Origin of the sequence: Streptomyces rimosus subsp. rimosus (genome assembly GCF_000720725.1) — a bacterium.
Taxonomy (GTDB): domain Bacteria; phylum Actinomycetota; class Actinomycetes; order Streptomycetales; family Streptomycetaceae; genus Streptomyces; species Streptomyces rimosus_A.
Map to the genome: position 1 here is coordinate 56,817 of NZ_JOCQ01000018.1, position 51,589 is coordinate 108,405.

The 51,589-nt window shown below is 73.3% G+C and carries 41 protein-coding genes and 2 pseudogenes (1 of these 43 running past the window's edge); 25 read left to right on the plus strand and 18 right to left on the minus strand.

Translation table 11 applies throughout. The annotated features are described in order from the left end of the window. The 3 genes and pseudogenes from IH45_RS1000000149845 to IH45_RS0112185 all read left to right on the plus strand — a co-directional run. Positions 1 to 217, plus strand: a pseudogene (locus IH45_RS1000000149845) (hypothetical protein) (its annotated part extends 282 nt beyond the left edge of the window); the annotation flags it as partial. A gap of 118 nt (positions 218 to 335) precedes the next feature. Then, positions 336 to 722, plus strand: coding sequence for a VOC family protein (locus tag IH45_RS0112180; RefSeq protein WP_030665923.1), 387 nt, complete (start codon positions 336 to 338; stop codon positions 720 to 722). Positions 723 to 726: 4 nt separating this feature from the next. Beyond that, positions 727 to 1,668 (plus strand): hypothetical protein, encoded by a 942-nt coding sequence (locus IH45_RS0112185; RefSeq protein ID WP_030665925.1) that lies wholly within the window; start codon positions 727 to 729, stop codon positions 1,666 to 1,668. Positions 1,669 to 1,784: 116 nt separating this feature from the next. On the opposite strand, the gene IH45_RS0112190 is transcribed toward IH45_RS0112185, so the two are convergent. Continuing rightward, positions 1,785 to 1,958, minus strand: a complete 174-nt coding sequence (locus IH45_RS0112190) for a CsbD family protein (protein WP_030665928.1) — start codon at positions 1,956 to 1,958, stop codon at positions 1,785 to 1,787. A gap of 201 nt (positions 1,959 to 2,159) precedes the next feature. On the opposite strand from IH45_RS0112190, the gene IH45_RS0112195 reads away from it, so the two are divergent. From IH45_RS0112195 to IH45_RS0112215, 5 genes are all read left to right on the plus strand, one after another. Further along, entirely contained in the window at positions 2,160 to 3,227 is a 1,068-nt protein-coding gene (locus tag IH45_RS0112195; RefSeq protein ID WP_107058628.1) for a type I phosphomannose isomerase catalytic subunit, read from the plus strand. Between the two features lie 317 nt (positions 3,228 to 3,544). Continuing rightward, complete coding sequence (locus IH45_RS0112200; RefSeq protein ID WP_030665933.1) at positions 3,545 to 4,612, plus strand: polyprenyl synthetase family protein; 1,068 nt, start codon at positions 3,545 to 3,547, stop codon at positions 4,610 to 4,612. An 83-nt stretch (positions 4,613 to 4,695) separates the two neighbouring features. After that, on the plus strand, positions 4,696 to 5,595 hold the full coding sequence (locus IH45_RS0112205; protein WP_030665936.1) for a UbiA family prenyltransferase: 900 nt from the start codon (positions 4,696 to 4,698) through the stop codon (positions 5,593 to 5,595). A 21-nt stretch (positions 5,596 to 5,616) separates the two neighbouring features. Beyond that, the gene (locus IH45_RS0112210; RefSeq protein WP_234440514.1) at positions 5,617 to 6,252 is read left to right on the plus strand and encodes an ABC transporter ATP-binding protein; all 636 of its coding nucleotides are present in this window, start codon (positions 5,617 to 5,619) and stop codon (positions 6,250 to 6,252) included. Continuing rightward, the gene (locus IH45_RS0112215) at positions 6,249 to 7,097 is read left to right on the plus strand and encodes a hypothetical protein (RefSeq protein WP_032917281.1); all 849 of its coding nucleotides are present in this window, start codon (positions 6,249 to 6,251) and stop codon (positions 7,095 to 7,097) included. Before IH45_RS0112210 ends, IH45_RS0112215 begins: the two co-directional genes overlap by 4 nt. On the opposite strand, the gene shc is transcribed toward IH45_RS0112215, so the two are convergent. From shc to IH45_RS0112245, 6 genes are all read right to left on the minus strand, one after another. After that, a complete protein-coding gene (gene shc, locus IH45_RS0112220) occupies positions 7,094 to 9,040 on the minus strand; it encodes a squalene--hopene cyclase (protein ID WP_030665946.1) in 1,947 nt (648 codons plus the stop codon). The two genes, IH45_RS0112215 and shc, sit on opposite strands and share 4 nt — an antisense overlap. 167 nt (positions 9,041 to 9,207) lie before the next feature. Further along, on the minus strand, positions 9,208 to 9,576 hold the full coding sequence (locus tag IH45_RS0112225) for a DUF2752 domain-containing protein (protein WP_234440515.1): 369 nt from the start codon (positions 9,574 to 9,576) through the stop codon (positions 9,208 to 9,210). A gap of 2 nt (positions 9,577 to 9,578) precedes the next feature. After that, on the minus strand, positions 9,579 to 9,977 hold the full coding sequence (locus IH45_RS01000000143555; RefSeq protein ID WP_078897492.1) for a CD225/dispanin family protein: 399 nt from the start codon (positions 9,975 to 9,977) through the stop codon (positions 9,579 to 9,581). 74 nt (positions 9,978 to 10,051) lie between these two features. Beyond that, positions 10,052 to 10,516 carry a hypothetical protein gene (locus IH45_RS0112235; protein ID WP_030665954.1) on the minus strand — a complete coding sequence of 155 codons (465 nt, stop codon included), beginning with the start codon at positions 10,514 to 10,516 and terminating at the stop codon, positions 10,052 to 10,054. Then, positions 10,513 to 12,948 carry a CHAT domain-containing protein gene (locus IH45_RS1000000145215; RefSeq protein WP_030665957.1) on the minus strand — a complete coding sequence of 812 codons (2,436 nt, stop codon included), beginning with the start codon at positions 12,946 to 12,948 and terminating at the stop codon, positions 10,513 to 10,515. The genes IH45_RS0112235 and IH45_RS1000000145215 overlap by 4 nt, the downstream gene beginning before the upstream one ends. A 21-nt stretch (positions 12,949 to 12,969) precedes the next feature. Beyond that, positions 12,970 to 13,728 (minus strand): hypothetical protein, encoded by a 759-nt coding sequence (locus tag IH45_RS0112245; protein ID WP_030665960.1) that lies wholly within the window; start codon positions 13,726 to 13,728, stop codon positions 12,970 to 12,972. 196 nt (positions 13,729 to 13,924) lie between these two features. On the opposite strand from IH45_RS0112245, the gene IH45_RS0112250 reads away from it, so the two are divergent. The 5 genes from IH45_RS0112250 to IH45_RS01000000143565 all read left to right on the plus strand — a co-directional run bounded on the left by IH45_RS0112250 (position 13,925) and on the right by IH45_RS01000000143565 (position 19,894). Beyond that, positions 13,925 to 16,729, plus strand: coding sequence for an AAA family ATPase (locus IH45_RS0112250; protein ID WP_030665963.1), 2,805 nt, complete (start codon positions 13,925 to 13,927; stop codon positions 16,727 to 16,729). A 137-nt stretch (positions 16,730 to 16,866) separates the two neighbouring features. Then, complete coding sequence (locus tag IH45_RS0112255; protein WP_030665965.1) at positions 16,867 to 17,178, plus strand: hypothetical protein; 312 nt, start codon at positions 16,867 to 16,869, stop codon at positions 17,176 to 17,178. Next, a complete protein-coding gene (locus IH45_RS0112260; RefSeq protein WP_030665967.1) occupies positions 17,178 to 18,134 on the plus strand; it encodes a WXG100 family type VII secretion target in 957 nt (318 codons plus the stop codon). Before IH45_RS0112255 ends, IH45_RS0112260 begins: the two co-directional genes overlap by 1 nt. After that, a complete protein-coding gene (locus tag IH45_RS0112265) occupies positions 18,131 to 18,805 on the plus strand; it encodes a hypothetical protein (protein WP_030665970.1) in 675 nt (224 codons plus the stop codon). The genes IH45_RS0112260 and IH45_RS0112265 overlap by 4 nt, the downstream gene beginning before the upstream one ends. 174 nt (positions 18,806 to 18,979) lie before the next feature. Next, positions 18,980 to 19,894 carry an ANTAR domain-containing protein gene (locus IH45_RS01000000143565; protein ID WP_050514772.1) on the plus strand — a complete coding sequence of 305 codons (915 nt, stop codon included), beginning with the start codon at positions 18,980 to 18,982 and terminating at the stop codon, positions 19,892 to 19,894. On the opposite strand, the pseudogene IH45_RS1000000150795 reads toward IH45_RS01000000143565, so the two are convergent. From IH45_RS1000000150795 to IH45_RS0112310, 8 genes and pseudogenes are all read right to left on the minus strand, one after another. Then, positions 19,891 to 20,112 (minus strand): annotated as a pseudogene (locus IH45_RS1000000150795) (IS630 family transposase); the annotation flags it as partial. The gene IH45_RS01000000143565 and the pseudogene IH45_RS1000000150795 overlap by 4 nt on opposite strands. Before the next feature lie 335 nt (positions 20,113 to 20,447). Beyond that, a complete protein-coding gene (locus IH45_RS0112280; RefSeq protein ID WP_030665975.1) occupies positions 20,448 to 20,780 on the minus strand; it encodes a hypothetical protein in 333 nt (110 codons plus the stop codon). Further along, entirely contained in the window at positions 20,777 to 22,099 is a 1,323-nt protein-coding gene (locus IH45_RS0112285; protein ID WP_234440516.1) for a hypothetical protein, read from the minus strand. The genes IH45_RS0112280 and IH45_RS0112285 overlap by 4 nt, the downstream gene beginning before the upstream one ends. 23 nt (positions 22,100 to 22,122) lie before the next feature. Beyond that, positions 22,123 to 22,464, minus strand: a complete 342-nt coding sequence (locus IH45_RS0112290; protein ID WP_030665981.1) for a hypothetical protein — start codon at positions 22,462 to 22,464, stop codon at positions 22,123 to 22,125. Between the two features lie 477 nt (positions 22,465 to 22,941). Next, the gene (locus tag IH45_RS0112295) at positions 22,942 to 23,940 is read right to left on the minus strand and encodes a 3-oxoacyl-ACP synthase (protein ID WP_030665985.1); all 999 of its coding nucleotides are present in this window, start codon (positions 23,938 to 23,940) and stop codon (positions 22,942 to 22,944) included. Then, on the minus strand, positions 23,937 to 29,660 hold the full coding sequence (locus IH45_RS0112300) for a condensation domain-containing protein (RefSeq protein WP_050514773.1): 5,724 nt from the start codon (positions 29,658 to 29,660) through the stop codon (positions 23,937 to 23,939). The genes IH45_RS0112295 and IH45_RS0112300 overlap by 4 nt, the downstream gene beginning before the upstream one ends. A gap of 45 nt (positions 29,661 to 29,705) precedes the next feature. Continuing rightward, complete coding sequence (locus tag IH45_RS0112305) at positions 29,706 to 35,936, minus strand: non-ribosomal peptide synthetase (RefSeq protein ID WP_078897486.1); 6,231 nt, start codon at positions 35,934 to 35,936, stop codon at positions 29,706 to 29,708. Positions 35,937 to 36,049: 113 nt separating this feature from the next. Beyond that, positions 36,050 to 36,958 carry a LysR family transcriptional regulator gene (locus IH45_RS0112310; RefSeq protein ID WP_030665992.1) on the minus strand — a complete coding sequence of 303 codons (909 nt, stop codon included), beginning with the start codon at positions 36,956 to 36,958 and terminating at the stop codon, positions 36,050 to 36,052. Between the two features lie 73 nt (positions 36,959 to 37,031). On the opposite strand from IH45_RS0112310, the gene IH45_RS0112315 reads away from it, so the two are divergent. After that, positions 37,032 to 37,982: an EamA family transporter gene (locus IH45_RS0112315; RefSeq protein ID WP_078897487.1), complete on the plus strand. Its 951-nt coding sequence runs from the start codon at positions 37,032 to 37,034 to the stop codon at positions 37,980 to 37,982. A 38-nt stretch (positions 37,983 to 38,020) separates the two neighbouring features. On the opposite strand, the gene IH45_RS0112320 is transcribed toward IH45_RS0112315, so the two are convergent. Further along, positions 38,021 to 39,916 carry a sigma-54-dependent Fis family transcriptional regulator gene (locus IH45_RS0112320; protein ID WP_158813057.1) on the minus strand — a complete coding sequence of 632 codons (1,896 nt, stop codon included), beginning with the start codon at positions 39,914 to 39,916 and terminating at the stop codon, positions 38,021 to 38,023. A 278-nt stretch (positions 39,917 to 40,194) separates the two neighbouring features. On the opposite strand from IH45_RS0112320, the gene IH45_RS0112325 reads away from it, so the two are divergent. Then, positions 40,195 to 40,530: a hypothetical protein gene (locus tag IH45_RS0112325; RefSeq protein ID WP_030666002.1), complete on the plus strand. Its 336-nt coding sequence runs from the start codon at positions 40,195 to 40,197 to the stop codon at positions 40,528 to 40,530. Between the two features lie 48 nt (positions 40,531 to 40,578). Here IH45_RS0112325 and IH45_RS1000000149270 read toward each other — a convergent pair whose 3' ends face one another. Together IH45_RS1000000149270 and IH45_RS0112335 are read right to left on the minus strand one after the other, a co-directional pair. After that, entirely contained in the window at positions 40,579 to 40,737 is a 159-nt protein-coding gene (locus tag IH45_RS1000000149270) for a hypothetical protein (protein ID WP_199810658.1), read from the minus strand. Positions 40,738 to 40,838: 101 nt separating this feature from the next. After that, on the minus strand, positions 40,839 to 41,066 hold the full coding sequence (locus IH45_RS0112335; RefSeq protein WP_003981461.1) for a DUF5133 domain-containing protein: 228 nt from the start codon (positions 41,064 to 41,066) through the stop codon (positions 40,839 to 40,841). A 238-nt stretch (positions 41,067 to 41,304) separates the two neighbouring features. Between IH45_RS0112335 and IH45_RS0112340 the strand changes: the two genes are divergently transcribed. From IH45_RS0112340 to IH45_RS0112390, 10 genes are all read left to right on the plus strand, one after another. Beyond that, a complete protein-coding gene (locus IH45_RS0112340; protein ID WP_030666005.1) occupies positions 41,305 to 42,099 on the plus strand; it encodes an SDR family NAD(P)-dependent oxidoreductase in 795 nt (264 codons plus the stop codon). A 128-nt stretch (positions 42,100 to 42,227) separates the two neighbouring features. Next, positions 42,228 to 43,550 (plus strand): erythromycin esterase family protein, encoded by a 1,323-nt coding sequence (locus IH45_RS0112345; RefSeq protein ID WP_078897488.1) that lies wholly within the window; start codon positions 42,228 to 42,230, stop codon positions 43,548 to 43,550. Between the two features lie 112 nt (positions 43,551 to 43,662). Continuing rightward, a complete protein-coding gene (locus IH45_RS1000000149850; protein ID WP_234440517.1) occupies positions 43,663 to 44,928 on the plus strand; it encodes an XRE family transcriptional regulator in 1,266 nt (421 codons plus the stop codon). A 303-nt stretch (positions 44,929 to 45,231) separates the two neighbouring features. Further along, positions 45,232 to 45,993 carry a DeoR/GlpR family DNA-binding transcription regulator gene (locus IH45_RS0112360; RefSeq protein WP_030666009.1) on the plus strand — a complete coding sequence of 254 codons (762 nt, stop codon included), beginning with the start codon at positions 45,232 to 45,234 and terminating at the stop codon, positions 45,991 to 45,993. A 179-nt stretch (positions 45,994 to 46,172) separates the two neighbouring features. Beyond that, positions 46,173 to 47,582 carry an ABC transporter substrate-binding protein gene (locus IH45_RS0112365; RefSeq protein ID WP_050514776.1) on the plus strand — a complete coding sequence of 470 codons (1,410 nt, stop codon included), beginning with the start codon at positions 46,173 to 46,175 and terminating at the stop codon, positions 47,580 to 47,582. Between the two features lies 1 nt (position 47,583). Further along, the gene (locus tag IH45_RS0112370) at positions 47,584 to 48,561 is read left to right on the plus strand and encodes a carbohydrate ABC transporter permease (RefSeq protein ID WP_078897489.1); all 978 of its coding nucleotides are present in this window, start codon (positions 47,584 to 47,586) and stop codon (positions 48,559 to 48,561) included. Continuing rightward, positions 48,558 to 49,424 (plus strand): carbohydrate ABC transporter permease, encoded by an 867-nt coding sequence (locus tag IH45_RS0112375; protein ID WP_030666018.1) that lies wholly within the window; start codon positions 48,558 to 48,560, stop codon positions 49,422 to 49,424. Before IH45_RS0112370 ends, IH45_RS0112375 begins: the two co-directional genes overlap by 4 nt. Next, positions 49,421 to 50,413, plus strand: coding sequence for a zinc-dependent alcohol dehydrogenase family protein (locus tag IH45_RS0112380; RefSeq protein ID WP_030666021.1), 993 nt, complete (start codon positions 49,421 to 49,423; stop codon positions 50,411 to 50,413). The genes IH45_RS0112375 and IH45_RS0112380 overlap by 4 nt, the downstream gene beginning before the upstream one ends. A 99-nt stretch (positions 50,414 to 50,512) precedes the next feature. Continuing rightward, entirely contained in the window at positions 50,513 to 51,193 is a 681-nt protein-coding gene (locus IH45_RS0112385; protein ID WP_030666025.1) for an alpha/beta hydrolase, read from the plus strand. Positions 51,194 to 51,350: 157 nt separating this feature from the next. Beyond that, complete coding sequence (locus IH45_RS0112390; protein ID WP_158813059.1) at positions 51,351 to 51,545, plus strand: SRPBCC family protein; 195 nt, start codon at positions 51,351 to 51,353, stop codon at positions 51,543 to 51,545. Positions 51,546 to 51,589: the final 44 nt, after the last annotated feature.

The window sequence follows — 51,589 nt, forward strand, 5'->3', positions numbered from 1 at the left end:
CGGCACGCCTGGTGGGCGTACACACTCACCGATCCGGAACCCGCCGTGCCCGCGTACGACCTCCTCCCCTTGATCGCCGAGGCCACTCGTCCGCCACGCGCCTGCCCGGCTCCGGGCCCACGGCGCGCCGGAGGACCTTCTTCACCGGGTACGCCTCCTGGGGGTCACCGGACCCGGCCGCTGGGAAGACCCGCACTGGCCCGGTCACCGCTACTGACCCGCCGACGGGACTTCCGGCCCAGATCCAACGACCGATCGCGCAACCGCCCAGCACCCCGCTACCGTCCGGTACACACCGCTGACCAGCGGTCGTCACCATCTCAGGGAGAACCCGCATGCGTGTCATCGCCTTCGATCACCTGGTCCTCAATGTCGCGGACGCCGAGCGTGCCCTCGACTTCTACTGCGGTCCGCTGGGGCTCGAACCGGTGCGTGTGGAGGAGTGGCGCGCCGGGAAGGTGCCGTTCCCCTCGGTCCGGGTGAGTCCGTCCACGATCATCGACCTTCTCGAAGGCGACCGGGGCGAGTCCAATGTCGACCACATTTGTCTGGTCGTAGAACCGCTGGACTGGCAGGATGTGATCGACTCCGGCGTTCTCACGGTGGTCGACGGCCCGGGGCAGCGGTTCGGCGCCCGGGGCGACGCGCAGTCCGTGTACGTACGGGATCCGGACGGCAACACGGTGGAGCTGCGGTGGTACCCGCAGGACAAGGAGGCGTAAGGGCGTGCGCGCGCGGGGGATCAATTACGACACCGGATTCCTGCCCGAGGAGCAGCGCTCCCGGAAGACCTTCCGGCCCGAATCCGTCCGGGACGACATGGCCACGATCGCCGGTACTCTGCACTGCGATGCGGTGCGGATATCCGGCGGTGATCCGGAGCGCCTGAGCGTCGCCGCCGAGTACGCGGCAAAGGCCGGCCTGGAGGTCTGGTTCGCGCCCTTTCCCGTGGACCTCCCGCCGGAAGAGTTGCTGCCTTTCTTCGCCGACTGCGCCGAACGGGCCGAAGCGGTCAGGCAGACCGGGGCGGAGGTGGTGTTCGTCGCCGGGTGTGAAATGAGCGCCTTCTGCCAGGGCTTCATCCCTGGTGCCGTCTATTCCGAACGCCTGGAGCGCATGGCCGCGGCGGACATGGAATGGTGGACGTCACTCGGTCCGGTGCAGGAGCGGCTCAATGCCTTTCTCGCCGAAACCGCCGCGCTGGTCCGTACGCGGTTCGGCGGACGGATCAGCTATGCCGCCGGGCCGTGGGAGACCGTCGACTGGAGGCCCTTCGACTTCGTCGGGGTGGACGCCTACCGCGCCGCCTACAACGCCGACGCGTTCCGGTCCGAGATACGCGGGCACCTGGCGCACGGGAAGCCGGTCGCGATCACCGAGTTCGGCACCTGCGCGTACCGGGGCGCCGCCGATCTCGGCGGTATGGCCTGGCAGCCGCCCAAGGACGCGGAACCGGACGAGGGCGAACAGGTCCGCTACTTCACCGAGCTGCTGGACGTCTTCGAGGAGGAGGGCGTGGACACCGCCCTCTGGTTCACCTTCGCCGGCTTCGGCAGGACCGGGGCGGACGACATCAGCTCGTACGGCGTGGTCCGCATGCTCGACGCGACCCGCTGGGAGCCGAAGCGGGTGTTCCACACGATGGCGGAACGGTACGTGCGCGGCTGACCGTACGGAACGGGTGGTGGCCCGGCGGAGAATTCCGCCGGGCCACCACCCGGAATCCGGACCAGGGCCCGGAATGAATACTGAAATGAGCGCGCGAGCGCTTTACAGCAGAGCCGTCAGCGCTTGAACGCGTCCTTGGCCTTTTCGCCGGCCTCGCGTATATCGCCCTTGGCGCGTTCCGTGCGGCCCTCCGCCGTCATCCGCTCGTTGCCGACCGCACGGCCGACGGTTTCCTTCACCGCGCCCTTGGCACGCTCGGCCTTGCTGGAAGCCTTCTTATCGGCAGTCATGGTCGCGCTCCTTTTCGTTCGGGCCGTTTCCTTGACAGTGCATCGCGTGCCCGTGCTCCGGGACGGTAAACGGGCGGATTGCGTTCGGGTTCCGTACGGGGCCGGCGCCGCTTCCGTACGGGCTCGGCACGGCCGGGCGCAGGGCACGCCAGGGGCGGAGTAATGCGGCCGGTGCGGCGGGAACCGGGGTGTACTCGGACCGTGAACTGGTACCCGATGCGGCTGACCACCCCGGTCAAGCAGCACGTCTTCGGCGGCCGGGCCATTCCCGAGCGGCTCGGCCGGACCGGGCTGCCGGACGGGCCGGTGGCGGAGACGTGGGAGATCAGTGACGTCGAGGGCGAGCATGCCCATGTCCTGAACGGGGCGCTGGCCGGGCACACGCTGCGGGAGCTGGCCCTGGGCCACCCGGACGAGCTGGTCGGCCGGGGCTGGCGCGGGCCCCGGTTCCCGCTGCTGACCAAGTTCATCGACGGCCACCGGCCGCTACCGGTCCATCTGCACCCCGACGACACGGCGGCCCGTGAGCGGGAGGGCGAGCCGAACGGCAAGACGGAGGCCTGGCACATCCTGCACGCGCCGCCCGGCACCACCGCGCTCGCCGGCGTACGGCCCGGCGTGGACCACGAGCGGCTGCGGCAGGCACTGCTCTCCCAGGACTTCGACGCGGTGCTGCGGCGTCTGCCGGTGCGCGCCGGGCAGACCCTGTACGTACCGGGCGGCACGCCGCACAGCTTCGGGCCCGGCACCCTCGTGTACGAGATCGAGCAGACCTCCGACCTGCAGCAGCACGCGATGCGCCACCGCATGGAGGACGGCGCCCCGATCGACGACGGGCAGTGGCGGGCCAACATCGAGGCGCTGCTGTGCGAGTGGCGGCCGGACCACCGGCCGGACTTCCACCCCGGGCTGCGGCTGCCCGCAGAGGAAGGCGTGGCGCGGCGGATGCTGTGCGCCGGGCCGTACTTCGCGCTGGAGAACTGGCGGGTCCGGGCGCCGGGATCCGCGGTGCCGGCGTTCGACACGTGCGTGGTGCTCAGCAACATCGGCGCCGCGACGGAGGTGACGTGCGGGGCGGTACGGGAATGCCTCGGCCCGGCCGAGACGCTGCTGCTGCCCGCCGCCACGGTCTCCGGCGTGCGCATCCACGGCCCCGCCGACGTGCTCCTCGGCTATCTGCCCGACCTGGAGCGCGAGGTCCGCGCCCCGCTGCTCGCGGCGGGCCACTCCCCTGAGGCGATCGCGGCGCTGGGCGAGGGGCTGGGGTAGCCGCGCGGCCACCACGGCCGTCACAGACACCACCACCCAGCACCGCCCGCCCGCACCACCCATCCCTATATACGCCCAACAGTTGATCTTCTGGCCGATTACGGCAAATAGGTAAAAGATCCTCATGCGGGGAATTTGTCGCGGGCTCCGGTGTACACCAACTAGGCCCCCGCTCCGTGCGGACGCACGGGCCGGTGACGATCGAAGGATGGGATGAATGAACGACAGGCATACGCGGCCACCCCGGACCCCGGTGGCCTTCCTCCTCGCCCGGCGGACGCCCGCGCCGACTCCCGGACCGGGGACGCACCTGACCGATGCGTACTGAGACACTCCCGGTCGAGTCCGAGTTCTTCGCTCCCCGCGCGGCCATCGACGACCTGTTGTGCGCCTTCCTGACGGAACGGGCGCAGAGTGCCGCGGTGCCCGGCCAGTCGGCGCTGGTCCTCCTGCTGCGGGACTTCATCGAGGGCGGAAAGCGGGTCCGGCCGCTGCTGTGCGTGGCCGGATGGCGGGCGGCGGGCGGGGACGGCGACCCCGCGCAGGCCGTGCGGCTGGCCGCCTCCATCGAGTTGGCGCACGCCTGCGCCCTCGTGCACGACGACATCATGGACGCGGCCGACAGCCGCCGCGGACGCCCCTCGGTCCACCGGACACTGGCCGACCGCCACCCCCTGCCGGATATGGCCGAACGATTCGGCACCAGTGGCGCGATCCTGGTGGGCGACCTGGCCCTGGTCTGGTCCGACGAGCTGCTGCACACCACGCTCATGCCCGACGCGCACCGCGTCGCCGTGCTGCGCGTCGTCGACCTCGCGCGGGCCGAACTGATCGCCGGCCAGCACCTGGACCTGCTGACCACCGGCGACCTCGATGTGAGCCTGGAGACCGCGCTGACCGTCGTCCGCTACAAGACCGCCAAATACACCGTCGAACGGCCCTTGCAGGTCGGGGCCGCCCTGGCCGGCGCCGACCAGCGGCTCATGGACGCCTGCAGCGCCTACGGCGTGCCGCTCGGCGAGGCGTTCCAGCTGCGGGACGACGTGCTCGGGGTCTTCGGCGACCCGGACCGGATGGGCAAGTCGCGCCTGGACGACCTGCGGGAGGGCAAGTGCACCAGCCTCATCGTCCGCGCCCTGCGGGTCGCCACGCCCGCCCAGGCCAAGCGGCTGCGCGCGGTGGTCGGCGACCCCCAGCTGGGCGAGCCGGAGGCCGCGGAGGTCCGCGACATCCTCACCGTCACCGGGGCCCGGGCCGCGGTCGAGCGGATGATCGAGAAGCGGTACCAGCAGGCCCTGTACGCCCTGGACACGTCCCCCTTCACGCCTGAGGCGGTCAGCACGCTCAAGGCCGTCGCGGAAGCGGCCGTCCATCGAACGGCATGACGCCGGCGGTCCCGTCCCGTCCACCGGCCGGCACCGGGACGCGCAGGCCCGGACCCCCTGCTCGAACAGTACGGAGCCGCCCCATGACGACCCCCACGACGAGCGCCCCCGCGGCGGTGCTGCTGACCGTCTGGCGGGAAATCCGCCTGAGCTGGCTGTTCATCCGCGTCGATCGCTGGACCACGGTCTTTCCCGGCAGCTGCTTCGTCGCGGCGGCGGCCGTCCACGCACGGCTGCCCCCGCGCGAGGCCGCGGTCACCGTGGTCCTGGGGGCGGTGTACTTCTGGCTGTTCATCTACGAGCACACCCTGGCCAACCAGCTCGTCGGCGTGGAGGAGGACCGCCACAACAAACCCTTCCGGCCGCTGGTCACCGGCGAGGCCACCATCCGGGGCGCCCGGCTGCGCCTGGCCGCCGTACGGATCGCCTTCCCCGCGTACGGCTACTGTCTGGGCGTTCTGAAGTGGGCGCTGATGTGGCAGATCCTGTCCCTGCTGCAACACGAGTACGGTTGGGGCCGCCACTGGCTGGGCAGGAACCTGTACGCCGGGATCGGCGTCATCGCCCAGCTGGCGGCCGCGTGGGAGATCGTCACCGTGCTCACGCCGGACGCCTGGCGGTGGATCTGGACACTGACGATCACGGTGACCTTCCTGATGTCCGTCCAGGACCTGCGCGACATGCACGGAGACCGCCTGGTCCGCCGCTCCACGATGCCCCTGGTCTTCGGCGAGCTGCCCACCCGGACCTTCCTGTGCGCCGGCTTCGCCGTCGGCCCCGTCTTCATCCACTCCTTCCTGCTGGCGCCCGCCGGTACGCGCTGGTGGCTCGTCGCCACCGATGTCTTCCTGTGCGGTCTGAGCCTGGTGCTGGCCGCCCGGGTCCGGCTGCTGCGCGGCCCGGAACACGACCAGCGCAGCTACCGCCTGGTCGAGCAGTGGTACACCTTCGCCCTTGCCGCCTCCATCTACACACTCCGCTGAACGAGAACGAAAGGGCCCGACGTGCCGGGAGAGGGGACCGAGCGGCCGCTGCGGCTGCGCATCAGGGGCGTGTGGAAGGCGTACGGCCGCAGACAGGTGCTGCGCGGCGCCGACCTCGATGTGCCGCCGGGGGCGCTGGTCGGTGTCGTCGGCGAGAACGGCTCGGGCAAGAGCACGCTGCTGCGCATCGCGGTGGGTGAGCTGACGCCCGACACGGGCTCGGTGGCGCGCGCCGGGGCGGTCGGATACTGCCCGCAACGCGCCGTACTGAACGACTCGTTCACCGTCCGGCAGCATCTGCGGCTGTTCCAGGTGGCCTACCGGCTGCCGACCCTGGCGCGGGCCCACGAGCTGATGGACCTGCTGGCGTTCACCGGCTGCGAGCGCCTGCGGCCCGGCGAACTGAGCGGCGGGACACGGCAGAAGCTGAATCTGCTGCTCGCGCTGATGCACGACCCTCAGCTGCTGGTGCTCGACGAGCCGTACCAGGGCTTCGACTGGGACACCCACCAGCGTTTCTGGGCGCTGGCCGAGGGCCTGCGCGACGCGGGCCGGTCCATCGTCGTGGTCTCGCACCTGCTGCACGACCTGCACCACTTCGACGCGGTCGGCCACCTGCGGGAGGGCCGTCTCGTCGCCGAGGAGCCCGTCCGATGAACCGTCACCGGCCGGCCTTCACCGAGATGCTGCGGTGCACGCTGCTCGGCCAGCTGCGCAACCGCATGGCCCTGCTGCTGGCGGTCGCCTTCATCCCCGTGTGGATCGCCGTGGCCCGCCTGAGCTCGTCGGAGCGGGCCGTGCGCTTCGCCCTGGACTCCCTCGGCACCCATGCCGTCGCCCCGGCGGGTCACGTCAGCCAGGTCGCCAACGCGGTCGCCGCCGTCACCCTGGTGACCGGGTTCGTGATGTTCATGGAGACGTTCAAGTCCGGGGAGATGGACCGCCGGCTGCTGCTGGCCGGCTACCCGCGCCTGCCGATGCTGCTGGCGAAGGTCACCGCCGTCGCCCTGGTCGCCGCGCTCCTGGCCCTGTACACCACGGCCGTCCTGTCGGTCTCGGTCTCCGTACGGCAGACGGTGCCCCTGGCCCTCAGCCTCTTCGGGGCCGGGCTCGCGTACGGCGGCATCGGCCTGCTCCTGGGCTCCCTGGTCCGCGGTGAACTGGAGGGATTCTTCCTCGTCATCATGCTCAGCCTGGTCGACACCGGCCTGCAGAACCCGGTCCTCAAGGTGGTCGACCTGTCCGGCCTGGAGGTGTTTCCTCTGTACGGCGCGGACCAGCTGGCGCTGGCCGCGGCGTTCACACCCCGTACGCCCTGGGCATACGGCCTGCTCTCGCTCGGCTGGGCCGCAGCGACCAGCGCCCTGGCCCTGCTGGTTTTCCACGTCCGTACGCGGTCCCACTGCACAGGCGGGGCCGCGGCCACCGGGATCCCTTCACCGGTGACCGCGGCCGGACCGTCGGAGACGGTCGTACGGACCTCCGCCCGGCGGTCGCGTTAGCGGGCCGGCACCGCGGCCGGGTGACTGCACTGCCGGACGTAACGGCCCAGAGCCGTGAGGGGGAAGACATGCCGGTAGTTCTCGTAGTTCATGGCCACCGTCGGGGGGACGATGGCGCCGGTGGCCGCCGTTTCCCGCCACGAACCGGCGTCCGTCTGCCGTTCGGTCAGCCAGTGCACCCCGGACCGGACCGGGGCGCTGTCGAGTTCACCCGCGGCGAGCAGGGCGATCAGTGCCCAGGCGGTCTGCGAAGGGGTGGACGGGCCACGGCCCGCGTACACCGCCGGGTCGGTGTACGAGCGCCAGTCCTCGCCCCAGCCGCCGTCCGCGTTCTGCACGGATTCCAGCCAGGTGACGGCACGCCGGACGGCGGAGTGGTCACCGGGGATTCCGGCGGCGGTGAGGGCCGGGAGGACACAGCCGGTGCCGTAGAGGTAGTTGACCCCCCAGCGGCCGTACCACGCGCCGCTGTCCTCCTGGTGGTCGAGCAGCCAGCGGACGCCGCGCCGGGTGCGGGGGTCGTCCCGCAGCCCGACGGCGACCAGCATTTCCACCACGTGGGCGGTGACGTCGGCAGTGGGCGCGTCCACACAGTGGTCACCGATGTCCAGGAAGGGGAGCTTGCCGGGAAGGGCGCTGGTGACGTCGGCTTCGAAGCCCGCCCATCCACCGTCCTTGCACTGCAGACCGAGGCTCCAGCGCACCGCTCGGTCCACCGCTTCGCCGGCGCGTACGGGTTCGGGATGGGCGACGCGGCGCAGCGCGAGGACCGCCAGCGCCGTGTCGTCGTTGTCGGGCCAGGTCTGGTTGTGGAACACGAAGGGCCACCCGCCGGGGGCCAGTCCGGGCCGCCGGACGGCCCAGTCACCCGGCCGGTCCGTCTGCCGGCCGAGCAGCCAGTCGGCGGCCTTGACCAGCGCGGGGTGGTCCTCGGACACGCCGGCGTCGGCGAGCGCGGCGGTGGCCAGGCAGGTGTCCCATACCGGGCTCTGGACGGTCTCCATCTTCCGCACGCCGTCCTCGGGCCGGGCCGCGCTGCCCTCCACGAAGGCCATGGCGGTCCGGAGCACCGGGTGGTCCAGCGGGTAGCCGTGCAGGTGCAGGGCGACCACGGCGAAGGCGGTCACCGGGGTGACCCCGCCCCAACTGCCGTCCGCCTCCTGGCGTTCGATGAGCCAGCGGGTACAGGCGCTCGTCGCGGCCCGTCGCACCGCGCGGGGAGTGCCCTTGAGGCAGATCCTCATGACGCCGTTCAGGCGCCGGAAGACACCGTCCCAGCCGCCGGCCGGCGCCGGCCGGCGCACAGGCGCGCCGGACGGGGCGAAGAGCTCGTCGATGCCGAAGGGCAACGGCCGCACGGGCCGGTGCGCGCTGATGACGCTGAGCGCCACGATGACCTGGCGGCCCCAGGAATTGAAGGCGTAGATGTTCAGGGGGGCCCAGGTGGGCAGGGCGATGATCTCGGGCGGCATCTCGGGGAGGTCGTCCCAGCTCCACCGGCCGAGCATGGCGAGCCACAGGAGAGGGGTCAGCGGGGCGGCCGCGACGCCGCCCTGTTCGCGCACCCAGGCCGCGCACCGGAGCATGTGGTCCTCGTCCGGGCGGTCCCCGGCCAGCCGGAGCGCCACGTACGCCTGAAGGGTGATCCCCAGGTCGCCCGGCCCGTCGGGGGCGATGGGCCAGGTGCCGTCCGCGCTCTGCCGGGAGCGGATCCACCGGCCGGTCGCCGCGGCGACGCCCTCGTCCAGCAGGCCCAGGAAGTGCCGCAGGAAGAGGTCCTGGGCGTCGTAGCTCATGTTGCACTGGGCGAACCCCATCCACCAGCCCTCGGGGTGCTGCCGCGCCAGCAGATGCTCCGTGGCCCGCAGCACCGCCCGCTGAGCCGCCTCCTCCGGCGAGGGTGCCCCTTTCTCGCGTGCCGCGTCGTCGGCCGTCGTCGTCATGGCACTCCCGCACTTCGCTGGTGATCCGGATTCGTCCGCGCCGCACCGGCCATAGCCGACCGGCCCGCATGCCGCAGAACTATCCGCAAGCGGTGAAAAGACACGTCGGGCGTGCGGGTTTCACCTGCCTGCCGCACAGCGGGGGCCCGGGCGACCCACGCTCCCCGTCACACCCAGTTGCGCACCACGCCCCACAGGAGCAGCACGGCCGCGGCCGTCACGCCCGCCCACACCGAGGTCAGGACCGGCGGCCGGCCCCGGACCGCGCGCAGCCAGGAGAGCAGGAACAGCGGCAGGGCCGCCACGAAGAGGGCGTTGTGGGCCAAGGCCACGAGCACGTCGCCCTCGGTGAGGGCGCGAAGAGCCCGCAGCGTGCCGCAGCCGGGGCAGGACAGGCCGGTCAGGGCGCGGAACGGGCAGCTGGGGTAGTGACCGGGCGCTTCGGGGTCGCGGAGGGCCACCAGCGCGGTCAGGGCGGCGAACAGCACGGCGCCGGACCAGGCCGCGCCCGTCCGGCGCCGGGCGGGGTGCGGCACGGTCAGTAGCCGCCTCCCCCCGCCGCGCTGGAGATGATGACGATCAGCATGACGAACAGGCCGACCCCCAGGCTGATGAACGTCCACAGCTTCGCCTTCCCGGCCGCCTGCTCGGCGCCGGCGTAGTCGCCCGAGTTGAACTTCGCGTTGGCCTGGGTGGCGAAGACGATGGCCGCGATGCCGGTGGGCAGGAAGCACAGCAGGGTCACCAGGATGGCCGGGATGAGGTAGTTCTGCGGCGGCCGGGCGTACTGCTGGTACCCGGGCTGCTGGTAGCCGGGGCCGTACTGCGGCTGATACTGCGGTGGCGGTGGCGGCCCGGTGGGCGGCGGCTGGGACTGGCCGTTGTACGGGGTGTTGCCGCCCCAGTCCTCGCCGGGCGGGCCTTGCGGATAGGCCATGACGGCCTCCTTCTCCAGTCGGTTCGTCGGCCGTACGGGGTGCCGGTCGCCCCGGTCGTACGACGGACGGGGGATCATCCGGCGGGTCCGGCGGTCTCGGTGCGTTCCTCGAAGCGGATCCAGGTCTGCCGCTCGTGCTGCCAGGCCCACCGGCCCGGCGCGGTGCCCGGGTCGAGCGCCAGGGCCTGCCGGTAGGCGGCGTCCGGCAGGCCGTGGGTGAAGACGAACTGGGCGCGGGTGCGCACGCATTCGAAGACCACGCCGTCGGGGGCGTCCACGGCGGGCTTGTGGCCGATCAGACGGCGGACGAAGCCGCGCAGCCCGGTGTACGCGTCCTCCCCGACGCGTGCGAACACGGCCCGCAGGAAGGGCTGGAGCGTATGCCCGGCCAGCAGCACCAGCGCATAGGTCTCCGGGCCCCGGCGCATCGGCGCGCGCCGGTAGGTGGCCTGGACGCCGGCCTCGCGCAGCAGGTCGTCGGTGGCGTGCACCGCGTCGAGCGGGTACGCCGCGGGCCAGAAGATCTCGATGTCGGTCATGGTGCCTCTTCGGAGTGGTCCGGCCCGGTGGGGGCGGCGGTGCCCGGGTGGATCCGTACGACGCCGTCGTCGGTCGCGGTGAGCACCGCGCCGTCCCGGCCGGTGCAGGCGACGCCCACCGGGCGACCGTTCAGTTCGGCGCGGTGCTGCGGCGTGCCGTCGTGGTTCCAGCGGACGAGGACGCCGTCGTCGCTCGCCGCGGCGAGCGCGGCGCCGTCCGGCGCGAACGCCAGCTCCCGTACGGCGCCGCCCTGGTGGACGCGGTGCAGCAGCCGCCCGCTCCAGGTCCAGGCGCGGACCCGGCCGTCGGGGCTGCCGGTGGCGAGCCGGTCGGCGCTGACGGCGAGGGCGCAGACCGGCTGCGGGTGGGGCCAGTGCACGGTGGTGCGCCCGTGCACGTCGAGCCGGCGTACCGCGCCGTCGGCGGTGCCGGCCAGCAGGTGCCGGTCACCGGGCGCGAAGGCCAGGCAGGGCGCCAGCGGCGCCGGGGCGGCCGGCAGACTGCGGACGACGCGGCCGTCCGTGTCGTGCACCGCGATGCGGTCGCCGCCCGCCGCGGCGAGCCAGCGGCCGTCGCCGCTGAAGGCCAGTGCGGTGATCTGCCCGGCGCGTCCCGGCAGGGTCCGTACGGGCACCTCCGTCTCCAGGTCCCAGACGACGGTGGTGCCGCTCTCGTGGAGGGTGGCGATGTTGCGTGGCCACGGGCTCCAGGCCAGGAGCAGGACCGGGCCGTGCTGCCGGACGGCGCACTCCGCGAGCAGTTCCGGCGGGTCCAGCCGGAAGACCCGCAGCGAGCCGTCCAGGCAGGCGGCGGCGAGCAGGTCGCGCGGGCCGAGGGCGACCTGGGAGCACGGGCCGAGGCCGGGAAGCAGGCCGGGCGTACGGGGGCGGTCGGCGGAGCGCGACGTGAACACCGGTGGTGTGTACGGGGGAGGCGCGGCGGGGGTGGCGGACGAGGCTGCGGTTGCGGGTGATGTGGTGGGCTGCGGCGGAACGCTGCGGGCGTCCTGGGCGGCGGACGCGCCTGGTGCGGGGCCGGGCTGCGGGGTGGCCGGCCGGGTGCGGATGTAGCGTGCGAACTTCTCCCGTACACCGGCCGTCCAGGGCTGTTCAGGGGCCTGCTGGGGCTGGTGCGGCGGGTACGCGGGCGGGGGCTGCGCGGCCGGTCCGGGCGGAGCGCCGCCGGGCCCGGGGGCCCGTTGGGGTACGGTCCGTTCGGACGCGAGGCTCCCCACGTCGTCGCCGGTTGCGGCGGGCGGCGGTACGGCCTGCTCCCCCGCGCCGGGCGGCGGCCCGGCCGTCCCCCGGCCCGGCTGCTCCGGCTGCTCCGGCTGCTCCGGCACGACGAACAGCTGTGTCTCGTCCGACCGCAGGAACAGCACCGGCGTCGCCCACTCCAGGCTGCCGGGCAGCGTCATCTTCACGCTCTCGCGCGCCAGCGTCATCGCCCGGTCGACCGGCAGCCCGCGGGCCATGCCGGTGTAGAAGGACGACGCGAAGGCGAGCGCGGCCGGGTCGGTGATCTCGTACTGCATCGCGACCACCGCCGGCACCCCCTCCCGCATGATCTTCGCGGCGGTGCTGCTGAAGACGCCCTCGGCGCCGCTGGTCGCCGACTCGCAGGCGTTCAGCACGACCAGCCGCAGTTGCGGGCTGTCGTGCATCAGGCGGCCCAGGTCCGTGCCGGAGACGTGCATCGCGGTGCCGTCCTCGGCGGACAGTTCCAGGTAGCCGGACTCGGTCTCGGTGTCGAAGCCGCCGTGGCCGACGAAGTGCAGCACGTGCGGGGCGCGGGAGCGAACCGCCTCGGCCAGTTCCCGCCAGCTGTCGCCGTGCAGCCAGTCCACGGCCACATCGGTGCTCAGCCGCTGGAGCGCCTGGGTGATCTCGTCGCGTTCGCGCTCGCTCTGGAGCGCGGGCAGGTCGGTGGGCCGGGAGATCACGCCGAGGACGCGCAGCGGCGGCGTCACGCACACCGGCGCGGGGGCGCCCATCAGCTGCGGGGAGCGGACGACCGGCACCCGCAGACCGAGGTAGCTGTCGCGCGCGTACGGGTCGATCGCGAACTCCCAGGGGATGCCGGAGACCTGCGGGCCGTCCAGGCCCAGCACGACGCGCAGCGGCTCGTCCTGCCGTCTGGCGTGTTCCCGGCAGCGGTCGAAGAGCAGCCGGATGTCACCGGTCAGCACGGTGTCGGAGAGCCGTTCGCCGAAGTCCCGGACGCTCTTCTCGACCAGGGAGGCGCGGCGGGTGATGACCGGGCTGGCGGACCGGATCAGGGCCATCCGTACCTCGGAGAGCATCAGCCGCAGCTCGTCGGGCCCGTACGGCGGGCGCACCTTGGCGCTGGCCCGGCCGAGCGGCGACGTGCACATGATCACCCACTCGTCCCGGACCTCGAAGACGTCCAGGCGGAACGGCAGTCCCCCCATACCGCTACCTCCCACGTGCGGTCACACGTCTCTCGTCAGCGCCTCCAGGACGCGCCGGGTCTTGGTCTGCTGGGCGAGGTCCGGTTGCAGGTCCAGGTGGCGCAGCAAGGCGAGCAGCGATGCCCGGACCACCTCCGAGCCCTCCGGCTCCACCCGCTCGGATACCTCCAGCCAGTCGAGCGGCGGTCCGGTGCGCGGCGACAACGACCAGCGCTCCACGGTCAGTTCGTGGTGCCGGTGGCGGACGCCGCGCCAGCGTTCGGCGCGCACCGGCCCGTACACGGTCAGCTCCCGGAAGTCGACGGGCAGGTCCGCGCAGTCCGCCAGGAAGCGTTCCTGGGCGCGGGAGAAGGCGGTGTGCAGCGGCCGGTGCCCGTCGGTGACCGCGTCGATGTCGTGGCGGTCGCGGGTGCGGGTCAGCGAGGCCGAGAGCACCTGCCGCTCGCCCGACCAGTCGCTCTCCAGGCGGAGTTCGTCGTCGCCGTCCTGGTGGAAGTCCAGCCAGTGGCGGGGCACCCGGGCCCGGCGGCAGGGCCGGAGCTTGACCGTGGAGTCGCCCTCCTTGCCCTGGCGCGCCCGCAGGCGCAGGATCAACCCGGCCTCCAGCAGCGGGAGTTCGTCCGGCCGGCGGCGGGGGCCTTCGCAGAAGAAGACCTGGCACCAGACGCCCCCGTCGTCCGGTGCCAGAGCCTTGGCGGCCACCTCCGCCCGCGCGTCGGAGAACGTGACCTTGATCTCGACCGAATCCAGTCGGTGACCGGGTTCTGCGGAGCCTGTCATGACGTGCCCCCCGAGTTCGCCGTCCGCGCTCTCCGTCCGCGCGTGCTGCCACTCAACCCCCTCCGCCGGGCCCGCGCTTCGGGGACCTCCCCACATGTGCGAGAGCCCTTCAGGGGTACTGCCCGCGGGAGCATGATGGTCCCGGCGCCCGAGTACGCGGGCCGCACACGGCACCCGCCGGCGCCCGGGGGGCGACATGGACGGCAGGCAACGGACGACTTCCGGCTGGTCCCGGCCCGCCCGCCCGGCGGGGCCGGGCCTCGTGGGCCGCGGGCGCGAGCGCCGTCTGATCGACGATCTGCTGGCGGCGGGGGCGGACGGGGGCGCGGCGCTGCTGCTGTGGGGTGAACCCGGGGTGGGCAAGACCGCGCTGCTGGAGTACGCGGCCGAGCAGGCCGGGGACGCCGCGCTGTGGGCACGCGGCATCGAGTCGGAGACGGTTCTGCCGTTCGCGGCCCTCGCCGACCTGTTGCTCCCGTTTGGTACGGAATTCAGGGAACTCCCCGGGGTGCAGCGCGCGGCGCTGGAGTCGTGCCTGGCCCTGTCGGGCGAGCCGCTGGCCAATCCGTACGCGGCCTGCATGGGCGCGCTGAACGTGCTGGCCGCGCTCGGCGAGAAGCGGCCGGTGGCGGTGCTCGTCGACGATCTCCAGTGGGTGGATCCGTCCTCGCAGCGGGTGCTGCTGTTCATCGCGCGGCGGGTGGCGGGCGAGCGGGTCGCCCTCGCGTTCACCTCGCGTGAGGACCACGGCGAGCCGGGCGTGCCGCACAGCCTGCCGTCCGTCGAGGTCACCGGGCTGTCGCGGAGCGAGTGCGGGCAACTGCTGCGGCAGCACGGCATCGAGGCCGCGCCGGCGGTGGAGACGGACCTGGTGAAGATCAGCGGCGGCAACCCCCTCGCCCTCCTGGAGGCCGCCCACTCCCTGACCCCCGAACAGCGGCGCGGCGAGCAGCCGATGCACAACCCGCCGTCGCTCGGCCGGCACCTGGAGCGGGCCTGGTCGGCCCGCATCCGCGCGCTGCCGGAGGCCACCCGGCAGGCGCTGACCGTGCTCGCCGCGCACCGGTCGACGGAGCTGACCGGGCTGTGCGAGGCCCTGGCGGTGCTCGGCCTGTCGCTGGAGGCGCTGTGCGCGGCCGAGGAGGACGGGCTCGTGACGGCGACCGGTGACGGGCTCGGGCTGGACTTCCGTCACCCCGTACTGCGTCCGCTGGTCCTCGGGCGGGCGCCGCTGGCGCACCGGCTCGCCGCGTTCGGCGCCCTCGCGGAGGTCACCAGCGGCCCGCTGCACGCCTGGTACCGGGCCTCCGCCGCCACCGGCCCGGACGAGCGGGCCGCCGCCGCCCTGAGCGAGGCGGCGGAGGAGGCCCGCCGACGCAGCGCGTTCGAGGAGTCCGCGCTCGCCTGGCGGCGCGCCGCGGAACTCACCGGGGACCGGGCGGCCCGTGCGGACCTGCTGCACCGGGCCGCGTCCGACGCCTTCCTCGGCGGTTCGGCGTCCAGCTCGCAGTGGTGCGAGGAAGCCCTGCGCACGACCGCGGAGCCCGCCGTGCGCGCCGACATCGAACTGCTGCTGGGCCGTATCCACACCTGGAACGGCGAGCCGGCCCGCGCCTACGAACTCCTCGTCGAGGCCGCGCGGAACATCCGCCGCACCGATCCCGTACGGGCGTGTGTGCTGCTCGCCGAGGCGGTGGTGCCCGCCAGCATGGACGGCCGGGTGGCCTCGGCGGTGCGTACGGCCGAGGACTCGTTCCGGCTGGCCTCGGAGTCGGGCCCGGACCGCTGGCTGAGCATGGCCCTGCTCGGGTCGGCGCTGACGCTCGCCGGGGAGACCGACCGGGGCAGGGAGATGCTGGGCGCTGCCGACGGCCACTGCACGGGTGATCCGGTACGCAACCAGCAGTTGTACGCGCTGGCCGGGCAGGCGTGGAACTGGGTCGAGGAGCGGGACCGCAGCCGTCGGCTGTTCAACGCTGCCGTGGAATCGGCCCGCCGGCACAGCGCGCCCGGCGTGCTGCCGTTCACCCTGGCCGTACGCAGCGAGCTGGAGGCCCGCGTCGGCCACTGGACCGCCGGGTACGGCGACGCCACCGAGGCGCTGCGCTGGGCGGAGGAGCTGGGCCAGAACTCCTGCGTCGGCTACAGCCTGGCCTGCCTCGCGCGGCTGGACGCGCTGCGCGGCGACCGGGTGCGGTGCGAGGAGCAGGTGAGCCGCGCGCGGCGGGAGATCGGCGGGTACGGCATCGGCTGCCTGGAGGCGCACCTGACCGCCGCGGTGGGCCTGGCGGCGCTCGCGCACGGCGACCACTGCGCCGCGGCCGACCAGCTGGAGCAGAGCTTCGCGCTGGTCACCGCGCAGGGGGTGGGCAATCCGCTGGTGGTGCCGTGCGCTGCCGATCTCGCGGAGGCGCAGTTACGGGCGGGCAACGCCGCGCGCGCCGCGGAGGTCACGGACTGGCTGGAGGAGCGCGCGCGGGCCACCGGGCTGGCCGCTCCGGAGGCGGCCGCGGCGCGCTGCCGGGGCCTGCTGGCCGAGTCGTACGAGGCGGCGCGGGCCGCGTTCGCCGCCGCGCTCACGGCGCACCAGCGCGTCCGGGACCCGTTCGAGCAGGCCCGTACGCTGCTGTGCGAAGCGGAACTGCTGCGCCGCTACCGCCACCCCGCCGCCGCCCGCGCTCCGCTCACTTCGGCGCTGGCGCGCTTCGAGAGCCTGGGCGCCGTACCGTGGGCGCGCCGGACCGCCGGCGAACTGGCCGCCACGGGTGCTCCGTTGGCGGCTCCGGCCACGCGCGACGGCGTCCTGCGCCAGCTGACGCCGCAGGAGTTCCAGGTGGCGCGCGCGGTGGCGCGCGGCTTGAACAACACCGAGGCGGCCGTCTCCCTGTTCGTCTCCCGCAAGACGGTCGAGGCCCACCTCACCCGCGTCTACCGCAAGCTGGGCGTCCGCTCGCGGACCGAGCTGGCGCGGCTGATGGCGTCGGCGGAGCCGGCCGACTGACGCCGGCAGGGAGCACCGGCGGCCACTCCCACATCCCCCGAAAAGGGGGTCAACACCCCCGCTGACCAGGGTCCGGATTGACGTACGCCCGCGGCTCGTGTGTCATGCGTTGGCAAAGAAATGGCAACGGGGGTCTCATGAGTCAGGGCACCAACGTCGAGAGCGACGCGCTGCGCGCCTACGCGCGCGCCGCCGAGAGCGCGGCCGACCGGATCGCGAAGATCCGCAGCCGTACGGCCGCGCTCGATCTGTCGGACGGCACCTTCGGGCAGCTGCCGGAGGCCAACAGCCTGCGCGCCGACTACATCGAGCAGAAGGACCAGTCGGGTACGGATCTGGAGGACAGCGCGGAGATGCTGCGCTCCATCGCCGAGGCGGTGCGCGGGTCCGCGGACAGCTATGACGCCAACGAGGACGAGACGGCGCGCGGCTTCGGGGGCGGCGCCTGATGGGCGTCGGGCAGGCGGCGGGCAGCGCGCTCGACCGCGTCAACTACGTGCTGGACTGGAGCAACCCCCTCGCCGCCACCCTGGACGAGGTCATCAAGGGCATCCTCAAGCAGTGCGGTGCCGACGACTGGTTCGACTGGGTCACCGGCGACAGCGAGCTGCTGGAGAAGACCGCCCAGGAGTGGCGGGATTCGGCCCGTGACCTGCGGGACGTCGTGGCGGACCTGGTCGCCGAGCGCAAGTCGGTCGAGCGGGTGTGGGAGAGCGAGGCCGCCCGGGGCTTCAGCACGACCATGACCGACTTCGAGCAGGCGCTGCTCGGCGAGGCCGACGACATGGACACCGTCGCCGAGCTGCTGGAGATGGCGGCGGCGGCCTGCATCATCGCCGAGCAGGCGATGACCGACCTGCTGGTGGAGATCGTCGAGGCGCTGATGGTCACCGCCGCGACCACGGCGATCCTGTCCGTGCTCACGGCGGGAGCCGCGGCGGCGATCGGCCCGCTGGCGGGTGCGGCGAACGTGGCGTACCGGGCGGCCAAGGCGACCCGCATCGCGGCGAAACTGGCCGACAAGCTCGCCGACATCGCCCGGCAGACCCGGGCCCTGGCCAAACTCTCCCGGCTGCGCCGCTACCTGCGCGGACTGGACCGGGCGAAGATCAAGGAGTGGAAGGGCGCGCGGAAGCGGATCGCCGGAAATCTCCTGCGCGGCGAGCGGCCCGAGATGTCCGACCTGGCCCAGTACGTGGCGTGGAAGCAGGGCAAGAAGGTGGCCAAGGGCGTGCTCGGCGTCGACATCGGCGGCGCCGTGACGGGCTCCGTCACGGAGAACGGGCCCGGGCTCGCGGAAGAGGCGTACGAGTACGGCAGGCGCCCGCCGTCGCAGAGCTTCGACGAGCGCCTGGAGCACAGTCCCGACCAGGCGAAGAAGTCCGTCCGGGAGGCGTTCGGATGAGGATCGGCGAGGCGCTCTGGTCCGGGCTCAAGGCGTGGGTGACGCCGCCCGACCGGCATGCGCTGCTGCGCGAGGCCAAGGCGCGGGCGGCGGCGCTGCTGCCGCCCGGCGAGAGCGTGGTGGACGGGCACGGCGTCGAGCCGGGCGAGCGGGTGCCGCAGCCGCCGAAGCCGTACCGGGTGGACGCCTTCGGCAAACGGCCGGCGACCCGTGACCGGCTGTTGAACGGCGCGGAGCGCGTCGAGCTGACGCTGGACCGGCTCAATCCCTTCAACGCGGCCATGGACGCCTGGGACCGGCGGGGCGAGGACCGCAGCGCGCAGTGGTGCGGCGGCTGGGAGAGCGCCGCCGGGCGGCTGGCGGCGGCGCTGCGCCCGCGTACGGAGGAGAAGTACCTGTCGGTGCTGCTGCTCACCGGGGGCGCCCTGTATGTGATGCGCGTACAGCTCGCTTCGGACGGCAAGAAGGTGGCGGGCTCCGCCGAGCCCGCGTACGCCGTCGCCCGCCAGGACATCACCTGGCTGCGGGACCGCAAGGACGTCCGGCACGGCACGCACGAGATCGGCTTCGCCGACGGTTCGTGGGTGACGGTGGTCTTCCCCCTCGGCGGCTGGGGCACCCTCGTGGAGGCGTTCCCGCACCGGCTGTGCCACACCGACCCGCGCCCCTGAGACGCGGGCGCGTGTCCCGTATCACAACGTCCCGGGAGCCCCCCTCTGATGGGGGAGGTCACCGGCGTATGGGTTAGGTTCGCAAGTCGAGGCGCCATCCGGGTCACCGGTGGCCGTTCGCCACTGCCTGCTCCCGGCGCCCCGGTAACGGTCCTCTACCCGGGAGATGAAGCCATGCAACAACCGGAGGACTCGCCGTCGGCAGACCAGGTGCCGGACGTGGCGGGCGTACCGCCGGGTGCGGACGGCGCCCGGGACGACGGCCCGCAGGACGACCGGCAGGCGGAGCTGGACCGGCTCCGCCGCGAGGTACGCGACCTGCGGGGCAAGCTGGTCGCGCATCCGCTGGTCTCCCAGGCGCAGGGCATGCTCCAGGAGCGCTACCGGCTGCCGGACGCGCAGAGCGCGTTCGACCTGCTGAAGCACTGTTCACAACAGCACAACATGAAGCTGCGCTCGCTGGCGTCCGCCGTGGTGTCCGTGCCCCGGCCCGACGACGAGCGGGGCCTGTGGTTCCCCCGCCGCTCCGGCCGGACCCCGCCGGCGCTGCGGTTCCTGCCCGGCCACCGGCCGGACAAGGTCAACCGCAGCACGGTCCTGAAGCAGGTGCTGCACCAGGCGCTGACCATCACCGACGCGTCGATGGGCGACCTGCAGACGATGGAGCCCGCGGTCGGACTGCGCATGGAGCAGCATCACGGGCTCACCGAGGAGTTCCTGAACTTCTTCGCCCTGGTCGAGGAGGGCACGTCCTGTTTCCTCGCCGCCCGGCGCCAGGTCCGCGTCGCCTCCGACGTCGCCACCGACCCGGAAGTCAGCGAACCGGCCCGCGAGATGATCCTGTCGATAGGCAGCCGCACCGCCCACAGCATGCCCATGCTCTCCGCCGCGGGCCGCACCGTCGGCGTGTACTCCCTCCACCTCCCCCGGGCGAAGCAGGAACTCACCCGGGCCCAGGCCACCGCCGTGGACGGAATGGCCGTACAGGCCGGCCGCTGGCTCGACTGGCACCAGCGCACGATCCTGCTGAACGCCCTGGAGGACCTGCACCGGCAGGGCACGAGACTGCGGGCGCGTCCGGCGGACTAAGCGGCTTTCCGGAAGTTCTGTCGGTGACCGGCCGGGAACCCGGGACTGGTCCAGGGGCCGCGGTGGTCAGGAGCCGGCCCGGTGCGCGAGTGCGGAAGAAGGTGTGGACCTGTCGTCGGCGGCCCGGCCAGGAGACCACTGTGTCGGCGAGGCAGGCCTTGAGCGCGGCCAGATCCGCTCGGCGGGTTGTCGTGCGGGCTGTAGCGGGCGCCGTGGCACGGGTGCAGGCCGGGACCGATACAGCGTGCGACGGCTCAGGCGCGGTCGTCCAGGTACCGGTGCAGCCGCGGCACCGTCCACGGTCCGGACCGCATCAGCAGCGCGGTGATGCGCACCGTGGCCGGGGCGCACTCCACCAGCGCGGCGACCTGCGAGGGCGACAGGCCCTGCAGCGACAGGGAGCATCATCATCGCTCGCACCGCCGATCGCCATCGTCCCCGCAGCAGGCCGCGTAACCGTTCGCACCCGGTGACGGACGCATCGGCGAACACCGTGGGCGGGCACACTGACCACAACCCCGCCGGGCGGGCGGTAGGCCGAACCTATCCGTGGTCACCCGGTGTAGGGCGGGAAGAAGTGAAGCCGCACGGCCAGCGCCAGGAGCATGACCAGAGGCGGTACGTACCACCAAGGTCGCAGCCTCCGCAGTTTTACGAAAGGGAGGGTGAGGGCCAGGCAGACGACGGCCCAGCCGATCCCGAGGTTGCTGATGAACGCGAATTTCGAAGCCGCGTCGAATTCGACGGCGTCGTCACCGCGGGGCATGAGCTGGACCAGAGTGACGAAGGCCAGCGGAACCTCGGTCACAACGAGCAGGCATGCTCCCAACCACGTGCCGGCGCGCGGCGCGCCGTGGGCGCTTCCGGGGCGGGTGGGTGTCGTCACTGGCCGAGCGCTTCCTTTGCTTGGTCGACATGTTCGTTGAACTGGCTGCCGTACCGCTGCGCCCCTTCACTCCGATAGTAGGGGCCACCGTTATAGCGGGCAGCGAGCTCCCGCATCTGCTCACGGGTCATCTTCTCGGGCGGGACATCGGCGAAATCGCTCTCTGCCTTGAGCTGTGCCAAGTACTCCGCGGCGATGTAGGCGTTCTGGGCCGGGTTCTTGAGTGCACCCGTCACCTCTTCACGCTGTTGGTCACTGAGATTCTGCGGGTCGTACCCGAGAACCTCTGCCGCGCGGCGGACCTGGATGGACATGGGGCCCATGGACGTCAGGTCCGGGTCCTCGGTGAAGGGAAGGTTGCTGCGTCCCCAGGTGGCCGCGTCGTCCACCCAACTGGGATCGCCTTCGACCTCCTTCCAGGCGATACCGGCGACCATTTCCGGCGGCAATCCCGCGTCGCGGGCCGCGTTGCGCAGGAGATGCTTGTTGTTGGAGATGTACTTCCGGCGTTCTTCGTCGGAGTCGCTGGGCAGCCAGTGGTAGTTTCCGTCCGCTTCGAGCCCCGCGGTCTTGAGTTTGATGCGCATGAGGGCAGGTGAGACTGCCACATCCGGGCCGACCTTGGGGATGGCATCCGTCTTGGCGCCCGTGCCGAACAGCTGCGCCAGCGGATCGTCGGCTGCGTCCTTCGTCTCACGACGCAAAGCCTCGACGCCCCCTTGGAGTTGCATGGCGTCGACGAAGTCGCCGCCACGGAAGTCCGGCAGGGACTGGAAGGCGGCACGGATCTCGGCCACACAGTCCGTACGCGCCTCTTTCTCGACACGCAGGGCGTCGGCGTAGCTGTCGCCGGTGGCGTTGTAGTAGCGGTCTGCTTCCTCACGGATCTCGTCCGGGTCGGCGAAGAGCTCCGCGACCCAGTCCAGGAATCCCGTGGTGCCCCGCAAATCCTCCCACTGCCGCATGGGCTCGGCCGCCCGTGCGGTGGGAGTGATCGGCGTACCTTCACGTGAGACGACCTCGGCCAGACGCGACTCGGTCGACCGGCCGTTTTCGTAGTAGCGCTTGGCGCCGGCCACGGCTTTCGCGTAAGCGTAGAGAGCCTTGCTGACTCGCCGGAAAGCGTCCGAGAGATGCTCACCCAGGGCCGCGGCTTCCTTGAGGCGAGTGGTGTACTGCTCGCGTCCCTGACCCTGCCAGTCGATACGGCCGGCCTTACGGAAATCGTCCTCGCACGACGCGAGCAGGGTGTGCAGCCTTCGGTACTCGTCACCTGCCTGCTCGATGAGCGGAGGGTTGCACAGTTCCAGGAAGTGCACGTCGGATCGGTAGGTCACCGCATTCACCGGTCCTCAGGAGCCACGTAGCGCCCCTTGGTGAGAATCTCGTCCATGCCACGCTGAGCGTTGGCGTCAGCGTGTACGAGGGCGTTACCCGTAGCGTGCAACTTGGTCGACAGCGCGGACAAGAGAGTGACCATGTCCGCGTACTGATCCTGCGCGTAGCGCGCGAATCCCTCGACAGCTTTCGCCACATCCGGGTGCGCGCGAGGGACGCGGCATTGGGTCGCGTTCTCCCCGTCCATGCGACCCGCGTTCAGCAGCCCGGCCAGCTCGTTGAGCAGGTTGGAGCTGCCATCGATGGAGGCGGCATCCGCAGAGAAGCCGCCCGACGTTCCATTCATAGATCCCCCATGCGTCGGCAGATCATCTCACAGCCGCATCGACGCTCCATCTGGCAGCAGTCGGCTGGGCAGCAGCTCGCTGGGCGGCAACCGTCTGGGCAACAGTCGGCTAAGCGCGTATGCAGACGTTCTGCGCGCTATCGGAGCCGGGCCGGGTGAAGGCAGGGGTGTTGGCATGGCCCTCGCCGGGCGTTCGATCGAGGTGTCAGCGTCGTCCGCCCGCCCGGCGAGGTTGTGGTCAGTGTGCGCCCGCCCACGGTGTTCGCCGATGCGTCCGTTCACCGGGTGCGAACGGTTACGCGGCCTGCTGCGGGGACGATGGCGATCGGCGGTGCGAGCGATGATGGTGCCGCTGTCGCTGCCGGGCCTGTCACCCTCGCGCACCCGGCCGACTCCTGACCACCGCGGCCTCCTGGACCAGTCCCGGGTTCCCGGCCGGTCACCGACAGAACTTCCGGAAAGCCGCTTAGCCACCGTTCAGAGGCAGACCGCCGCCCCCTCCCCCGCGCCGTGCTCGACGAGCATCGCGCTCCACGCCGCCGCCGGACTCATGTTGAGGACGACGGCCAGCCCTCCTTCGGGCAGCTCCCCGCGGTCCACTGCGGTGGACAGGTTGAACAGGGCGTCGTTGGGGCCGAGGTGGCCGTTGTCCCGCAGGTTGTCGGCGCACGCGCCGGAGAGTTCGGCGTCCAGTGACTCGGCGACGATCCGGTGTGCGGCGGTGGACAGGTTCTGCCCGATGTAGCAGGAGACCGCGTCCCGGTCCAGGCCGTTGCGCTCCAGCAGCCGGCCGGTCAGCGCCGCGATCCGCTTCCTGGACTCCACCGCGAGCCGGAAGGCGTAGGTGGGGACGTCGGTGCACTCCTCGCGCCACTGGTCCGGTGCCCGGCCCCGGTAGTCGACGTGGAACAGGTCCCAGTACGTGCCGCTGGTCTCCAGCAGGATGTCGCGGACGCGCAGCGGCCCGTCCCGGGAGACCAGGAGGGCCTGACCGCTGTCGCCGTTGACGGTCACCGGGTGCCGGTAGCGGCGCGCGGTGACCGGTTTGCTGCCGTGGACGACCAGGAGGTGCGCCGCGGACGGATCGGTGGCGAGCCGTCCGGCCGCGGCGAGCAGGGCAGGCACCACCGAGGCGCAGCCCAGGCCGCCGACCGAGAACGCCCACGCCCGGTCGGCACCGAGCAGCCTCTGCAGCCGGGTCGCCTCGGAGGTGGAGAACGCCTCCGGGGCCCGGGACTCGATCAGGATCAGGCCGTCCAGCCGGTCCGGGTCCAGGCCCGCCGTGGCGAGCGCCTGCCGCCCGGCGCGGGCCGCCAGGTCCGCCGCGGACAGGTCCGGGCCGACGGCCACCCGGTCGATGCCGAGGGCCAGGCAGGCCGCCCGTTCCGCGGCGTCCAGTTCGGCCAGCTCCGGCAGACCCGCCACGGCGGTCCGGCCCGGCAGGTGGGTGGCCGTGGTGCGCAGCGCGACGCTCATTCCCCGGTCCCCGCTTCCCGTCCCCCGATTCCCGCTTCCAGCTGCTCGATCTGCCGCTGGCTCAGCGCGACGAGCGGGAAGTCGGACGGTACGTGCCCGCCCGCGCCGGGCCGGTCCGCGTACGCCGCCAGCCCGGTCAGCAGCGCCGCCCAGGCTTCGCACAGTTCGCGGGCCGCGCTCTCGCCGATGAGGTTGCGCGAGCACCACAGGGAGAGGTGCAGCTCGGGCCCGTCCGGTCCGTGGACGACGGTGCCGCCCGCTTCCAGGGCGTGGCCGAGGACGGTGTGCTCCGCGACCTCGCCGCCCAGTCCGAGCAGCCGCCAGGCGCCGGTTTCACCGGTTTCACCGGTTCCATCGGTTCCGCCGGTTTCACCGGTTCCGCCGCCGAGGAGCCCGCCCAGGTAGTTGAAGCCGATCGACGCGCCGGACAGCCCGGCCAGTGCGCGCCCGGCCCCGGCGTCGAGGTGGCGCAGGGCTCCGTACCCCAGGCCGTTGCCGGGCACCACGCCGAGTTGTTCCTTGATCACTTTGACCAGCTGTCCCGCGGCGGACCCACCGGCCCGTACCTCGGCCGGATCGACCGCGCCGGGGTCCAGCCGTACGGGGTACGCGCAGGTGAACCAGCCGACCGTACGCGTCAGGTCCATGTCGTCGGTGAGCGGTTCCCGCCCGTGGCCCTCCACGTCGACCAGCACCGGCCCGGTGCCGCCCCCGCGCGCCGCGCGCCATTCGGCCACCGCGGCGGCCAGCGTGGCGAGCAGCAGGTCACCGGTCCCGGAGTAGAACGCCGCCGGGACGGTCGTCAGCAGCCCGGCGGTCACCGGGGCCGGCAGGGGTACGGAGACGTGTCCCGCGTGCGCCGGGGTATCGCGGCCGGGGTCGAGGGGCCGCCCGCCGAGCAGCGGCTCGCCGGGGGCCAACGTGCGCTCCCACACGGGCAGTTCGGCCTGCCACTGCGCGCTTCCCGCCAGCGACGCCAGGGTCCGCGCCCACTGCCCGAAGGATGTCGGTACGGGCAGGAGGGTTACGGGTTCACCGGCGGCCAGCGCTTCGTACGCCGCCTCCAGGTCGTACAGCACAGCCTTCCAGGACAGCACGTCGACCACGAGGTGGTGGACGGCGAGCAGCAGACGGCCTTCCTCTGCCGTACCCCGGTCCAGCAGGACGAGCTGCGCCGTGACGCCGGCGCGGGGGTCGAGCCGCCCGGCCGCGGCCCGGCCCTCCCGTTCCAGGAGACCGGACAGCTCCTGCGGGCCGAGCCCCGCCGCGTCCACCCGGCGTACCCGGACATCCGTACCAGCCGCGCCGTCCGCGCCGTCCGCTGTGGCCCCCGGCACCGCCAGTGTCCACGTGGCCGGGTCCGTGCCCTCCTCCCCCACCAGCCGGGCCCGGAGCATCGCGTGATGGTCCCGCACCGCGCGGAATGCGGCGGCCAGTACGGCGGGGTCCGTTCCGGCGGGAACGGCCACGGTCACGGTCTGCGCGAACAGCCCCGGCATCCCGGCCCGTTCGGCGAATTCCCGCATCACCGGCGTGAGCGGGATGCGCTGGTCCGCCCGTTCGTCCGCCTCGGCCTGCCGGGGCGCGGCCCCGTCCGCGGCGACCGCCGCCATCGCCGCGGCCGTACGGTGTTCGAAGACATCGCGCTGCGAGATCAGCACTCCGGCGCGGCGGGCGCGGGCCACGAGCTGGATGGACATGACCGAGTCACCGCCGATGACGAAGAAGTCGTCGTCGGGCCGGACCGTGGCCACCCCCACCAGGTCGCCGAACAGCTTCCGCAGGACCGACTCGGCGTCGCCCGGCGGCTCGGCGGCGCGGGACGGCTCCGGGACGGAGGGCCGTACGGGGGCGGACGACGGTACGGGAGCGGGCTCGCGCTCCGGCGCCGGGCGCACCACGCGCGCCTCCGCCCGCAGCTCCCCCAACTCCCCCAGCGCCCTCCCCGGCTCCGCCACCGCCGCCGCGACCAGCCCGGGGAACCACCGCACGAGGCGGTCCGCGGTGGCCCGGTCGAACAGGGCCGTCGCGTAGTTGAGTTCGCCGGTCATCGGCCCCGCCCCGGCGTCCACGATGCCGAAGGACAGGTCGAACTTCGCGGTGCCCGGCACCACACCGCCGACGTCGGTGTCCGCGTACCGGGTGATCTCCACGCCGGCCAGGCCGCCTTCGTACTGCGGCACGTTCTGGTAGGTGTACGTCACGTCGTACAGCGGGTGCCGGGCGAGGTCGCGCCGGGCGCCGCCCGCCGAGACGATCCGGCTGACCGGGATCTCCTCGTGGTCCAGGACGCCCGCGACGGTGCCCGCGCACCGCCGGACCAGCTCGTCGAAGGTCAGGTCGGCGGTGGTGTCGGTGCGGAACGGCGGGAGGTTGTTGAAGTAGCCGAGGACGTCCTGGACATCGGGGTGGACGCGCCCGGAGGTGGCGACGCCGATGATGATGTCGCGGTGGCCGGACCACAGGTGCACCAGCGCGTCGAGCACGGCGAGCATGGTGACGAAGGTGGTGACACCGTGCCGGCGGCTGTAGTCCCGTACCCGCTCGGCGCTTTCGGCGTCGATGAGGAAGGGGAGCACTTCGCCGTCGTACGACTGGATGTCCGGGCGCGGGCGGTCCAGCGGCAGTTCGGGGCGGTCGAGACCGGCGAGCTGCGCGCGCCAGAAGTCCAGGCTGCGCCGCCAGCGCGGTCCGTCCGGCAGGGAGCGCTGCCAGGCGGCGTAGTCCTGGTACTGGACGGGCAGTCCGGGCAGCCTGGCCGGGGTTCCGGTGCTGCGGGCCCGGTAGAACTCGGCGAGGTCGCGGGTGAACAGCGCGGTGGAGCCGCCGTCGAAGACGGTGTGGTGGAAGGTCAGGACGAGGACGTGGTCCTCCGCGGCCCGCTTGATCAGCAGCACCCGCAGCAGGGTGTCACGGGTGAGGTCGAAGGGCTGCGCGACCGCGTCCCGGATGAGGGCGCGGACCCGTGGGCCGCGCCGCTCCTCGGGCATCCGGCTCACGTCCAGGACGGCCAGTAGCGGTTCGGGCGCGGTGAACGCCACGTACGGCGCGCTGTCGTCGTCGGTCAGGAAGGCGCTGCGCAGCACCTCGTGCCGGGCGGCCATGTCGGCCAGCGCGTCCTGGAGGGCGGCCGTGTCCAGCGGTCCCGTCAGGTGCAGGGGCGCGGGGACGTTGTAGAGCGGGCTGCCCGGGTTGACCTGGTCGAGGTACCACAGGGGTTCCTGGCCGAAGGACAGCGGCAGCGGGCCGTCGCGTCCGATCCGGGGGATCGGCCGGTCGTCCGGCACGGCGGCGGGCTCCCCGGCCCGGTGCGCCTCGGTGGTGAGTTGGTGCAGCCGCCCGGCGAGGGCGCGGACCGTGGGGTGGGCGTACAGGTCGGCGAAGGTCACCGGTACGCCGAAGTCCTGCTGGAGGCGGCGCAGCAGTCCGACGCCGACGAGGGAGGTGCCGCCGAGCATGAAGTAGTCCGAGTCGGGCCCGGCGTCGGGCCGGTCGAGCAGGTCCGCCCACACCGCGGCGACGCGCCGTTCGGTCTCCGCGGAGCCGGGCGGCGCCGCGGGGGCGGTTCCGGCGGGGCGGGAGGCGGCGGGCGGCTCGGTGCGGGGGCGGCCGAACGGGCAGCGGGTCGGTTCGAAGGGGTACGTCGGTGCCTCGATGCGCCGGATGCCGGTGTCGCGGTAGTGGCGCTCCCAGTCGACGGCGGCGCCGAGGGTGTAGAGGCAGCCGAGGCGGGCCAGTACCCCGGCGCGGGACCCGTCCCCGGCGAGGTCCACGACGGACAGGTCCGGGGCGAGGGCACCGGTCTCGCGGACGAGGGCGCCCCCGCCGGCGAGCGCCACGAGCAGGGCTCCGTCGCGGGCCAGCCCCGCCGCCACCGGCTCCAGCCGCGCCCGGTCGGGTGCCGGGTCCGGCCGCTGCCCGGCGGCCTCGGCGACCGCTTCGGCGAGCGTGAGCTTGCCCCGTACGGCGCGGACGGCCAGGTTGCCCGTTCCGGAACCGATCAACCCGATGCCGGTGAGTCCCAGCGACTCGGCCACGCGGTAGAGGGCGTACTGCCGGACGACGGTGCGGCCCGCCGGGTCGGGGGTCGCGGCGTCGAGTTCCGCGCAGCTGACGGGTACGGGGAAGTCCGCGCACAGCCGCGCCCAGGCCGCGTCGTCCAGGAGGGCGTCCCCGGAGAACAGCAGGACCGGCCGCGGGGCGTCGGGCGCGGGCGTCTCGGGGACGGTGGCCGCGCGCAGCCGTACGGCCAGTTCGCCGGTGGTCGCAGCGGTCACCGCCAGCCGGTACGGGTGGTCGTCCCGGCCCCGGTTCAGCGCGTGCGCGACGGCGCGCAGGGGCTGGTCGGTGCGCTCGGCGAAGGTGGCCAGGCGGGTGCGGTAGCGGTCCAGGGCGGTGGCCGAGCGGGCCGAGACCGTGACCAGTTCGGCGTCCGGCGGGGCCGCCGGGCCGGAGTCGGCGGCGGGTGCCTGTTCCAGTACGGCGTGCACGTTGGTGCCGGTCATGCCCCAGCTGCTCAGCCCGGCGCGGCGTACGGACGGCGCGTCCGGCCAGGCGCGGACCGCGTCGTTCACGTACACCGGGCCGGTGAAGTCGATCAGCGGGTTGGGCGCGGTGAAGTTGACGGCCGGGTAGTGGATGCCGTGCCGCAGCGCCGCGATGACCTTGAACAGTCCGGCGATGCCCGCCACGTTGCCGAGGTGCCCGATGTTGGCCTTGACCGAGCCGATCGCGCACTGCCGGGCGGTCACGCCCGCGGCGGTGAACGCCCGGCGCAGCGCGTCCACCTCGACCACGTCGCCGAGCGGGGTGCCCGAGCCGTGGCATTCGACGTAGCCGATGGTCTCCGCCCCGACGTCCCCGTCCCGCCACGCCTCGGTCAGCACGGCGGCCTGGGCCGCCTGGCTCGGCGCGGCCATGGTGGCTGCGCGGTAGCCGTTGTGGTTGACGGCGACGCCCTTGAGGACGGCCAGCACGTTGTCGCCGTCGGCGAGCGCCTGGGACAGCAGCTTCAGTACGACGATGCCGCCGCCCTCCCCCGCGGTCATGCCGTTGGCGTCGGCGTCGAACGGACGGCATCGCTCGTCGCTCGACTCCAGGCCCGGCAGCGGCGTCCAGTCGGCCTTCCGGACCGGCGGGGGCAGCAGGTTGATGCCACCGACGATCGCCAACGGCGCTTCCCCGTTGCGCAGTTGCCGGACCGCGAGGTGCACCGCGGTCAGCCCGCTGCTGCACGCGGTGTCCACCACCAGGGCGGGCCCCTGGAGGTCGAAGAGGTAGCTGAGGCGGGCGGCGAGGGCGGCCGTGGACGTGCCGAGCAGCTGGACCACGTCCCGGTCGGCCTCCGCCACCCGGCCGGGGCCGGTTTCCACGGCGGCGAGGAGCACCGAGGCGGCGGAGCCGCGCAGCGCGGACGGGGCGTACCCGGCGGATTCGATGGCCTGGTGGGTGAGCTGGAGCAGGAGCCGCTGGTGCGGGTCCATCAGCTCGGCCTCGCGCCGCGGGATGCCGAACAGCTCGTGGTCGAACAGGTCGATGCGGTCCAGGTATCCCATGGCGAGGTAGCGTTCGCCGGGGTCGTCGCCGGTGTGCAGCCGGGCGTGTCCCGGCCCGCCGACGCTGTCGCGGCCCGCGCGCAGGTTGTCGTGGAAGGTCTCCAGGTCCGCCGCGTCGGGAAAGATCCCGGCAGCCCCGATGATCGCGACGTCGCCCGTCCTCATGTGTGTCCTCCGATTGCCGGTGCGGTGGGGGGCGGCCGGTCCGGGCTACAGCTCGTGCGTGTGGTCGTCGTCGACCGGGACCAGCCTGCGGCGGTCGACGGTCTCGGCCATCGCCTCGATGGTCGAGTGCTCGAAGAACAGCGCGACCGGCAGGTCCTGGCCGCTGAACCGGGCGAGTTCGCTGCGTACGGCCATCAGCTTCAGCGAGGTGCCGCCCGCGTCGAAGAACTTCTCCCGCATGCCGAACTCCAGGCGGCCCAGCACCTGGCACCAGATGCGGTGGACAGCGTGTTCGGTGGCGGTGCGGGGGCCGCGGTCGGCCTGCGGGCGGACGCGGTCCGGGGCGGGCAGCGCCGCCCGGTCGGCCTTGCCGTTCGGAGTCAGCGGGAGTGCTTCGAGGGGCACGATCGCCGCCGGGACGAGGTGTCCGGGCAGGAACCGGGCCACGTGGTCGCGCAGCAGCTGCGGGTCAGCGTCCGGCGACGGCCCGCCGTCGGCGCGGTCCTCGGGGACGATGTAGCCGATCAGCTGCCGGTCGCCGGTGCGGTCCGGGCGGGTGGTCACCACGGCCTGGGCGACCGCCGGGTGCGCGGTGAGCACCGCCTCGATCTCCCCCGGCTCGACCCGGAATCCGCGGATCTTGACCTGGTCGTCGGTCCGGCCCAGGAACTCCAGCCCGCCGCCGGCGCCCCACCGCACCAGGTCGCCGGTGCGGTACATGCGGCCGCCGTACGGGCAGGCCACGAAGCGTTCCGCGGTCGCGGCGGGCCGGTTGACGTAACCCCGCGCCAGGCCGGGCCCGGTGGTGTACAGCTCGCCGGTCACCCCGGCGGGGACCGGGCGCAGGGCGCCGTCGAGCACGTACGCGCGGACGTTGTCGACCGGGCGGCCGATCGGCGGCGGCCGGTCCCGGGGACCGGTGTCCGGGACCACCCGGGTGGCGGTGCTGATCACGGTGGCCTCGGTGGGGCCGTAGGTGTTCCACACCCGAGTACGCCCCGCCCACCGGCTCGCCAGGTCCGCGGTCAGCCGCTCGGCGCCCACGACCAGGTCCCGTATCCCGGGCAGGGCCGCCGGGTCGAGCATCCCGAGCAGGGACGGCACCATGCAGGCCGTGCTGACGCCGTACGAGCCGACCAGGCGGGCCAGCGCCTCGGGGTCGGCGCGCTCCGGACCGGTGGCGATCACCAGGGTGCCGCCGGCGGCCAGCGTGACCGCCACGTCCATCACCGCCGCGTCGAAACCGAACGACGCGAACTGCAGCCCCACCACGCCCTCGCCCGCGCCCAGCACCGGCCGCAGCGCCATCGCGAGGTTGACCACACCGCGGTGCGGGACGGCCACGCCTTTGGGGCGTCCCGTGGAGCCGGACGTGTAGATCACGTACGCCAACTGGTCTGCATGCGCGGGCAGTTGCAGTGGTCCAGCGGACTCCCCGTCGATGACCTCCGCCGTCGCGTCCAGCTCCACCACCGCCGGTCCGGGTGGCACACCGGCCGACGTGCCGGCCGTGCTCAGGACGAGGGCCGCGCCGCTGTCGGCCACCATGTACGCGAGCCGGGCCGCCGGATACTCCGGGTCCAGCGGCACGTACGCGCCGCCCGCCTTCCACACGGCCAGCACCGCCGCGATCATGTCCACCCCGCGCGGCAGGCACAGCCCGACCCGTGTCTCGGGGCCGACTCCCTTCCCGGCCAGGTACCGCGCCAACCGGTCGGTCCGCGCGCCCAGTTCGGCGTACGAGACGGCATCGGAGCCGCAGCGCAGCGCCACCGCGTCCGGGGTGCGGGCCGCCTGCGCCCGGAAGAGGTCCACGATGGTGCCGTCGGGCAGCGGGCGCCCGGTGTCGTTCCAGCCCGCCACCAGCTGATGGCGTTCGGCCTCGTCCAGTACGTCGAGATCGCCGATCCGTCCGTACGGGTCGTCCGCGGCCTGCCCCAGCAGGCGGACCAGGCGTTCCGCCATCGTCCGTACGGTGTCCTCGTCGAACAGGTCCGTGGCGTACTCCAGGTGGCAGACCAGGCCCGCCGGAGCGCCGTCCGCGTCGTGCTGTTCGCGCAGCAGGAGCGAGAGGTCGAACCGGGTCGAGGAGGTCGCGCACGGCTCGGGCGCCGCGGTCAGTCCGGCGAAGGAGAGCGGGGCGTCCGGGGTGTTCTGGAAGGCGAAGCCGAGCTGGAACAGCGACTGCCGGGACAGCGACCGGTCGGGGTTCAGCACCTCCACCAGGCGGTCGAACGGCAGGTCCTGGTGGCTGTAGGCGGCCAGATCGGCCTCGCGGACCCGGCCGGTCAGTTCGGCGAACGTGGGGTTGCCGCGTACGTCCGTGCGCAGCACCAGCGTGTTCAGGAAGCAGCCCACCAGGTCGTCCAGGGCCTCGTCGACCCGGCCCGCGACCGGCGCGCCGAACGGGATGTCCTCGCCCGCGCCCAGCCGGGAGAAGAGCACCGCCGACGCGGCCTGCGTCACCATCGACAGGGTGGCGCCGCACTCCCGCGCGACCTCCAGCAGGCGCCGGTGGGTGCGGGCCGGTGTGCGGACGGCCAGGGTCCGGCCGCGGTGGCTCGCGGTGGCCGGGCGCGGCCGGTCGGCGGGCAGGTCCAGCTCGTGCGGCAGGTCCGCGAGGGCCCCGGTCCAGTACGCGAGCTGGCTGCCGAACAGGCTCGCCGGGTCCTCCTCGTCCGCCAGCAGCGCGCGCTGCCACAGCGTGAAGTCCGCGTACTGCACGGGCAGCGGCGGCCGGTCCGGCGCGTGGCCTTCGACGCGCGCCGTGTACGCGGCCGACAGGTCCCGGGCGAGGATGCCGAGCGACCAGCCGTCGGCGCAGATGTGGTGCAGTACGACGAGCAGCACGTGTTCGGCGGGCCCGGTCGCGAACAGGGTGACGTGCCACGGCGGGGCGGCCGTCAGGTCGAAGCCTTCGCCCGCTGCGGCGGTGAGTGCGTCCTGCAGCCGCTCCTCGGACACGTCCACAGTCGGTATCAGCACGGCCGTCTCCGCCAGGACCTCCTGGTACGGGACGCCGTCCGCCTCCCCGTAGACCGTGCGCAGCGCCTCGTGCCGTACGGCCGTGTCCCGCCAGGCGGACTCCAGCGCCGCCCGGTCCAGTGCGCCGCGCAGCCGCAGGCACAGCGTGATGTTGTTGACGCTGTCCGGTCCCTCCAGCCGGTCCAGGAACCACATCCGCTGCTGCGCGGAGGACATGGGCAGCGGCGTGGGCCGCGCGGCGCGGACCACCGCCGGACGCGCGGCGCCGAGCCGGTCCAGGCGCCGGGCGAGCCGGGCCGGCGTCGGGTGCTCGAACAGCATGCGGTTGGAGACTTCGACGCCCAGGACGGTACGGATGCGGCTCGCGAGCCGGGTGGCCAGCAGGGAGTCGCCGCCGAGCCGGACGAAGCTGTCGTCCGGGCGGACCCGGGGCGCCTTCAGCACCTGGGCGAACAGGGAGCACAAAATGTCCTCCCGCGGCGTGCCCGCCCGGACGTCACCGGCGGGCGCGGGGGCCGGGTCCGGTGCGGGCAGGGCGGCCCGGTCGACCTTGCCGTTCGGGGTCAGCGGGAGCCGTTCCAGGACGACGGTCGCGGCGGGCCGCAGGTACTCCGGCAGGTGTGCGGCCGCGAACCGCCGGACGGCGTCGGCGACCGGGGTGCCGGGGCGCGCGGGTACGACGTACGCGACCAGCCGCTTGTGCCCGGGGGTGTCCTCCCGTACGGCGACCGCCGCCTGGGCGGCCTCCGGGCAGCGCGCCAGGACGGCGGCCGTCTCCTCCGGCTCGACGCGGTAGCCGCGGATCTTGACCTGGTCGTCGGTGCGGCCGAGGAATTCCAGGTGCCCGTCGGCGTTCCAGCGCACGAGGTCGCCGGTACGGTACATGCGCCCGCCGTAGGGGCAGGCGACGAACCGTTCGGCGGTGAGCGCGGGCCGGTGCAGATAGCCGCGCCCGACACCGGTCCCGGCGGTGTACAGCTCGCCCGGGACACCGGCCGGTGCGGGCCGCAGCCCGCCGTCCAGGACGTACAGGCGGACGCCGGAGCGCGGGCCGCCCAGCGGCAGGGGGTCCGGCACGGGGGCGCCCGGCCGGAGCCGGTGGACGGTCGCGCACAGGGTGGTCTCGGTGGGCCCGTACAGGTGGCGGATCTCCAGGTCCGGGCAGGTGCGGGCGACTTGGGCCACGGCGTCGGCGGGCACCACGTCGCCGCCGGTCAGGACGTGCCGCAGCCCGGCCAGGCACTCCGGGGTCTCCTGGGCCAGCACCCGGAACAGACCGGCCGTCAGGTGGACGGTTGTCAGGCCCGCGTCGGCGACCAGGCCCGTCAGCAGGTCGGAGTCGGCGACCCCGGCGGGGGCCACGACGACGCAGCCGCCGTTCAGCAGCGGCACCCAGAGCTCCAGGAGGGAGGCGTCGAAGGTGTGCGGGGCGTGGAAGAGCATGCGGCCGGTGGCGCAGTCGCCCCAGCAGGGGTCCGCCGCCAGCGCCGCGACGCCGCCGTGCGTCAGCGTCACGCCCTTCGGCTCGCCGGTGGACCCGGAGGTGTGGAGCACGGAGAACGCCGAGTCCGCCGTCACCCGTACCGGTACGGAACCCGCACCGCCCGTACCCGCGAGGACGTCTGCCATGACGGCCTCGCTCACCTCGAAGGCCGCCGCCGCATTGCCGGTCATCAGGCCGTTCCGCCCCGCCGGGCCGCCCGGGTCGACCGGAACGTACGCCGCACCGGCCTTGACGATGCCGAGCAGCACCGCCACCAGATCCGGGGACCGGGGCAGCTGCACCGTCACCCGGTCCCCCTCCCCCACCCCGCGGGCGCGCAGGAACCGGGCGACGGCATCCGCCCGCCGGTCCAGCTCCCCGTACGTCACCCGCACGCCCCCACCGACGACGGCCGCCCGGCCCCGGCACCGCTCCACCACTCGCGCGAAGGCACCGGTCACCGTCTCCCCCGCCACACCGGGCGGACCCACGTTCACGCCTGTCGTCAGCCGCTCGCGCTCGCCGTCCAGCAGGGCGTCGATCTGCGCGGGCCGCGCCGAGGGGTCGCCCGCGACCTGTTCCAGCACCCGCACCAGGCGGGCCGCCACCGCCTCGGCCGCGTCCCGGCCGAAGAGGTCCGGCCGGTAGGTGAGCCGGAAGTCGCCGGGCAGCGCGTTCAGGACGAGGGGGTAGTGGGCCGCGGACCGTCCGGTGACCCCGTCGAGCCGGACCCCGTGAGCGAGGTCACCGGACGGCAGCTCCTGCGGGAGGTTCTGGTAGACCACCAGCGTGTCGAACAGTTCCCGGGCGCCGGTGAGGTGGTGCAGCTCCCACAGGCCGACGTGCTCGTGCGGCAGCAGCGCGGCCTGCTCGGCGGCGAGCCGGCGCAGGAAGTCCGCCAGCGGTTCACCGTCGTCCCAACGCGCCCGCACCGGCAGCGTGTTGATGAACATCCCGACCATGCTCTCGATGCCCGGCACCTCCGGCGGCCGGCCGGCGGTGGTCGTGCCGAACACCACGTCGTCGCGGCCGGTCAGCCTGCCGAGCAGGATGCCCCACGCGCCGCGGACCAGGGTGCTCGCCGTGACACCGAGGCGGCGCGCCCGCCGTTCCAGCCGGTCGGCCAGCGGCGCGGTGAGACCGACCGGGACCTCGGCCGGGTCCGTCGGCGCGCGGGTTCCCTTGCCCGCCGCGACCAGGGTGGGCCCAGCGCCCGCGAGCGCCTGCCGCCAGGCCGCGAGGGCGGCGTCCCGGTCCCGGGCGCCCAGCCAGGTCATGTACGTGGCGTAGGGCGTCACCGGCGGCAGGCAGGCGTCGCCCGCGTGCGCGTACAGCGTCATCCATTCGTCGAGGAGAATCGCGAGGGACCAGCCGTCGCAGAGAATGTGATGCAGAGCCAGCAGAACGCGGTGGCGGTCGCCGGCGAGCCGTATCACCGTGACCCGTATCAGCGGGGATTCGGAAAGGTCGAACCGGCGCTGCCATTCCCGCTCCGTCACCTGCCGCAGTACGGATTCGTCCGCCGCGCTCAGGTCGATTTCCGCCCAGGGAACCTCGGCCTCGCGCAGCACGAACTGTACGGTTTCCCCGGAATCCAGCGCACGGAATCCCGCACGCAAGGGCGCGTGCCGACGCATCAACCGCTGTAATGCGGAACGCAGGAGCCCCAGGTCGAGCGGGCCCTGGAAATCCAGGGCCGTCTGGCTGCGATAGATGTCGGTGGCCCGCGGATCGTAGCCGGCGTGGAAGAACATGCCCGCCTGCATGGCTGTCAGCGGCCAGATGTCAGCTAATTCGGGCTTTCCCATGTGCGCGGCCCCCGCTCCGCTCAGCACAACATCCCGGTCATGCTATCCAGCCGGCTGCCGCGAAAGGGGACGTCCAACTGGGCAGTTCCGCCGGCTTTATTGAGGTGTTCGGGTCAGCCGGTCGGCACGAGGGCGGCGCGGGCCCGCAGGGCCGCCAGGCCTCGGGCGATGGTCTCCTGCGCGTGACTGCCCCGGCGTACGCAGGTCAGGACGCGACGCAGCGGCCGGGGGTCACCGTGCACGGGCACCCGCACCACCCCCGCGTGCGCCGCGCAGGACACCAGGCGGGGGACGAGGCAGACGCCCAGACCGTGGGCGACCATGTCGAGGACGGCATGCCAGGCGTCGGCGTGGTGCGTCATCCTGGGCGCGAAGCCCGCCGCCGTGCACAGCGCACGGGCCAGGTGGTTCTGGTCGTGGTGGGCGGAGATCCAGTCCTCCCCCGCGGCGTCGGCCAGTTCGACGTGGCCGCGCCCGGCGAGGGGGTGCCCGGACGGGACCGCGAGGTCCTGCGCCTCGTCGAGCAGCGGCTGCTGGTCGAACCGGGCGTCGTCCTGCGGCGGGCTGCCGGACAGCGGGGTCACCACGGCGATGTCGAGCTCCCCGGACAGGAGTTGGCGGTAGCACCGGTCCGTGTCGGTCTCGGTGAGCAGCGCCCGGACCGGGCGGGGAGCACACAGCAGTTCCTGTGCGGCGGGGGCCAGCAGGGGCCCGATGCTGGTCGCGAACCCGCCCACGCGCAGGGTGCGGTACGGGCTGGTGTCGTGCCGGCCGAGGTCCGCGCGGATCCGCTCCCACTGCGCGGTCAGCGCGTCGGCGTGGCCGAGCAGTACGTGACCGGCGTCGGTGAGGCGCAGCCGGCGGCCGTCCCGTTCCAGGAGGACCGCGCCCGTCTGCCGGGAGAGCTGGCGCAGTTGTTGGGAGACCGCGGACGGCGACAGGTTCAGGGCCCGCGCCGCGGCCGTCACCGTTCCCTGGGCGCGCAGCACGCGCAGCGTCTGGAGAAGCCGCAGGTCGATCATGCGTCGATTCAACACGATGCCGTACGGAAATCTGCGATGGACCCGCACGGTTGCCGGACGCAGGCTGGAGCGCATGGTGTTACAGCGAAGCGGTGCCGGGACGGGTGAGCCGCGCGTACCGGCGAAGTCGGGTGGTGGCGCCGGGCCGGGCACGGCGACCGCACGGCCATTGCGGCCGGGCCCGCCCGCGCCGGTGTTCGTCCTGGGCAGCGTCGTGAGCGTGCAGCTCGGCCAGGCCCTCGGCAAGGGGCTGATCGGTGCCGTCGGCGGCCCGTGGGGCGTGGTGGCGCTGCGGCTGGCCCTCGCCGCCGCGGTCCTCCTGCTGTGGTGGCGGCCCGGCCTGCCGCCCGCCCGCGGGGACCGGCTGCTGGTCCTCGCCTTCGGTACGTCGATCGCCGGGATGAACCTGGTCTATCCGGCGATGGCGTACCTGCCGCTGGGGGTCGCCGTGACCTTGCAACTGCTGGGGCCCCTGACGATCGCGCTCGGGTCCGTACGGCGGTGGCGCGATGCCCTGTGGGGCGTGCTGGCGGTGGCCGGTATCCTGCTCTTCGCCGCGCCGGGGGCCACCGGTTCCCTGCCCGCGGCCGGTCTGGCCTTCGCACTGGCGTCCGCGGCGGCCATGGGGAGCTATCTCCTGCTGAGCAGGCGGGTGGGCGCCCGCTTGCGCGGTGGCGGGCCGCTGGCGCTCGCGGTGGCGTGGGCGGCCGTGCTCACCGTTCCGTACGGCCTGGTGGAAAGTGGCGGGGCGCGGCTGGTCCAGCCCCCGACGCTCGCCGTGGCTCTGGGCGTCGCGGCCCTCTCGGCGGTGGTGCCCTACTCCCTGGAACTCACGGCGCTGCGCCGGCTGCCGGTGCGGGTGGTGGGCGTGCTGCAGAGCCTGGAGCCGGTCGTGGCAGGCCTGGCCGGGCTGCTGATCCTGCGGGAGTGGCTGACGGCGGCGCAGTGGACGGCGATCGGGTGCATCGCCGCCGCGTCGGCGGGTGTGATCGCCACCGGGCGGCGTCCGCCGGAGGAGCAGTGAACGGCGCGCCACCCGATGGAAGTTGACGAGCCCGCTCCTCACCGGGCCCTCGCCGGCGCCACCGTGACACCGTAGAGCCGGATCTTGCGGTAGACGGTGGCGCGCGAGATGCCCAACTGCCGGGCCGCCGCCTCGCGGTTGCCCGCGGTGTCGTGCAGGGCGCGGACGATCGCGTCGCGTTCGGCGGCTTCCCAGGGTGTGAGGGTGCGGCGGCAGGAGCTGTGGCACTCCGGTGCGAGGTCGTGCGGCTGGAGGTCTGCCTGGCGGCGCCCGCGCGCCGCCTGCTGGAGCACCCGGCTCAGGTGCCGTACGTTGCCGGGCCAGTCGAAGCGGGTGAGGACCTGGAGCGCGGCCGGGGTGCAGCACACGGTGCCGCCGCGGCCGTGCCGGGCCAGCAGCGCGGGGACGAGGTCGCGGATGTCCTCGGGGCGGTAGCGCAGCGGCGCCACCGCCACCGTGCACGGGAAGACGGCACTGTCCAGCGCCGGAGGCACCGGGCCCGACGGCGGGGCCGGGCCCGGTCCGGCAACGGTGTAGAGGCCGACCACCCACGGGCCGGCGCCCCGGTTGCGGCGGGCCCCGGCGAGCAGCGCCTCCAACCGGTGCATCAGCTCCCGGCCGGCCAGTTCCAGGTGCTGGAGCACCACCGTGCCGTCCTCGTCGCGCAGGGCTTCCTCGGTACGGGCCAGCACGTGCGGGGTGCGCCGGCCCGTGGCCAGGTCCAGGACGCGCAGCGCGGATCCGGGCCGTACCCAGTGGTGGGCCGCGCGCACCAGCGCCAGTTTGCCGACGCCCGCCTCGCCCACCACCCGGGTGGGCAGCCGCTGCCGGCAGGCGGAGGTGACGTCCCGGCTCGCGGAACGCCAGGACGGCGAGCCGCCGGCCAGGCCCGGCAGCAGCGCCGGGAGCGCCGCCAAGGACCGGTGTGCCGGGGCCGGCGGGGCGGGCGTCCGTCCCTGCGCGGCGGTCGCGGTACGGGCCTCCGGCATCGTCACACCGGCCAGGCAGCCGATCGGCCGGTCCGGCGGGCCGATCAGGGTGCAGCGCGCCCGTACGTCGGGACCGGAGGCCAGCCGCAGCGACGCCTCTACGCGCTGCCGTCGGTTGTGCGGCGGCGCGGCCAGCAGGTCGGCGGCCAGCGCGCCCAACTGGCGCAGGTCCTGCGGCTCCAGGAGGCTGACCGCGTCCGCGTTGGCCGTACGCAGGGTGGGGGTCACGAGGACCACCGGGCCGCTGGTGCGGCGGCCGGCGGCGAGGAAGGCGTCCAGGGCCGCGCGCTCCCTGCCGGAGTAGCGGTCGAGCAGCCGCTCCTCGATGTCGGCGGCGGCCTGCCGTACCACCGCGGCCATCAGCGGCGAGGCGTCCTGCCGCAGACAGGTCAGGTTGACCACGCCTTCCTGGCGCCCGGTGAGCGGGTTGCGTACGGGGATGCCGGCGCACGCGGCGCGCTGGAGCGGTTCGGCGAAGTGCTCGGGGCCGAAGACGGTGCACAGGCGCCGTTCGGCCAGCGCGGTGCCGATCCCGTTGGTGCCGACGGCCTCTTCGGCGTAGCTGAAGCCCGGCGCCAGGTGCACCCGGTCCATCAGGCGGACCACGGCGGGGTCGCCGCCCCGGCGGGTCAGGACGCGGGCCGCGGCATCGGCGAGGACCACACCGGCCGTGCAGTCGGCGAGGAGTTCCTCGACACGGTCGAGGACGGGTGCCGCCGCGGCGAGCAGGCGGCCGTCCCAGTCGATGTGCTGCTCCAGGTACGGGACGTGCAGCCGTTCGGCATCAACGGCGTGGCGGCGGCTGCGTTCCCAGGAGGAGAGGATGCGGTCCCTGGCCTGCGGGTGCGGAACGCCGGGCGCGGCGGCGACCGTGGTGCGTCTCTGTGCTCCGCGCGCCGCGGCGGTGTCCCGGGCACCGCTGAGCATCCGCTCGCGTGCCCGCATGACCGTCCGTTCGGAAGCATCCCGGAAATCCATGGTTGCAGACATGCCCCGGGGGCCCGGACCGCGATCCCCGCCGCCGCACCCAATCGCGGCGCGACGCGCGCGGCACCGTCCCGGCCGGGCCGAAGGGCCGCCCAGCACGGGCCGGTCGGCTCCGTACCGTCTCAGAGTGAGACGGTACGGCCACCGGGGGCGTGCTGTACTTCTGAGCGCGGCCCGGCGACTCCGGGCGCCGTACGACGACCGCACCTGCACCCCACCCCGCGCAAGGACCGCCCATGCCGCCCAGGACGCAGGAGCCGACCGTGACGCTGTGCTGGAACGGACGTCCGGTCACCCTCGACACGAGCCGGCCCCTCGACCAGTACGCCCTCAAGCTCACCGAAGCGAACCGGTCCGCGCTCACCGAGCTGTTCGCCTCGCTGGACATACTGGAGAACCTGATCGGCCAGATCCGGGACTCCGCGCACGACACGGTGGCCGGCGCCAACATCTGTCTCGCCCAGTCCCTGCACCGCGTGCAGACCAGCCTGGCGACCGTGGAGGCGCTGGGCGATCTGTCCCGCCATCTGCTGCCCCGGCTCACACCGCCGCAGGACGGCGGCCGCGGCTGAGCCGGGCCCGCTCCGGGCGGGCGGGCCCGCTGTGCGGCGTACGGCCCGTCAGTCCCGGCCGGCGCGCAGCTCGCTCCAGTCCAGCAGCTCGTTGGCCTCGCGTTCGGTCTCCTTGGCCACCTGGCGGACCTGGGCCAGGACGTCGCCGTGCTTCTCGATGAGACTGTCGTAGATCGGCGGTCCTGCGGGCAGGCGGGCAGCGGTCATGTGGGGTCAGTCCTCGAACGGTTCAGCCACACCGGCCCTCGCCCGCGGCGAGGGAGGATGCGGGATCTACAACGACGCCGGAACGCCGGGCGGACGGCGCCTCAGACGGCGAGGAGGGAATCCTCCCGCACGCCCGTGCCGGGCAGTCGGTGCCTGGCCGCGACCAGTGCCGCATCAACGTCCTTCGTTCCGGTGGAAATACACAGCGAGTAGGCGAGATCGTCCATCCGCCGCCGCAGCTCAGGACTGCCGTCCTGGGCACGCAGCACCCGCAGTGTCTCGTACTGGTCGACGAGGTTACCCAACACCACCGGGTGCGCCAACAACATCTTTTTCTCCTTCCGTCACACTTCGTCACACCTGTGTCTTGGCTCACGGCAGTGGCTACCCGCCTCTTAGGCCCCCATGCCCACGGCGAAGGAGATACATCACACGTCTCACAGCTCACGCTGTGTCCCGCGCGCCCCGCACACCGGACGTGCCGCCTCCGCGATGCTGGCAGCGCACGTACCCCACAGCGCAGCCGCGGTGCGGCTACCGCGCATCCGCGGTGAAGGGAGCACGGACATGCACATCGACCTCTCCGGCCGGACGGCCGTGGTGACCGGTTCGTCCCAGGGCATCGGCCACGCCATCGCCACCGGCCTCGCCCGGGCGGGTGCAGGCGTCGTGCTCACGGGGCGCGACGCGGGGCGGCTCGACACGGCCGCCGGGCAGCTGCGGGAGGCGGTGCCCGGCGCGGAGGTCCGCGGCGTCACCGCCGACCTCGCCACCGAGAGCGGCGCCCAGGACCTCCTGTCGGCCGTGCCGCACACCGACATCCTGGTGAACAACCTCGGCATCTTCGGCTCGCGTCCGGCCCTGGAGATCACGGACGCGGAGTGGCGCACCTACTTCGAGACCAATGTGCTCAGCGCCGTCCGGCTGATCCGGCAGTACCTGCCGGGGATGAAGGGGCGCGGCTGGGGGCGCGTACAGAACATCGCCAGTGACTCCGCGGTCGTGGTGCCCGCCGAGATGATCCATTACGGCATGTCGAAGACCTCGCTGCTGGCCGTCTCGCGGGGTTTCGCCAAGGAGGCCGCCGGTACGGGCGTCACCGTCAACTCGGTGATCGCCGGGCCGACGCACACCGGCGGCGTCGAGGACTTCGTATATCAGTTGGTCGACCGTGCGCTGCCGTGGGACGCTGCGCAGCGCGAATTCATGCGCCTGCACCGGCCGCAGTCGCTGCTGCAACGCCTCATCGAGCCCGAGGAGATCGCCAACATGGTCGTGTACCTCAGCTCGCCGCAGGCGTCGGCGACCACGGGCGGCGCGCTGCGCGTCGACGGCGGATACGTGGACGCGATCCTGCCCTGAGCCCGTCGCCGCCGCACGGCCCCCGGGCCCGGCGCTCCGCTCCCCCGCCGCCGAATCCGTATGCCGTCCGCCGGTCCCCACCGGTTTTCCCCCGCCCGCGAGAACCCGCGAGAAAGTGAGCATCCGGCATGCCCGAGAGAAGTCACGACCGAAGCCGGACCGGGAGCCGGGAGCCGGACCCCGTCGGTGGGAGCCCGTTCACCGGCCGGCTGAAGGAACGGGCCGCCGTGCTCGGCACCCTCGATCCCGGCGCCCCGCTGGACGACCTGGAACCGCTGCGGGAGCTGATCGGCGACGCCCGTGTCGTCGCGCTCGGCGAGAATTCCCATTTCATCCGGGAATTCGGGCTGGCCCGCGAACGTGTGCTGCGTTTCCTCGTCCAGCGGTGCGGATTCACCGCCCTGGCCTTCGAGTTCGGGTTCAGCGAGGGCGTCGCGCTGGACGCGTGGGTCCAAGGGGCCGGTACCGAGGAGGACTTCGACCGGCAGACCGGGGCCGCCATTCCGATCGGGCTCTCCGGCCCGTTGCACTGGCTGCGCCGCTACAACCGGACGGCCACGCTTCCCGTACGGTTCGCCGGTGTCGACGTGCCCGAGGCCGGGGGCTCGCTGCTCCCGGCCCTGGCGCCGGTGGCCGAGTACCTTCGCGAGGTCGATCCGGACGGCCTGCCGCTGGTCCAGGACGCCATGAAGACCGCCGAACGGTTCGCGGGCGCGTCCATGGCGCTCGCCGCGCCCGCCTGGTCCCGGCTGGACCCCGCCGAACAGGACCACCTGACGGCGCTGCTGACGCGGCTGCGCACCCGGCTGCGGGCCATGGAGCCGCTGTACGTCGAGCGCGGCGGCCGGGGGGAGTACGACGTCGCGCTGCACCGGGCCGAGGCGGCCTGCCACACCGACCACCAGTTCCGCGCCATGGCGGAGCTGTACGCCGGGCGCGGCGCGGTGGCCGACGCCTCGTCGCGCGAGGTGTTCATGGCCGACTCGGTGCGCTGGCTGCTGGACCGCACCCCGCCGGGCACGCGCGTCGTGCTGCCCGCGCACAACGCCCACATCCAGCGGACACCGGTCTTCTTCGACAGCCGTCTCACATCGCTTCCCATGGGCCACCACCTGCACCACACGCTGGGCGACGACTACTTCGCCCTCGCCATGACCAGCGTCGGCGGCCATACCGCCGAGATGCGCCTCGACGAGCACACCGCCTTCGGCTTCCGGGTCGAGGACACCCCGCTGGACGCGCCCGAGCCCGGCAGCCTAGAAGCCGCGATCGCGGACGCGGGGCTGGGGTCCGGCATCGCGCTCGCCGGGCTGCGCGGGCACGGCGCGGCGGCGAGCGGCCCCGACCGTATCCGTATGCACAGCGGCTACCTGCACACACCCGTGCTCGACGCCTTCGACGGCGTCCTGAGCGTCCCGGCCTCCACCGTCACCGACGACCTCGGGTTCTGACCGCCACGGGGGCCGCCCGGTTCCGGTCCGCCCGATGCCGGGACAGCGGCCGACGGGAACGGCACAGTGGAAGCCTGGACTTTCGCACGGGCCGTCGGGGAGTGAGGCCGCCATGACGTACCGGCTGATACTGACACGCGAGGCACGGAGCCGGCTGAACGGCCTGCGCCGTGACGATCCCCGGGCGGCCCGGCTCGCCGGTGAGGCGGTCACCGCGCTGCTGGCCGAGGGCCTGCGGCTGGGGCCGCCCCTGGTGGTTCCGGTGGGTGCCGCGCTGCGGGCGGGCGAGCCGCGGGAGGCGCTGGACTACTGGTACGGGCGCCAGCTCGCGCTGCTGGTGAAGATCCGGCGGGCGGTGGCCGACGTGAAGGTGTCGCGGCGGCAGCTGGACCGGCAGATCAGCGAACTCGGGCGGCAGGCCAGGCGGCTGGCCGAGCTGGGGTCGCAGGCCGCCGGTTCGGGCCGCGACGACCTCGCCGAGGAAGCGGAGGAGCGGCGTACGACCGTACGGCAGCGGCAGGCGCTGCTCGGCGAGTCGTCCGCCGGTGTCCGCGAGCGGGAGGCCGACCTCGTCGGGATCAGCCGGCGGGTGCAGAACCAGGTCGATCTCTTCCTCTCCCGCAGGGCGGGCGTGGAAGCGGTCCAGCAGGCCGGGCGTGCCCAGCAGGACGTCCATGACGCGCTGAGCGAGCCGGACGGGACATCCGGCGCGGGCGAGGCTGTCCGCGCCGCCGCGGACAGCACGGTCGCCACGGCGCGCACCGAAGCCCGCGACATGGCCGACGGGGCGGAGCGGCTGGAGCACGAGGTGCGGGCGCCGCTGGGCGTACGGCCGTCGGCGACGGAGCTGTACGAACTGCGGCTGGCCGCGCTGGCCGGCCGGGACCTGCGGGTGCTGTGCACGGTCGAGGCCACGGCGGCCGGGTCGGGGGCCGGAGCCGTCGTCCTGCTCGCGGTGGACGCGGACCGCGCGCAGTGGTGGGAGTGGTACGAGCACGCCCTGCCCCTCGCCCGGGAACGCCTCGCCAGGAGGGAGCGGCGGGGCCGGGAGCCCGGAGCGGAGGACGCGGAGTTCGCAGGAGACAGGGACTCTTTCCGCCGCTGGTATCCCGGGACCGAGGAGGAGCGGCACAGCGGCGCCGCCCTGTTGGTGGCCCGCAACCGGGGACAGTGGCTGGCTTCGGTACGCCGCCGACGGGGCCTGACGCAGCGTCAGCTCGCCGGGCTGATGGGCGTGACCGTCGCCCGTGTGGAGGCGCTGGAGCAGGCCGAGCCCGGAGCCGTCGAGGTCCGTGCGCTCGCCGCCTATGTGACAGCCCTCAGCGGCCGGCTGGAGGTCATCGCGGACTTCGACACCGAGCGGCTGATGCTGGGCTGAGCCCCGGGCCGCCGCCGGGTCCGGTCCGTCCGTCATGCGTCGGATTCAGGCCGTACGCCGGCCACCGGGCCCGGGGCCCGCGTACCGGTGAACGGGCCCGCCGGGGAGGCGAACGGGCCGGGCCGCCGCGCCCCGGCCCGGAAGCACGGCGCCACGAGCGGGCGGAAACGGGCGGGTTTTCTGCCGCTACGGGCATCGGAACGCGCCCGGCCGCTTGCTATAAACCTGGTGCCGGGCGGAAACGGGCAGGACGATGACCGAACGGAACGCCGTGGAACCGAGGGAACCGAGCAGGAGTGCGCCGTGAGAGCCGAGGAACGCCAGCACCGCATCCTCGTGCTGGCCCGCCAGGCCGGCCGGGTGGACGTCACGGACGTGGCCGGTGAGTTCGGGGTGGCGCGCGAGACCGTACGGCGCGACCTGAGCGAACTGGAGCGGCGCGGCCTGGTCCGGCGTACGCACGGGGCCGCGTACCCGGTGGAGAGCGCCGGTTTCGAGACGACGCTGGCCCGGCGCGAGACCCAGCACGTGGCGGAGAAGCGGCGGATCGCGGCGGCGGCCGTCCAGCTCGTCGGCGAGGCCGAGACGGTGTTCGTCGACGAGGGCTACACCCCGGAACTGGTGGCGATGCTGCTGCCTACGGACCGGCAGCTGACCGTGGTGACCTCCTCGCTGCGCACCGCGTCGCTGGTCTCCGCGTCCGACGCGGTCACCGTGCTGCTGCTCGGCGGGCGGGTGCGCTCCGGCACCCAGGCCGCGGTGGGGTCCTGGGCCCGGGACATGCTCGCCGGCTTCGTCATCGACCTGGCGTTCCTCGGGGCCAACGGGATCTCCCGGGAGCACGGCCTGACCACCCCCGACCCGACCGTCGCCGAGGTCAAGGCGCAGGCGGTGCGCTCGTCGCGGCGGCGGGTGCTGATCGGGGTGCACAGCAAGTTCGGCGCGAGCAGCTTCTGCCGGTTCGCCGCCGTACGCGAGATGGACACGATCGTCACGGACACCGGCCTGTCCGCTTCGGAGGCCCACCGGTACACGCTGCTGGGGCCGCAGGTGCTCCGGGCCTGACGAGGACGCGTACCCGAGTCGAATCCACGCCCGGACGGGCGTGACCCCACCACGGCGGGACCACCCGCAGGACCGGGCCGCACGAGAGCCGGCGTGCGGGCCCGCGGTCCGCCGTGCCCGCGACCGCGCCCGGCGGGTCGCCCCGGCCGGTGAGTTTCCCAGCAGAGAGGTGTTGAGCCGTGCGAGCACGATCCCCCGGACGGACCGTTCGCGGCGAGCGGTCCGCCGTACGTCCCAGGCGCCGCGGCCCGCTCGGGCTCGCGGCGGCCGCCGTCGCCGTCGCGCTGACCCTCGGCGGCTGCTACCGCGGCGCCGGCAACCTCGGCAACGAGGGGCGGGACACCATCAACGTCCTGATGGTGAACAACCCGCAGATGATGGACCTGCAACGGCTGACCGCCGAGCACTTCACGCGGCAGACCGGCATCAAGGTCAACTACACCGTGCTGCCCGAGGACGACCTGCGCGACAAGATGAGCCAGGACTTCTCCAGCCAGGCCGGCCAGTACGACGTGGCCAGCCTCAGCAACTACGAGACCCCGATCTACGCCCGCAACGGCTGGCTGAGCCCGCTCGGCGAACGCGCCGCGCGGGACACCGCCTTCGACCAGGCGGATCTGCTCGCCCCCGTGCGCAAGTCGCTGACCGCGGCCGACGGGAAGGTCTATGCCCAGCCGTTCTACGGGGAGTCGTCGTTCCTGATGTACCGCAAGGACGTGCTGCGGGAGGCGGGGCTGATGATGCCCGCGAACCCCACCTGGCGCCAGGTGGCGGCGCTCGCGGCGAAGCTCGACGGCGCCCGGCCCGGCATGAAGGGCATCTGCCTGCGCGGCCAGCCCGGCTGGGGACAGCTCGCGGCGCCGCTGACCTCGGTGGTGAACACCTTCGGCGGCACGTGGTTCACCAAGGACTGGCAGGCCCGGGTCGACAGCCCGGAGTTCACCGCCGCCACCCGCTTCTACGTCGATCTGCTGCGCGCGCACGGGGAGGCGGGCGCCCCGCAGGCCGGGTACACCGAGTGCCTGAACGACATGCAGCAGGGCAAGGTCGCCATGTGGTACGACGCGACCGCCGGCGCCGGCTCGCTGGAGAGCGCCGACTCCAAGGTCGCCGGCAAGGTCGGCTACGTGCCCGCGCCGGTCGAGCGGACCGCGAGTTCGGGCTGGCTCTACACCTGGGCGTGGGGCGTGCAGAAGGCGAGCACCCACCAGGACGCCGCCTGGAAGTTCATCTCCTGGGCGTCCGGCAAGGGCTACGAGCGGCTGGTGGGCGAGCGGCTGGGCTGGTCGAAGGTACCGGCCGGGAAACGCGCCTCCACCTACCGCGACCCCGACTACCTGCGGCAGTCCGGGGCGTTCGCCGCGGCGACGAAGAACGCGATCACCTCGGCGCGCCCCGACGACCCCGGGGTGCAGCCGCGGCCCGCGCCCGGCATCCAGTTCGTCGGCATCCCCGAGTTCTCCGATCTGGGCACCAAGGTCTCGCACGAGGTCAGTTCGGCGATCGCCGGACGGCAGAGCGTGCCCGAGGCCCTCGGCAAGAGCCAGCGGCTGGCGGAGGAGGTGGCCCGTGCCTACGCGAAGCGTTGAGATGCGGGGCGAGCGGGACGGTCTGGACGGGGCGCGGGAATCCGGCACCACCGCCGTCCGGCCGCGCGGCGGCCCCCGTACGGTCGGCCGCGCGGCCGCCTGGGCACGCCGCGCACCGCTGCTGCCCGCCCTGGTCTTCCTGATCGTGGTGACCCAGCTGCCCTTCGTGGCGACCGTGGTCATCTCCTTCGTCCGGTGGAACGCGCTGGCCCCCGAGAACCGGGGCTTCGCGGCGTTCGACAACTACAAGGCCGTCTTCACCGACCCCGCGATGCGCTCCGCGATCTGGACGACGGTCCTGCTGACCGTGACCGTCGTGCTGGTCAGCCTGGTGCTGGGGCTGGGCCTCGCCCTGCTGCTGGACCGGAGGTTCAAGGGTCGCGGCATCGTCCGTACGATGCTGATCACCCCGTTCCTGGTCGTGCCGGTCGCCGCCGCGCTGCTGTGGAAGCACGCGCTGTACAACGCCTCGTACGGGCTGATCAACGGATCGCTGACCTGGATATGGAAGCTGTTCGGCAGTGCGGATCCGCCGCAGCCCGACTGGATGACCGCCGCCCCGCTGGCGTCGGTCGAGGTGGCGCTGATCTGGCAGTGGACGCCGTTCATGATGTTGATCCTGCTGGCCGGGCTGCAGAGCCGGCCCGCCGACGCGGTCGAGGCGGCACGGATGGACGGCGCGTCCGCCTGGGACGTGTTCCGCTACCTCACCCTCCCCCACCTGCGCCGCTATCTGGAACTGGCCGCGCTGCTCGGCACGATCTACGTGGTGCAGAACTTCGACGCGGTGTTCACGATCACCTCGGGCGGCCTGGGCACCGGCAACCTCCCGTACACCATCTACCAGACCTTCTACCAGGCGCACGACTACGGACGGGCCTCCGCGCAGGGCGTCGTGGTCGTGGTCTGCTCCCTGCTGGTGGCGGCCTTCGCGCTGCGTACCGTCTCGTCCCTGCTCCGTGAGGAGGTCACCCGATGAGCGCAACCACGGTACGGGCCGCCGCCCCCGCCGAACGGCGTCGCCGGCGCACCGGGAGCCTGCTGGGCCTGGCCGCCTGGCTCTGCGGCATCGCCTTCTTCCTGCCGGTGGCGTGGATGGTGCTCACCTCCTTCCACAGCGAGGCGGACGCGGCCACCAACCCGCCGAGCGTCGGCGCCGGACTGACGCTGCACGGCTACCGCGAGTTCTTCGGCGCGGGCACCGGCGTCAGCCCCTGGCCGCCGCTGATCAACTCGCTGACGGCCTCGGTGGCGTCCACGCTGCTGGTGCTGGCGCTGGCCGTACCGGCGGCGTACGCGCTGTCCATCAAGCCGGTGCGCAAGTGGAGCGATGTGCTCTTCTTCTTCCTGTCCACCAAGATGCTGCCGCTGGTGGCGGGACTGCTGCCGGTCTACCTCATCGCCCAGAACACGCGCATGCTGGACAACATCTGGCTGCTCGTCATCCTCTACACCTCGATGAACCTGCCGATCGCGGTGTGGATGATGCGCTCCTTCCTGGCCGAGGTGCCGGTGGAGATCCTGGAGGCGGCGTCCATCGACGGCGCCGGGCTGCCGACGACGCTGGTGCGCATCGTCGCGCCGGTCGCCCTGCCCGGCATCGCGGCCACCGCGCTGATCTCCTTCATCTTCAGCTGGAACGAGCTGCTGTTCGCCCGGGTGCTCACCGGCATCGTCGCCGGTACCTCCCCGGTCTTCCTGACCGGGTTCGTGACCAGCCAGGGCCTGTTCCTGGCCAAGGTGTGCGCCGCCGCCACCGTCATCTCCCTCCCGGTGCTCGCCGCCGGGTTCGCCGCCCAGGACAAGCTCGTCCAGGGCCTTTCCCTAGGAGCCGTGAAATGAAGGCCGCAGTGATCAGCGCCCCGGGCCGTGTCGAGGTCACCACCGTCGACGATCCGGCGCCCGGGCCCCGCGAGGTCGTCGTGGACGTGGCGGGCTGCGGGCTGTGCGGCACCGACCTGCACATCCTCCAGGGCGAGTTCGCGCCGACACTGCCCGTCGTGCCCGGCCACGAGTTCGCCGGGACGGTCGTCGCCACCGGCGCCGAGGTCACCGGGCTGGCCGAGGGCGACCGGGTCGCCGTCGATCCGTCCCTGTACTGCCACGAGTGCCACTACTGCCGCATCGGGCGCAACAACCTGTGCGAGCGGTGGGCCGCCATCGGCGTGACGACGGCGGGCGGCGCCGCGGAGTTCGCCGTGGCGCCCGCCGCGAACTGCGTGCGGCTGCCCGAGCACGTACGGACCGAGGACGCGGCCCTCATCGAGCCGCTGTCCTGCGCCGTGCGGGGCTACGACATCCTGCGCTCCCAGCAGCTCGGCACCCATGTGCTGATCTACGGCTCCGGGACGATGGGGCTGATGATGCTGGAGCTGGCCAAGCGCACCGGCGCGGCGAGCGTCGACGTGCTCGACGTCAACCCGCAACGCTTGGCTGCCGCACGGCAGTTGGGCTGTAGCAACGCGGCGGCGTCCGCCGACGAGCTGGACCGGCCGCGCGGCTGGGAGGTGGTCATCGACGCGACCGGCAACGAGCGCGCCATCCAGGACGGGCTGGGCCGCGTCGGCAAGGGCGGTACGTTCCTCCAGTTCGGCGTCTCCGACTACGCGGCGCGCGCCACGATCGAGCCGTACCGGATCTACAACCAGGAGATCACCATCACCGGCTCGATGGCCGTGCTGCACAGCTACGAGCGGGCCGCGGAGCTGTTCGCCGCGGGCGTCCTGGACCCGGAGGTCTTCATCAGCGACCGGCTGCCGCTGGACCGCTACGCGGAGGCGATGGACCGCTTCAAGGCGGGGCAGGGACGGAAGATCCAGGTCACGCCTTGATCCAAGGCCGTTGTCAGACCCCTGCGGCATGATGCGGAGGTGGGCCCGGAGAGCTGTCGGTGGCGGTCCGGGCCGTCGCGCCGGAGGGGGTTGAGGGGTATGACGGACCGGAAGAGTTACGTACTGATCCCGGGGGCCGGGGGCGCCCCCTGGCACTGGCACCGGGTGGAGGCGGAGCTGCGGCGCCACGGCCACGACGTGGTCGCTGTGGACCTGCCGAACGACGACCCGTCGGCGGGCCTGGCGGAGTACGCCGACACGGTGGTCCGGGCCGTGGGCGACCGTCCGGGCGTCGTCCTCGTCGCCCATTCGCTGGGCGGGTTCACCGCACCGCTGGTGTGCGGGCGGATACCGGTGGAGCGGATGGTACTGGTGGCGGCGATGCCGCCGGCGCCCGGCGAGTCACCGGGCGACTGGTGGGAGAACACCGGCCACAGCGCGCTGATGGCCGAGCGGGAGCGCCTGTACGGCGGCCCGCCGGACGAGAACGTGCTCTTCTACCACGACGTGCCCCCGGAGCTGGCGGCCGAGGCGGCGTCCCGGGAGCGCACGCAGTCGGGCGGCCCGTTCGGGCACCCGTGGCCGCTCGCCCACTGGCCGCGGGTGCCGACCTCGTTCCTGCTGTGCCGTGACGACCGGTTCCTGCCCGCCGAGTGGCTCCGCGATCTGGTGCGGAAGCGGCTGGGCATCGAGCCGGAGGAGATGGACGGCGGCCATCTCCCGCTCCTTAGCCGCCCCAGGGAGCTGGCGGAGGAGGTGATGCGGCTGAGCGGGGGGTGAGTGGGGGTTAACGGACCCAATCGGGGGATTGACGGCAGCTGATCGCCGTCGGTGTGCACGTCCTTCAGGGCTGCGGTGCGGGAGGTGTTGGAGCCTGGACCGATGGCGGGAACCATGGCCCTGCCGGCTCGTACGGGATGTGGACGAGAGGACGCCGATGGACAACGCGACGCTGCACCTGGAAGGCGCCCGGCCGGTGCTCCGCTTCGAGCGGGTGCTTCCGCGGCCTCCTGAGGCGGTGTGGCGGGCGCTGACGGACGGCGGGGGCGGTCGGCGGGGCGGGGGTAGGGCGTTCGAGCCGGTCCTCGGCCCGCAGGAAGGGCCGCCCGCGGGCGTCGGGCAGGAGCGGTGACCAGGCCGGTGACCGGCGTCGCGGGCGGGCGGGACGGGTGGGAG

Bases quoted from the DNA above. Each gene is read 5' to 3' on its own strand.
- IH45_RS0112180 (WP_030665923.1), top strand. From the start codon at position 336: ATGCGTGTCATCGCCTTCGATCACCTGGTCCTCAATGTCGCGGACGCC.
- IH45_RS0112190 (WP_030665928.1), bottom strand. From the start codon at position 1,958: ATGACTGCCGATAAGAAGGCTTCCAGCAAGGCCGAGCGTGCCAAGGGC.
- IH45_RS0112200 (WP_030665933.1), top strand. From the start codon at position 3,545: ATGCGTACTGAGACACTCCCGGTCGAGTCCGAGTTCTTCGCTCCCCGC.
- IH45_RS0112205 (WP_030665936.1), top strand. From the start codon at position 4,696: ATGACGACCCCCACGACGAGCGCCCCCGCGGCGGTGCTGCTGACCGTC.
- IH45_RS0112215 (WP_032917281.1), top strand. From the start codon at position 6,249: ATGAACCGTCACCGGCCGGCCTTCACCGAGATGCTGCGGTGCACGCTG.
- shc (WP_030665946.1), bottom strand. From the start codon at position 9,040: ATGACGACGACGGCCGACGACGCGGCACGCGAGAAAGGGGCACCCTCG.
- IH45_RS01000000143555 (WP_078897492.1), bottom strand. From the start codon at position 9,977: ATGGCCTATCCGCAAGGCCCGCCCGGCGAGGACTGGGGCGGCAACACC.
- IH45_RS0112235 (WP_030665954.1), bottom strand. From the start codon at position 10,516: ATGACCGACATCGAGATCTTCTGGCCCGCGGCGTACCCGCTCGACGCG.
- IH45_RS1000000145215 (WP_030665957.1), bottom strand. From the start codon at position 12,948: ATGGGGGGACTGCCGTTCCGCCTGGACGTCTTCGAGGTCCGGGACGAG.
- IH45_RS0112245 (WP_030665960.1), bottom strand. From the start codon at position 13,728: ATGACAGGCTCCGCAGAACCCGGTCACCGACTGGATTCGGTCGAGATC.
- IH45_RS0112250 (WP_030665963.1), top strand. From the start codon at position 13,925: ATGGACGGCAGGCAACGGACGACTTCCGGCTGGTCCCGGCCCGCCCGC.
- IH45_RS0112255 (WP_030665965.1), top strand. From the start codon at position 16,867: ATGAGTCAGGGCACCAACGTCGAGAGCGACGCGCTGCGCGCCTACGCG.
- IH45_RS0112260 (WP_030665967.1), top strand. From the start codon at position 17,178: ATGGGCGTCGGGCAGGCGGCGGGCAGCGCGCTCGACCGCGTCAACTAC.
- IH45_RS0112265 (WP_030665970.1), top strand. From the start codon at position 18,131: ATGAGGATCGGCGAGGCGCTCTGGTCCGGGCTCAAGGCGTGGGTGACG.
- IH45_RS01000000143565 (WP_050514772.1), top strand. From the start codon at position 18,980: ATGCAACAACCGGAGGACTCGCCGTCGGCAGACCAGGTGCCGGACGTG.
- IH45_RS0112290 (WP_030665981.1), bottom strand. From the start codon at position 22,464: ATGAATGGAACGTCGGGCGGCTTCTCTGCGGATGCCGCCTCCATCGAT.
- IH45_RS0112295 (WP_030665985.1), bottom strand. From the start codon at position 23,940: ATGAGCGTCGCGCTGCGCACCACGGCCACCCACCTGCCGGGCCGGACC.
- IH45_RS0112300 (WP_050514773.1), bottom strand. From the start codon at position 29,660: ATGAGGACGGGCGACGTCGCGATCATCGGGGCTGCCGGGATCTTTCCC.
- IH45_RS0112305 (WP_078897486.1), bottom strand. From the start codon at position 35,936: ATGGGAAAGCCCGAATTAGCTGACATCTGGCCGCTGACAGCCATGCAG.
- IH45_RS0112310 (WP_030665992.1), bottom strand. From the start codon at position 36,958: ATGATCGACCTGCGGCTTCTCCAGACGCTGCGCGTGCTGCGCGCCCAG.
- IH45_RS0112315 (WP_078897487.1), top strand. From the start codon at position 37,032: ATGGTGTTACAGCGAAGCGGTGCCGGGACGGGTGAGCCGCGCGTACCG.
- IH45_RS0112320 (WP_158813057.1), bottom strand. From the start codon at position 39,916: ATGCGGGCACGCGAGCGGATGCTCAGCGGTGCCCGGGACACCGCCGCG.
- IH45_RS0112325 (WP_030666002.1), top strand. From the start codon at position 40,195: ATGCCGCCCAGGACGCAGGAGCCGACCGTGACGCTGTGCTGGAACGGA.
- IH45_RS1000000149270 (WP_199810658.1), bottom strand. From the start codon at position 40,737: ATGACCGCTGCCCGCCTGCCCGCAGGACCGCCGATCTACGACAGTCTC.
- IH45_RS0112335 (WP_003981461.1), bottom strand. From the start codon at position 41,066: ATGTTGTTGGCGCACCCGGTGGTGTTGGGTAACCTCGTCGACCAGTAC.
- IH45_RS0112340 (WP_030666005.1), top strand. From the start codon at position 41,305: ATGCACATCGACCTCTCCGGCCGGACGGCCGTGGTGACCGGTTCGTCC.
- IH45_RS0112345 (WP_078897488.1), top strand. From the start codon at position 42,228: ATGCCCGAGAGAAGTCACGACCGAAGCCGGACCGGGAGCCGGGAGCCG.
- IH45_RS1000000149850 (WP_234440517.1), top strand. From the start codon at position 43,663: ATGACGTACCGGCTGATACTGACACGCGAGGCACGGAGCCGGCTGAAC.
- IH45_RS0112370 (WP_078897489.1), top strand. From the start codon at position 47,584: ATGCGGGGCGAGCGGGACGGTCTGGACGGGGCGCGGGAATCCGGCACC.
- IH45_RS0112375 (WP_030666018.1), top strand. From the start codon at position 48,558: ATGAGCGCAACCACGGTACGGGCCGCCGCCCCCGCCGAACGGCGTCGC.
- IH45_RS0112380 (WP_030666021.1), top strand. From the start codon at position 49,421: ATGAAGGCCGCAGTGATCAGCGCCCCGGGCCGTGTCGAGGTCACCACC.
- IH45_RS0112385 (WP_030666025.1), top strand. From the start codon at position 50,513: ATGACGGACCGGAAGAGTTACGTACTGATCCCGGGGGCCGGGGGCGCC.
- IH45_RS0112390 (WP_158813059.1), top strand. From the start codon at position 51,351: ATGGACAACGCGACGCTGCACCTGGAAGGCGCCCGGCCGGTGCTCCGC.